Origin of the sequence: Marinifilum fragile (assembly GCF_963677365.1) — a bacterium.
GTDB lineage: Bacteria > Bacteroidota > Bacteroidia > Bacteroidales > Marinifilaceae > Marinifilum > Marinifilum fragile.
In genome coordinates this window covers 115,344-173,014 of sequence record NZ_OY781962.1, presented here as the reverse complement: position 1 = coordinate 173,014, position 57,671 = coordinate 115,344, and the positions used below count along the sequence as shown (strand labels likewise).

Below are 57,671 nucleotides of genomic sequence, written 5' to 3'. Positions count from 1 at the left end.
TCAACAGATAAGGTTAACAATCTATATATCCATAAAAAATAATCTCACCAGATACAGATTCAAGTGGTAATAATATAATTACACACAATTATCACCATTTCAAGATCTTAATATTTAAACCAATATGTTCTTCAACTTGTAATAATAAATGTTAATTATTAATGGTAAAATCTTTTTTTGAACGGGTTTTTCATGGGGCTATTTATATCCATTCTAAACACTAGCAAGTTTTAAAGCGTTTTGTTAAGACCTAAATATTCAATGAATAAAAAATTGCCATAAACAAAAAAGTGGCCTCATCAGCCTATTTTAACAGATGCTTTTGAGCAAACTCCTCTGCTGCCATTTCCAGATATTTCCCCGCATTTAGCATTGAATCATACAGATTTTTTGCATAAACCGAAGTTTCGGAGATATAATCTACCTTCAGCTTCTCTCGTTCTTTTTCCGACAAATTTACCAAAGCACAGAACAGGGCCAGTTTCTGATTTTCCATAGAATCCAACACTCCTTTAATTACTTTGCCTGAGAAGGTTTGAGAATCCAGTTTTCCCTCTCCTGTAATGATCCAATCTGCACCTTTAATTTTTTGATCAAAGTCTGCCTCTTTTTTGATCAGTTCAATTCCGGAATTCAATTTTGCCCCCAGAAAAAGTATACAACCGGCACCAAGTCCTCCTGCTGCACCTGCTCCCTTTATATTTTGCAGATCCAATTGGAACTGAGATTTTACAAGCTCATTAAAAATGATAAGTCCATTATCAAGTTGCCTTACCATTTCAGGAGTAGCTCCTTTTTGAGGTGAATATACATATGCAGCACCCTTTGGTCCATACAGTGGATTATCTACATCACAAGCTACCTCGAATTTCACTTCCTTAATTTTGGGGTGGACTTCTGAAACATCAATATTTTCAAGTTCCTGCAAATCTTTACCAACTCCTAACAGCACCTGTTTGTCCTTATTAAAAAATCGATATCCAAGTGCCCTGGCCATGCCCATACCCGCATCATTGGTAGCACTGCCACCTATTCCTAATATAATGTGCTCTGCTCCTTTGTCGAGAGCATCTTTTATGAGCTCACCCGTTCCATAAGTACTGGTTTCTAAAGGATTTGCTTCTTCATTACTAAGCAGGCGAATTCCAGAAGCTTCTGCCATTTCAATAAAAGCAGTCTTCTTGACCTTGGAATACAAGTATGAGGCATTTACATTTCTGCCCAATGGATTACCTACATTCAATGATATCATTTCTCCATCCAAGTAGTACTGCAGTACCTCAACGGTTCCATCACCACCATCAGCCAAAGGCAGCTTCTCAATTTCAACATCAGGCACTTGCTTTCTGATTCCTCTTTCGATGGCATCACAAAACTGAAGTCCAGTAAGAGATCCTTTAAATTTATCGGGAGCTATGATTATTTTGGTCATTTTTAATAAATCTGTATCAACAAAAGCAATATATGAATTACCTTTAATTGAATTGTAAAAACAGGTATAAAATATCAATTTTGCATAAACAGTAAATTTAAAAACATAAAAATGAAACATCCATGATAAATAATTATGCTCCTGATAGCTATGGGGACACACTCGATAATAATTATTTGCGAATGGCAATCCCGATAGTTATCGGGACCATCTGATAACTGGAAAAATTACAAATACATGAAAGGAATACAAGATTACTACCCAGACCATTTTGCACAATGCTATGGATGCGGAAGATTAAATGAACACGGTCATCAATTAAAGACTTATTGGGATGGTGAACATACCGTTACCAAATTTGTACCGAAAGAATATCACACGGCAATACCAGGCTTTGTTTATGGTGGCATGCTGGCTTCTGTTATTGATTGTCATGGAACTGGTTCGGCTGCATTGGCATTTGCCAAACAACAAAATATCGACTTGTGTGAACACAATGCTCCAAGATGTGTTACTGCTTTGTTACAAGTAAAATATTTAAAACCAACACCTATTGATGGGGAAATTGAAATAAAAGGTACAATTGCCGAAATTACCGAGCGTAAGGCGACTATTGTTGCTGAACTTTATGCTGGCGGTAAACTTTGTGTAACGGGTGAAATAGTTGCAGTATTGGTTCCAGATAATTTCGGAGAATAAGAGCAAAACAAAAGGCTATTCATATCAGTTGAATAGCCTTTTTATAATTTGTGAGATTACTTATTCGTTTAAAATTCCACCAGTCAATCGAACCAATGAGGTTCTGGATTGAATTAAATTGAATATTGCATTTAATCGGGCCAAAGCCACATTCTGATAGCCAATCTGCACATCACGATAGTTAAAGGAGTTAATGCTACCCGATTCATATTTGTCCTTCGAAATAGACAAATTCAACTCGGCAGCTTCCAAATTCTCTTCTGCCAATAAATACAATTCCCTTCTAACCTGGTACAACTCATAATCTTGAGCTAAAGCATTCGTTAGCGTATGTTTTAAATCCTCTGTTTCGATTTTTCCAATCTCTTCCTGAATTTTTGCAATTTGTAATGCCCTGCGATTCGAATTCCCATTAAATATCATATAACTCAAACTAAGGTTGGCATACAAATTATGAGAATCTGTTGTACTGGACGACATGCCATCCGGCTTTGTTCTAATTCTATTCCCCTGAACTCCTGCTCCAAAATTCAATTTAGGATAAAAATTACTTCTAGCCAGCTCAACATCTCTCCTTAAAATCATTTCCTGGATGTAACGATTCTTTAAGTTGTTGTTATTACTAAGCATTTTATCCAATAAATTGGCCAATTGATATTCGTCGCTTATTGGCAAAAACTCATCTGAAAACTTATAGGTTTTACTCTCTTTAACGCCCAATAAAAAGTTCAAATCGCGCACCGCATTGTTAAAATTAACCTCTTGCAACAAGTATGATGATCGATCTTCGAGCCAGGCATTTTTCGATTGTAAAACATCGTAGGTAACAGCACTTCCCAGTTCTTTCCCAATCTTACTCTTTTCATATCTGTCGGAAGACAAGTTCATAATTTTCTCACTTACTTTCAATCTTTCCTTTTCGAGTAAGATTTTATAGTAGGCCAGTATTATCAACTCAATTCTGTTTTCGATTGCTACCAGAGTATTTCCTTTTGAAAGCTGCTCCAAATCATCGAATTTATCCTTTCTTATTTGAACAGCAAAGCCCTCAAATAATGTCCAGTTCATATCAAGTGATGGAATTACACTCAGCCTGGTAAAATCATTGGTGTCATTGTAATCTTTTACTCCTCGTCCCTGAAGGTTAAACTGTATTCGAGGATATCTTCCAACATTGCCCCACGAATTATTTAATTCGGAAATCTGTTCTGATTTACGGATGATTTTTAATTCATAGTTGTTTTCCAAGCCAACCTGAATGGCTTTTGACAAGCTTAATTCTTCCTGAGCGATCAAGCTCAAAAAAAGACAATTAAACAATAGGACTAATGATATCTTTTTTATCATTTTTGTTATTTATAATGGTTCAGAGAATTTTTTCTCCTATGATTAATCTAAACTTACTTTTGATTCTTTTACTTTCGGTTCCACCTCTCTGGCACTTACCTCACGTCCTTCCCAAACACTTTTAACGAATCTTCTTAAATCGTTTAATACCAATATGAGTACTGGGAAGAATGTTAGAATAAACAAGGTTCCAATAAAAACCCCATATGCCAAAGCTACAGCCATTGGAATTAAGAATTGTGCCTGGAATGAATTCTCTAAAATCAAAGGATACAATCCAACCGAGGTTGTTATTGTGGTAAGAATGATTGCCCTAAAACGAGCCCTACCAGCCTCTTTCACAGCATCAACAGGTTCCATTCCCTCTTCTATAAACAAGTTGTATTTCGAGAGGAAGACGACCGCATCGTTAATAATAACACCTGAGAGAGCTACAATTCCCCAAAAACTCAACATAGAAACCATTACCCCTTCGATACCATGCCCCCAGGTTGCCCCCAAAGCACCAAGTGGAATCATCATCAATACAATGATTCCCTGCGTAAAGCTTCGGAAGTGAATCATTACAATAAAAACAATCACGATGAAGGCAATGGAAAAGTATAGCTTCATTTCTGCGATATCTTCTGCAGCACGTTTTTGTTGGCCTTGATACTCATAACGAACACCAGGAAAACGTGCATCTAATTCTGGCAAAATATTATTGTCGATATATTCCAATATCGGAGGAACTGGCTCGTTAGGATCCAACAGGTCAGCCTCTACTCTAATTTCACGTGATCCGTTGTAACGCTGAATACTTACAGGTCCACGTTTAATATCGTACTCTATCAATTCAGAAAGTGGAAATTCCCCTTGCGGAGTTCGGATTCTCATCTCTTCCATCTGACCAATAAAGACTCTATCACTTTTTGGATATCTTACCCAAACTTTGATCTCATCTTTTCCTTCCTGCAAGCGCTGCGCTTGTCCTCCAAAAAATCCCTGACGAATTTGAGAAGTAATGGAACTCAGATTCAGCCCTAAAAAGTAAGCTTTAGGTTTCAATTTAATACGTACCTCTCTACTTCCTAATGGATTATTATCATTCACATTATACAAGGAAGTCATCTTTCTTAATTCATCCTGGAAGAATTCATTGGCTTGATTTAATTCCTGCAAATCGTTACCCAGCAAACTGATTGAAACGGCTGCTCCCCATCGGTTAAAAGCTCCAATGGTGAACTTTTCAATATTCTTCACATCACCTATCTTCTTTTTTACCCTGTTGGTGATATCAAAACTTGAAACAGGAGATCCTTCCAAATCACGTAAAGTAACAGTTATATTACCTGCATGAGGGCCAGATTCCTGTCCACTAAAAGCTGCACCTGTCGATACATTTGTGTATTTGATATAGGTAGACGTATCCTTAAACTCCTTCATCAAATCAGCGTTTACATCCCAAACAGCTTGTTCAAATTCTTTTAATTGACGAATGGTAACCTCCTTGTTGGTACCTGGTTTAAATGCCATATTGATATTGAAAGTATCAAATGACACGTTTGGAAAGAAGGTACTTTTCAGAAATCCTCCCTGGAACAAACCAACAGTAATCACAATTAATGCAATTGGAATAAAGAGAACAAACCATCTCCATTCAACAATTTTATCAAGTGCACGCATGTAAAATTTATCACGCACGTACTTAATGCCTTTTTCTAATTTAGCTCGGATTCGATTTAATAAGTGATCTTTTCGATTTCTGTTTAAAACAATTTCATTCCCAACGTGACTTGGAAGAACAAACAAACTCTCAAATAGAGACAATCCCAAACAGGCGATTACCACAAATGCCATTTCATAAAGAAATTGCATATTACCCGTAACTAGCAATAAGGGCGAAAAAGCAACCATTGTAGTTGTAACAGAGGTAAGAACTGCCGGAACTACTTCCAGTGTACCATCAATGGCAGCACGCCTTGGACTTTTTCCCTTTTCGAAATGAGAGTAGATGTTTTCTCCAATTACAATTCCGTCATCCACCAGAATTCCAATAATCAAAATCATTCCAAACAACGAAATCATATTAATGGTAACACCAGTTAAATTAGCCAGAATAAACATTCCAAGGAAAGATGCCGGGATTCCCCATGCTACCCAAAGAGATAATCGGAAGCTTAAAAATAAAGCCAAGGCAAGCACAACCAATAATAAGCCATACCCTCCATTTTTAAAGAGTAAATTCAATCTGGATTGCAACATGGTTACAAAATCGAAGGTAATCTCCAGGCTGGCATCAGTATGTTTGCTGTTAAACTCTTCGGCATATTGATTACAAAAATCAGATATATCTTGAAGATCTTCATTGTTTAACTTATTGATTACGATGGAAACAGCCGGATTCTGATTTACGAAAGTTGAATTCGGAACATCCTGAAACTGGAAGTGAATATCTGCAACATCTCTAATTCGCAAGTAGCTCCCATCAGGATTGGCTTTCAACACAATCTCACCAATCTTATCCGGATCCACTGAACGATTTCTTGTCCTAATCAATATCTCTTCTACCTCATTTTTAATGGTCCCTCCGGAAATGTCAATATTATTATTTGCTATAGCTGCAGATATCTCACTAAAAGTAAGTTCATACCTGCGCATATTATCCTCGTTCACCTCTACAGAAAGCTCTAAGCGAGGAAATCCTGACAATGAGATTTGAGACATTTTTTTGGAGCGCATCAAATCATCATATATTTCGTCAGCATACTTTTTAAGAGTAATTAAATCAACACTTCCCGTTACAACCATTCGCATTGCAGGCGTGGTAGCTCTCTGCTTTGCAATAACTGCTTTTTCGGCTCCACTTGGAAAACTTGGAATACCATCCACTGCATTTTTCACATCAGCCAATGTTTCATCCAAGTCATAATCTCCTGTAGTTGTAATGGTTACCCTGGCAAACCCCTCAGAAGAAACTGAATTCATCTCTTTAATTCCAACGATTCCTCTTATGGCATCTTCAATTCTGGATGTAATTCCCTCCTCTACCTCTTTCGGACTCGCACCGGGGAATACCATAGAAACTGTTATTGTTTTCGATTCAGTTTGTGGGAAAAACGATTTCTCCATAAACATCATCGACGTAATCCCCGCAATGGCAAGCAGGGCAATTATCATTTTTCCGTAAAACGGATACTTTACAAATTGTGATACAATTCTTTCCATCTCTGGTTATTTTTAGGAGAAAATCTAATTTACAACTTTAACTTTCATGCTATCCGATGCCTTTACAGGAATATCAATCACAAGAGATTCACCTTCATTCAGCCCATTAAAAACCAAAGTATTTTCGTTTAATTTAATCACATTAATCCGTTTTTCTTTTAGCAAGTCTCCTTCAACAACATATACCCGATTATTTCTAAAAACAGCATTCCTAGATACTTCCATAGCATTTTCTATGATTTTCCCACGAAAACGTGCACTTAAAAACTGCCCCTGATACAATTCAACACCTCTTTCATTGTTAATCTTCACAAAAACAGAAACTGATTGTGTTCCATGGTCAACAAATTCAGATTTTCTAATCAACCTTCCTGTAGAAATAATTTCACCATTCGAGTCCAAAATATCAACTACATCATTTAAATGCAGCCATTTAATATCTTTCGATTCAACAGGAACTTGTAATTCCAGATTATCTGATTCAATGATACCTGCTAATTTTGTCCCCATTCCTGCAACTGAACCAATTTGTGTATTCACCTCTACAAACGAACCATCAAATGGGGCGTAAATCATTCGCTTTTCTAGTTTTACTTCAGCACTTTTAATTGCATAATAATCTCCCAGAATATTACGACTAGCCATAAATACTTTCTCCTGATCGGATTTTACTTCAGGCAAATCAGGGATATTTTTATCCAGATCTATGGAATTGAAAAAGTTCATCCATTTCTGAAAATTATCAGAATAATCAACTTTAATATCAGGTAAATTCTCTGCCAATTTATTTAAAAATCTACTTTTCTGAGCTCTCAAATCCATTCGAGCATCCTTATCGTAAATCTTGATAAGAAGATCACCTTTCTTAAACTTTTGCCCCACTTTTAAAGGAACTCCCGTTTCAACAATACGTCCAGCTACTTCAGAGCTTAAATTCACTTGCAAATTGGAAACCAATCTACCCTTTTCTATTACTGGTGCTTCCAATGATTTATATTCAACCAACTGAACTTTTACGATTGGTAGTTTTGCACGATTTAAATTCTTCTCAGGATCTTTTTTCATTCCCTTAAGAAAAGTTGAGACAAGTCCTGCCAATAACAAGGTTGCAATAACCAACAAGACAATTACAATCTTTCTATTCATAGATAAAGTGTGTTATTAATGGGTGTAATTTTATTTAGATTTTTTAAAAGTATAAAGATAAGATTTACAGAAGAATATTTTTTTGCTATTAAAAGATAAAAACTTAATGAATCGTTAATTTTTCCAATTTTACTCAATCAATTCCCTTCTCTTTTTACTCCCTTTTAAAATACAAGTAAGATAACATGAACTGTCCATGAGTAAATAATTATTAACTCAAACACGAGAATGATTATTTACTCATGGTAAGTTCCATCTGGCAAAAACATGATAAAATAAACAGATGAAATACCAAAAATATTTCCATTTTTGTGCCTCCTAAACTTATCTTTGCAAAATGGATCAGGAAAAATATAATCGAATCAAACAACAGCTGCTGAATTCAACAAAATGGCCTTCGCTATACATGTTTAAATTCATAGTACCAAACAACGAAGAGAAATTGAATGCCGTAAGAAACTTGTTTCCAAAAGAAACAGAATTTGCCTATAAAACATCAAGAGACATTCGATTTATTGGAGTAACGGTAAAGATCGTGATGAATTCGGCTGAAGATGTAGTAGAAATCTATTCAAGAGCCCAAGGCATTAGAGGAATAATGGCATTATAAAATGGAATTTAAAATAAAAAAATGATTAAGCTGATTCTAGATCAGCTTTTTTTATGCCCTTTTGCGAATGCAATAACAGCTTAGCAGTGTTCGTTTTTAATACAAATTATAGAATGACCTATTTTTTTACTTTTTTTTCAATCATCTAGCAATCTTCGGAATACCAATAAAAATAAGACTTTCAGAAACAAGAATAAATAAACTCCTATAAAAAACTTGTTATTTTTTCACATACTAGTATGTACTGGTAGTGTTTTTTTATATATTTGCCGCAAAGGTTTTCATTAAAACCCGGAGATTGAATAAATGAAGTAGAATTTTAATTGTTTATACGTTAATGTTCATTCCCATGCAAGCAACCACCGTTAGACTAGTATACAGACATTCTCATCGCGGATTATTTGAATGTCTTATCTGTTGATATCTCATCGTATCATTGGAATAGCTACCAACTATTTCAATATCACCTCAAATTAAGCCAATTGATTATCGCATAGAACTATTGGAGTAATACTACAGTCGTAGTAACTAGTGTAATATATTAGAATTAAAATTGCACCCCAATAAGTTTTAATAAACGAAGAATTAAAGAAAACAGGGAAAGCTACCAACAATCCCTGTTATCAAATATTAATCGTTTGTTGTTCTGAACGCTTAAATAAAGAACAACAAAACTAACTTTTAACGCATCTAAATTTATGAAAAAAAACGCAAAAACTGTTGTGCGGAATGCATCCGTGCAAAAGGGATTGGTTTCATGGATAATGAAACTTTGCATCCTAGCTGTTTTAGTTGGTCCTCAACCGCTTCAAGCAGCAGGGTCTATGAAAACCAAAGCTATTCAACAAATCCAAAAAACCATTACCGGTAAGGTTGTTGATGAGCAAAACCTACCTCTAATTGGTGTTAACATTCTTGTAAAGGGAACTACCCTTGGTACGGTAACAGACTTCGATGGTAACTTTCAACTTGACGTTCCTGCAAATGGAGTTGTTAAATTTTCATTCATCGGTTATGTAGATCAAGAAATTACCATTACAAATGAAACTAGCTTAAATATAGTTCTTAAAGAAGATGTTCAGGGCTTGAACGAAGTAGTTGTAGTAGGTTACGGAACTCAGAAAAAATCGGATTTGACTGGTGCTGTTGCATCTGTAAAAGCAGAAGATTTGGCAAAAACTCCATCTTCGAATCCTGTAAATTCATTACAAGGAAAAGTTGCTGGGGTAACCATTACCAAATATGGTGGAGCTCCTGGAGCTGGTTCAAATATTACTATCCGCGGAATTGGTACTATTGGTAACAACAATCCATTGTACATTATTGATGGATTACCAGGTTCAATGTCATTACTTAATCCTGATGACATTGCCTCTATTGAAGTTTTGAAAGATGGTGCTGCTGCAGCTATTTATGGTTCACGTGCTGCCAATGGTGTGGTTTTAATCACTACCAAAAAAGGTAAAAAAGGAAAAGTTAATGTTGATTTCAACATGCATGTGGGATCAGCTAAAGCAATTGATCAATTAGATTTGTTGGATTCTGAAGGATATGTAAAAGTTCACCGAATGATGTACGAAAACTACAATAAGTATGCATCAAGTGATGATCAAAAAGCATTACCGTCTTACGTTACAGATCCTATTTTAGCAAACACAGACTGGCAAGATGAAGTTTCAAGAACAGCAATGCAACAATTTTATAATGTCAGCATTAATGGTGGTAACGATTTGGGTTACTATGGTATTTCAGGAAGTTGGAATGATGAAGAAGGTACTCTTATTGGAAGTGGATACCTAAAAAAGACACTTCGTGCAAAGCTTGGAATGGAAAAAGGCCGTTTAAAGGTAGATGCAAATATTTCCTATGCAGAAACCAATTCTGAAAGCGCAAAATTCTCGATAAGAGACACCTATAATCTTACTCCACTAATTACTCCTTTTGACGAAGATGGTAATGTACAGTTGACATATGGCGATATGCCTGCTAATGCCAATCCGTATGCAAATCATATCAACAATAAAGGTGAAACCGATTTACAATATTTTACTGCAAATATTACCGGACGCCTTAAACTTACTGATTGGTTATCATATCAAGTAAACTTAGGATTAATCAACAGCAACAATATTGAGTGGAGCTATCATCCTAAATTTCAACGTAGTCCTAAAGATGGCGAAGACTGGATTTATTATGGCGAAGAGCGTAACAATTACCGTTCGCAAATTATGGAGCACCTAATCAACTTCAATAAAGATTTTGGTAAACATTCTATAAGCTCTGTAATTGGTTACACAGCATCTAAAGTTACCAATAATTGGATTAGTGCAAATGTAACCGGTAAAAAGACTGAATATTCAGCAGAAGGTGATGAAGTAATAACAAACGATATCCCTGCAGGCTTCCTTGATCCAAACTTTATGACCTTAAATGGTGGTAAAGGTGGTACTTATAATGCATCAGGTAGTAATGATGAATATACTCGTACTTCTATTCTTGGTCGTGTTAATTACTCATACGACAGCAAGTATTTAATTCAAATAACTGCTCGCCGTGATGGTTCATCTAAATTTGGTAAGAATAACAGGTATGGAACTTTTCCTTCTGTTGCATTGGGATGGAGAATTACCGAAGAAGATTTCATGTCATCATATGACTTTATTGACAACTTAAAATTACGTGCTTCTTGGGGTAAATTAGGTAACGAAATTACACTAGGCTTGTATCAATATGAAGCTTTAATTTTTTCAGGAACCGACTCTAGCACCGGATCAGTTAAAGGAACCGGAGCTAACCCTTGGACAGGAAGTATCGCATGGGATTTAGAAAATGCTAATTTCAAATGGGAAACTACCATTTCTAAAAACTTAGGATTAGATTTTGCCTTATTTAACTCAAAAATCACTGGTACAGCAAACTATTACAATACAACAACTGAGGATATGTTGGTTGTCAATAAACTTGCACCATCAGCAGGTACAAACAACCCTGTAGTTAATGTTGGAGAAATTGAAAACAAAGGTTTTGAATTGGAACTGGGATATCATAAAAATCAAGGTGATTTCGCATTTAATATAAATGGAACATTAACCACCATGAAAAATGAAGTTTTAAGCCTTGCAGATGCAGATCAATCACTATTTGGTGAAGGTTTAAAGTATGGTGATTCACATTTCCCAACACAAACCAAAGTTGGTACTGAAATTGGAGCTTTCTACTTGTATCAGGCAGATGGAATCTTCCAATCAATGGATGAAGTAAATGCTCACGTTAACTCAGAAGGTAATTTATTACAAATGTATGCAAGACCTGGAGATATTCGTTTTAAAGATGTGAACGGAGATGGTGTAATCGATCCAAAGGATAAGGTTTATTCAGGAAGCGGAATCCCTGATTTCACCTATTCTTTAAGCTTTGATGCAAAATACAAAGGATTTGACTTCTCAATGATGTTCTATGGTTCGCATGGAAATGATTTGTACAATGGTAATCGCTACTATTTAGAAAACATGTCAGCGGGTCAAAACTTCCTTGCTTCAACTTTGAATGCCTGGACTGAATCTAATCCAAACACAAGCATGCCAAGAGCAATCCTTGGTGATCCAAATGGCAATACTCGTGAATCAACAAGATACTTGGAAGATGGTTCATTCTTAAGACTTAAGAATATTGAATTAGGATATACATTGCCTAAAAATATTATTAACAAAATCGGAATTACAAAATGTAGAGTATATGTAAATGCTCAAAACATTTGGACTAGTACTGATTATTCAGGTATTGATCCTGAAGTAGGACGTGAAGGAGTGTTGAATCAAGGTATTGACCGTAGCTTCTACCCAATCAACAAATCATTCTTTGCTGGAGTTCAATTATCATTCTAACCAACAACCGAAAAAATATGAAAAAATTATTATATATACTTAGTGCCTGTGTCTTAATTGGCTTCTCGTCATGTGAAGATGATTACCTGGAGACAAAGTCACCAGACAAATTGACAAGCTATAGCTTTTGGAGAAATGCAGATGATGCTGAAGCAGGCATGGCTGCTGCATATTCGCAATTGGAATGTGCTACAGATTATTGGGGTTTTGCTGAAATTAAGTTTCCAGTAGAAATGTACCCTTCTGATTTGGTAAAAATTGGTGGAGATGCTTACAATTACGAAGATTGGTTAGCCATCTATAATTATAATGTGAATTCTGCCAATACGCAGGTAGCATCATACTGGAATATTCATTACAGAGGTATCAATTTCACCAATCAAGTTATTGAAAAGGTAGGTGAAATGACCGAAGAGCAAATTGAGCCTACTAAAAAGAATGAACTACTTGCTGAAGCACATTTTTTAAGAGGCTATTATCACTTAAAATTGATTCTGGCTTGGGAAAAAATTATTCTTCGTGATCAATATCCAAAAGGAGTTTCGGACACTCATAAAGCTTTAAGCGAAAGATCTGAGTGCTGGGACTTTATTATAGCTGATTTTGAAAAAGCTACAAAAGATCTTCCAAGTTCATACAATGCACAAAATGTAGGTAGAGCTACCAAATGGGCAGCTTTCGCATACCTTGGAAAAGCAAATCTTTTCCGTGCTGGAGAAGATAGTGCAAATGCAAGCCAATATTACAAAGCTGCTAAATCAGCTTTAGCTGAAGTTGTAGGTTCGAATAATTTCTCTTTGGTAGATAACTTCATTAGCATGTTTGATGGTACCAATCAAAACTCAAACGAAGCAGTTTTCGAGTTGCAGTTGTCTAATAATACTGATAATGGAGCTTGGTTCAAGTTTCCTCATCACCGTTGGATCAAACCTAAAGGATTGTTTGGTTGGGACGAAATTGCTGGTAGCAACTTTTTATTAGAAGAATTTAAGAAAGAAGGAAAAGTGGCAACTGGTGGACGATACGATCATCGTTCATATGGCACATTGTTCTTTGATGATGAATACTTTAACGACCCAAGTAATCCAAGGGTTTATGGATATACCTTCAAAGAATGGTGGGACGCAAGTAGCACTGCATATGACTATACTGGCTTCAGAAAATACTTGCCATCAACTAAAAGTGATCTGGATGCTTACAGTCACGGTAACAATATGCCATTAATGAGATATGCTGATGTTTTGTTAATGTATGCCGAAACTTTAAACGAACTAGATGAAACATCAACAGCGATACCTCATATTAATAATGTGAGAGCAATGCACGGTGGACTTCCTGCAATGACTGGAAGTGACAAGGCTTCTGTTAAGGCACAAATTGAACACGAAAGAATTTGTGAGTTTGCTATGGAAGGGTCTAGATTCCACGACTTGCGTCGATGGGGAAAACTAAATGAAACAATGGCGGCACATGGAAGAACTGGAGTAACTGATGCTTCACATTTCTTCCCAATTCCTGAATCAGAAGTAAACTCGAACAACAATATAGAGTAAATTAGGTTAGTTATTGATTAGTTATTTAATCAGAAATGCCCTCAATAATTGGAGGGCATTTCATTTGATTAGCCAATCTAACATTACGATAAAATTTAAGTAAATTCACACCGAAGAACAAAAAGATTATTTATCATGATTACAGTTTTAGTATTAATGACCTTAGGTATCGGCTTGGGTTTTTTCGTAGGGAAGTTTCCAAAAGTGATTAAAGGAGTCGACAAAATGACTACATGGTCAATATATTTACTTCTGTTCCTTTTAGGTATAGGGGTAGGTTTAAATGAGAAAATCATTAACAACTTGCACACGATTGGATTACAAGCACTAATTCTAACTATTGGTGCCATTGTGGGTAGCTTGATTTTCGCATACATCACCTACAAGTTATTTTTTAAAAGTAAATAAGCCAACAACAGAATAATTTTTGCCATGAAAAACAGCCTTATCATACTTGGATTTTTTGCCTTGGGATTAATCTTGGGATTAACAAGATTTCTTCCAGAAGTAATTATGGAATCAGATTTTTCACTATATGCTCTTTACTTACTGATGTTTTTAGTTGGTATTGGAATTGGTGCTGACCGATCATCCTGGAAAGTAATTAAAGAAACCAATATTAAAATCATACTTGTCCCATTATGTGTAATCATAGGATCACTAGTTGGGGTTGGAGCAATTTCAATATTTACTCCAGAAATTCAATTAAAAGAAGCCTTAGCAGTTGGTGCAGGTTTTGGATATTATAGTTTATCTTCTATTTTTATTACTCAAATCAGCGGTGAAACTCTAGGTGTAATTGCACTAATATCAAATATCTTAAGAGAAATCATCACACTGCTGGCTGTACCAATTTTTGTAAAATATTTTGGCAAACTAGCTGGTATTGCTTCGGGTGGTGCAACAGCAATGGATACAACCCTTCCAGTTATTTCAAAATATACAGGTAAAGAATGGGCCATTATTGCAATTTTTAGTGGAATAGTATTGACCATTCTTGTTCCATTTCTTGTTCCATTTATACTTGAAGTCCTTTAATAATAAAATCGAGTTCAATCCATATTCAATAAATATCAATTTTGTTCCTTCTCAATTCATGCTTCTACATATAAAATAATATCTGAAAAACTACAATCCAAAAATCTTGAATTATAACTGATTAATAATTGTTTAAATCAGCTATAGTTTTTACAATTTTAAAATAATTATTTGCTTTTTTTTTCTAAATTTACCCAAGACAAATTCAATTGTATGTTTTTATTTAATGATTATATAACGCACTACAATGATTCGTACAAAGGATTGTACGAATGCTGGATTTGTTAATCTCTCCATCTACAAAGACATTTCAGATATTTTTATTTATCAACAACTTATGCTTTCTATTGGAATCATTGTATCCTTTAGAATTTAATACAGCACCATAAACCCAAGCTTATGTTTACGAAAGAAACTTATCAAAAACGTAGAGAATTATTAAAATCGACGGTAAAATCAGGAATTCTATTATTCTTAGGGAATGACGAATGTGGTATGAATTATGCCGATAATACTTATCATTATCGCCAGGACAGTGCATTCTTGTATTTCTTTGGATCTGATTATGCTGGCTTAAACGCAATAATCGATATCGATGAAAACAGAGAAATCATTTTCGGAGATGAACTAAGCATTGATCACATTGTTTGGATGGGAACCCAACCAACCATCAAAGAAAAAAGTGAAGCTGTAGGTATTTATGAAACAGCTCCTTCTAGTCAGCTACAGGACTATCTAACCAAAGCTAGCTCTCAAGACAGAAAAGTACATTACTTGCCTCCTTATCGCCCTGAACATCAGGTTAAGTTGCTTAATTGGTTGAATATTCATCCAAATCAAGCAGTAGAGAACGCATCCGCAGAATTTATTCAAGCAGTTGTAAATCAAAGAAATTATAAATCTGATGAAGAAATCATTCAGATTGAAGAAGCTGTAAACATTACAGCTGACATGCACCTAACTGCCATGAGAATGGCTAAACCAGGAATGAAAGAATCGGAAATTGCTGCTGCCGTGCAAGAGGTTGCCATTAGAGCCGGAGGACAGCTTTCATTTCCTACCATTGCTACGATAAATGGACAAACACTTCACAATCACTATCATGGAAATACAATTAAAAGTGGTGATATGGTTTTAATTGATTGTGGTGCTGAAAATGGCATGCATTACGCAGGTGATATGTCTAGCACTTTCCCTGTAAATAAAACATTTACAGAACGTCAAAGAGAAATTTATCAGATTGCTTTAAATGCACATGAAGCTGCCATTGCTGAACTAAGACCAGGTGTTCGATTTAAAGATGTACACATGAAAGCTTGTAAAACCATTGCTGAAGGAATGAAACAAATGGGTTTCATGAAGGGTGATATGGATGAAGCTGTTCAGCAAGGTGCACATGCTCTATTTTTCCAATGTGGACTTGGACATATGATGGGTTTGGATGTTCATGATATGGAAAATCTTGGAGAAGTGTATGTAGGTTACAATGGTGAAGCTAAAAGCACACAGTTTGGCTTAAAATCATTGAGACTGGGAAGAGTACTGGAACCTGGATTCGTATTGACAATCGAACCGGGAATCTATTTTATTCCTGAATTAATTGATAGATGGAAAGCTGAAAAGAAATTCACTGACTTTATCAATTACGATAAAGTAGAACAATATAAAGATTTTGGAGGCCTAAGAAATGAGGAAGATTTCTTAATTACCAATGATGGAGCTCGTCTTTTAGGTAAGCCTATTCCAAAAACCATTGAAGATGTAGAATCTCAAAGATCATAGTTAGTTTTTGTTTCCATCAGGAGGGTGAGAACTTTAAAAACTCCCCTCCTCCATTTTTGAATCCATGCTAATTCTCAACCAAAAACAAATAGAAAACCTACTCTCAAGAAGTGAGGTTCTGGAAGCAGTAGAAAAGGCTTTTAATGTATTTCATGAAGGCAACTTTGATATGCCAGATAGAATGCACGCCCACTATAATGACATCACCCTACTGTTGATGCCATGCTTCACAAGTCAATATTTCGGCACAAAATTGGTTAGTGTAAATCCCAAAAATCAAGCAATTGGAAAACCTTCGATTTATGGAAACATGATTTTGAATGATTCCGAAACAGGTGAACCTTTGGCTCTATTAAACGGGGCAGCTTTAACAGCAATAAGAACTGGTGCTGTTGGTGCAACTGGCATGAAGTATATCAGCAAAGAGACCTCTGAAAGTATTGGAATTATTGGAACAGGGATTCAAGGATTTACCCAAGCTTTATTTGCTTGTGTTGTGCGCCCGGTAAGAAGAATCAATGTATTTGATTTGGATGAACAAAAGCTAACAGAGTTCATTAATAAACTTCAAGATAAATTACCTAAGGTTGAAATTCATGCTATGAATTCTTCAGAAGAGTTAGTCAAAGAATCTGATATCATTGTTTGTGCAACAAGCTCGGAGAATCCTGTAATTCCAAATGATCCGAATCTACTAAAAGACAAATGCTTTATTGGGATTGGATCATACAAACCAAACATGAGAGAATTCCCTGATGCTTTGTTTTCACAAATCACAAAGGTATGGGTGGATACACCTTTTGCAGCAAAAGAAAGTGGCGATATCGCAACGCCTCTTGAAAATAATCTCTTGCAAGAAAACCAGGTAAGCACCATTAGTAATTTGGTTGCTAACAAGCAATACGATCAAACCGGAACTACCTTTTTTAAATCAGTGGGAATGGCACTTTTTGATGTCGTTGTAGCTGAATATTTGTACAAAAAAGCAATTAAAGAAAACATCGGAACCCAAGCAGACTTATAAAATGACACGAACTCCTTACATACTTATATTCTTTCTAATTCTTAGCTCCTTCAAATTATTTGCCCAAGGGGAGCTAAAAGATTATCAGGAAGCTGAAAAATGGCTTTGGAACAACATCGAAAGGAAAATCTACAATAGTAATATAAATCCCAATTGGATTGGAAAGGGTGATTCCCTATGGTACAGTACGAAAACCCGAAAAGGAACCGAGTACTTTCTTGTTGATATTAAAAATAAAAAACAACAAGAACTTTTCGATCACAAAAGAATGAGCGAAGTCCTAAGCTCATATACTAGTAAAGAATTAGAAACCTACGATTTAAAATTAAAAAACATCAAATTCAAAAATCAAAAAGAGCTTGATTTTGAATTGGATACCATCTTATTATCAGTTGATTTGGTATCCTACAATGTTTCGAAACGAGATAAACCAAAGAAATACACCAGTCAGGAATTGGTATCGCCGAACAAAGAAAAAGTAGCTTTTATTAAAGATTACAATCTATTTCTTAAATCAGGCGATGAGAAAAAGCAGTTGACCACAGATGGCAATGAAGAATTGAGTTATGGAACCTCAATTTCCTGGTACTTTGTTCGAAATGAGAGCAAGAATCAACCAATGGAATACGAGATTGATGCCTATTGGTCTCCAGATTCAAGATACCTGATATGCACAAAGTACAATCGCAAGCATACGCAAAAGCTTTTCATGTACAAGTCTAAACCAAAAGATGGTTTTAGAGCTGAAGTTTATTCTTATGAAAGACCAATTGCCGGAGACAAAGATCTTACCAGAGTATCATATGTAATTTTTGATACAGAAACAGGTAAAACAATTGATTGCGACCTGCCTGAAAATGCAAATTTTCTGGAGTATGGCTTTCAATGGAAATCGAACACAAAAGCCTATACTTTAAGATACTATCGTGGATATCAAAAAAGAGAATTGATAGAGGTAGATGTGGAAACTGGTAAAAGCAGAACAATTGTTTCAGAAACAGCTGATACCTATGTCGATCCAAACATGCACATCTATAAAGTAAATAAAGATACGGATGATGTAATTTGGTCATCCGAGAAAGATGGTTGGCACCATATTTACCGATATAATTATGCAAGTGGTGAGTTAAAAAACCAAATCACGAAGGGTGAATTTGTTGTAAGGGAAATCTGCAAAGTAGACTATAAAAAGAAGAAAATCTACTTCAGAGCAAATGGAAATGAAAAAGGAGATCCTTATTACACCTACCTCTACTCTATCAATTTTGATGGAAATGGCATGAAATTGTTATCACCTGAAAATGCCTACCATACTTGTAACATAAGCCCTAATGGCAAATACGTATTCGACAATTACTCTCGTGTTGATCTTCCTGATCACTTTGTGATTAGAAGCGCTAAAAATGGCAAAACTATAATGGATGTTGCTAAAACGGACATTGAGGACATTGTTAAAATGGGTTGGAAAGCTCCGGAAATGTACACGGTAAAAGGTAGAGATAATGAAACAGATATTTATGGTGTAATTTTTAGACCATTCAATTTAGATGCTTCAAAATCTTATCCGGTTATTGATGGCACCTATTCTGGACCACAAACCATTCGAACACCCAAAACTTTCCGTCGTGGATTGATCAACATGGATGTTCCAATGGCACAAATTGGTTTTGTTGTAGTTACAGTTGATGGATTGGGTTCTGCCTTTAGATCGAAAAAATTTCACGATGTTTCCTATAAAAACCTGGGTGATATCGGTGCTCCGGATCATATCAAAGCAATCAAAGATCTTGCTAAAAAATATCCATACATGGATGTAAATAATGTTGGAATTTACGGACACTCAGCAGGAGGTTACGATGCTACACATGCACTATTAACTCATCCTGATTTTTACAAAGTTGGAGTATCCTCAGCAGGCAATCACGACCACAGAAGTGCTAAAGCCTGGTGGCCTGAATTGTACATGGGATTCCCGGCTAAAAAGCACTATGACGAACAATCAAACTTCTTTTTGGCGGATAAGTTAGAAGGAAAACTGCTGTTGGTGCATGGGAATATGGACAATAATGTGAACCCTGCAGCTTCAATCCGTATGGCTGATGAATTTATTAAAGCGGATAAGGATTTTGAATTAATTCTGCTTCCTGGTAAGGATCATGGTACTTGCTACTATGACAAATATTTTATTCGAAAGCGTTGGGACTTCTTTGTAAATTACCTGATGCACAAACAAGCTCCAAAAGAATTCAAAATCAACTAACCCAAACTCATAAGTATGAATATTACAGATAACTGGAACTGGCATCCTCCAAAAGACTGGTTAAAGATCAAAACCATTGATCTTCATACTGGAGGAGAACCCTTAAGAGTATACACCAGTGGGCTTCCTGAAATTAAAGGAAATACCATACTGGAAAAGAGAAGATATTTTAGAGATCATTTTGATTACATCAGAACTGGTACCATGTGGGAACCTCGCGGACATGCAGATATGTATGGAGCGATTATTACTGAACCAACTACTGAAGATGGTGATTTTGGAACTTTCTTTTTGCACAACGAAGGTTACAGCACCATGTGTGGTCACGCTATGATTGCCTTGGTAACATTAGTTTTGGATACAGGCATGATTGTTCGTGAAGAACAAAATCCAACGATTAAAATCGATGCTCCTCCAGGAAGAATTACCTGTAAAGCATTCCGGAGAAATGGAAAAGTTGAAAAAGTAAGTTTTCAGAATGTTCCTTCTTTTATGCCTTTAAAAGATCAAATTGTTAATGTTCCGGAAATTGGGAAAGTGAAATTCGATTTGGGATATGGAGGTGCATTTTATGCCTATGTACAAGCCGAAGACTTAGGACTAAAATTAGACGAAACCGATTATAACCGACTAATTGATTATGGCAGAAAAATCAAATATGCCGTAATGGATCAGTTCGAAATCAAACATCCAATCGAAGAAGATCTAAGTTTCTTGTATGGAACAATTTTCATTGGAGAAGCTCATAATCCTAATCATCATACACGCAATGTATGCATTTTTGCTGAAGGTGAAGTTGATCGATCATCCACTGGATCGGGTGTTAGCGGACGCGCTGCCATACATTATGCAAAAGGTGAACTAAAACAAGATGAAGAGATCATCATCGAAAGTATTTTAGGCACTTGCATGAGTGTAAAAGTGGTTGAAAGCTGCGATTATGAAGGAATTGATGCAATCATTCCTGAAGTAAGTGGTACTGCTTCCATTACCGGACAAAATGAATTCTATTTCGATCCAAATGATCCTTTAAAGGATGGATTTATTTTCAGATAAAAAACAAAACCTAATCATGAATAAACTAAGCACTAAAATTTTCTCTCTTCTTTTTGTACTAAGCATTGGTCTTGCTGCTTGTACTCAACCTTTAACACTGGAAGAGAAACTAAATCAAATTCCTGATGTAACTGTTCATAAAATTATCGGCGATACAACATATGCCGAATACTATGAATTGTATTTCACTCAACCTTTAGATCATGAGAATCCGGAAGTTGGAACTTTTAAGCAAAGAGTGCTATTGGGGCATCACGCAACTGAGAAACCAATGGTTGTTGAGATTCAGGGTTATAATATCTGGACAGAAAAAGCTGGTGAATTGAGTAAACTTTTAAACGCCAATCAATTGACAATTGAGCATAGATATTTTAAGAATTCAATGCCTGATAGCCTGGATTGGAAATATTTAAATATCAGACAAGCCGCGGCAGATCAGCACAAAGTAATACAAGCATTAAAGAAAATTTACAAGAACAAATGGATTACTACAGGTATTAGTAAAGGTGGACAAACAACTATTTATCACCGTTTCTTTTATCCAAATGATGTTGATGTAAGTGTTCCTTACGTAGCTCCTCAAAATTTAGCACGAGAAGACAAGAGAATACACAAGCACCTGGCAACAGTTGGAAGTAAGGATTGCCGCGATAAGATCTATCAGTTCCAATTGGCTTGTTTCAAAAACAAAAAAGAGCTTCTTCCTTTGGCAAAAACTCATGCTGAAGAGAAAGGATATTCCTTTTCTATGGGATTAGAAAAGGCTCTTGATCTTTCCATTTTGGAATACTCTTTTGCTTTCTGGCAATGGGGAGGAACCAAATGTGAAGATATTCCTTCTTCAGACTCCGAATCTTCAGTTTTATTCAATCATTTGGTTCGTGTTTCTGGTATGGATTTCTTCGACGAGATTAGTTTGAAACCAAGCTTGGCTTTCTACCACCAGGCACTTACTGAAATTGGAATGTACAGCTATGAGGTAGAACCATTCAAACCATACATTAGCTATGAAAAGGACTTAACTTTCGATCATGTGTTTCCCAATGAACCGATCAGAAAATTCAATCCTGAATCGATGATTAAAGTGAACAAATGGTTGCAAACAGATGCTGAGAAAATGCTTTTCATTTATGGTGAATGGGATACATGGTCGGCTACGGCAGTTGATCTCAAAAACAACACAAAGTGTAAAAAGTTTGTAAACCCCGAAGGATCTCACGGAACGCGAATCCGTAATTTCCCTGCTGAGATGAAAACTGAAATTATCAGAACCTTGGAAGAGTGGTTGGAAATGCCAATTGACAATTAATAATGAACTATTAGTAATGAGTAATTAAAACACTCCCTTTTATCCCCTCTGAAGAGGGGACTTGGAACTGCAAATCCTGGCAGTCACAAGTCCACCTTTGAAAAGGAAAACAGGGAGATGTAAAAAACAAAAACTCAATTCATATGAAAAAATTAATCTTACTAGCAATCCTGGCTTGCCTGACTTTACCAAAGAGTCATGCTTGCACCGATATTGTAGCAGGTAAAAAAGCTACAGTTGATGGTTCTGTAATAACATCTCACACCTATGGTGGAAATGATACCAGAATTAGAGTGGTTCATGGTCGTAAGTTTCCTGCAGGATCAAAAACTCCTGTTTATTATGGATTACAGGAAATAAATGGCGGATTGGAAGAATATGGTGAAATACTGGGCTATATCCCACAAGTTCGACAAACCTATACTTACTTTCATTCTGCTTACTCTCATATGAATGAGTTTCAGTTGGCTATTGCGGAAAGTACTTTAAGTCAGAAAAAAGAATTACAAGTTGATAGAGAATCCGGCAAACAAATCATGACTGTTGAGCAAGCTCAAATTTTTGCTCTGCAAAGATGTAAAACTGCACGCGAGGCAATCAGGCTAATAACTTCACTAATGGAAGAATATGGATTCTTACCATCATGTGGACCTGAATCTGAAGCATTGTGTATCGCTGATCCAAATGAAGTTTGGGTACTTGAAATTGTGGCTGTAGGCAAAAACTGGGAACCAAACTCAGGCAAATCAGGAGCAATTTGGGCTGCACAAAGAGTTCCAGATGATCATATTGCCATTGTTCCTAACTGGAGTATCATTAAAGAGGTCGATTTGAGCAAACCTGAATGGTTCATGGCTTCAAAAAATTACAAGCAAGTTGCTATCGATCATGGTTGGTACAATCCTAAATCGGGAAAACCATTTATTTGGCAAGAGGCATACAGCCCTACCTTACGTGAATGGTCAAGCGGAAGATTTTGGTTGTTCTACTCTAAATATGCTCCAAATTATAAAGAATGGCCTGACAGAAAATTAAGCGATCCTTTTAAAGGACAAGATGCTTACCACCAATATGTAGAAGACATTTCTATGTATCCTTTCTCGGTTAAACCAGAGAAAAAGATTTCTGTTCAGGATATCATGGAATTTCAACGTTCAACATTTGAGGGAACCATTTACGATAAAACATCAGATCCTGATTGGTATGTTCCAAGCAAGGATGGTAAGTTGGTTAAAAGTCCATTAACTACTCCTTTCCCAACTAAAGCCATGCGTGAATTGTTGGATATTACCAATCGAAGAAATGTATCGAAAGGAAATTATGGTATGATTTGTCAGTTGAGATCCTGGTTGCCAGATCCAATTGGTGGAATTTACTGGGTATTTCAGGACAATCAGTACACTTCTCCTTACATTCCAATTTACTGTGGTACACAAGAGATTCATGAATCTTACAAAATTTATGATCCGAATCAGTATGATCCAAGATCAGCACGTTGGGCAATTGATTTTGTAGACAACCTGCTTTATTTAAGATGGCAGGATGCGGTTGAAGATCTGTTTAAAATGAGAGAGCCTTTGCAATCTGATTTTTTCAATCAGATTGAAGAAAACGACAAACAAGCACAGAAACTATACGATAAAAGCCCTAAAAAGGCAAAAGAATTCCTGACTAAAAAGTGTCATGAAAACATGCAGAAAGTGTTGGATGTATACAATCAAATCAGGAATACATTAATTACCAAATACACAAACAACAAACAAGGATCGTAAATGATCCAAACAGGAAGAAAAGAGAAATCCGGCAGGGTTGTGGAGATTGTTTGCCGGACTCACTTTTTTACAAAAAACGCTTAAACTAAATAATTAGCAATTCTAAATTTGACTTGATTTTTGATATTAATCATGAGAACACTTTTAACGATTATGCTTCTTCTCTTCTACCAGGGCATTTATGCTCAAGAGAACGGCAAACAGAACGACTGGGAAAATCCAGAGGTTGTTGGGATCAACAAAGAAAAAGCAAGAGCATCTTTCTTTGCTTACAGAACCGAAAACAAAGCCATACAAAATAGTAAAGCCAATTCGAACTATTTTATCAATTTAAATGGCACTTGGAAATTTAACTGGGTGAGAAAACCTGCCGATCGTCCGGTAGATTTTTACAAAACCAACTACGACGTATCAAAATGGGATGATATTAAAGTTCCTGCACATTGGGAACTGGAAGGATATGGTGTACCAATCTACACTGATGTTTCCTATCCTTTTCCAAACAACGAACCATACATTCCTCACGATTACAATCCGGTAGGATCGTACAAGAGAAACTTTAGTATTCCGAAAAGCTGGAAAGGTCAGGAAATCTATATTCACTTTGGTGGAGTTCGTTCTGCTGCATACGTATGGGTAAATGGAAAAAAAGTTGGATATACACAAGGAAGTAAAACACCAGCAGAATTTAATCTGACCAAATACGTAAAACCAGGCAAAAACCAATTGGCTGTTGAAATTTACCGCTTTAGCGATGGAAGTTACCTTGAAGATCAGGATTACTGGAAAGTAAGTGGTTTTGAACGTGATGTATACCTATATGCAAGACCTAAAACTCACATCAGAGATTTCTTTGTTCATGCAAATTTGGATGAAACCTATACTGATGGAGAATTTTCTTTGAATATTAAAGTAAACCAGATTGCAAATAAAGGAGCTGACAGAACTGTATTGGTAAAAGTTTTGGATGGAAAAAAAGAAGTTGTCAATTTGAAATCAAGCAGTATGCTAGTTCAAGGTGATAATGATTTTATTTTCTCAAAAACGATTCCAAATGTTCGCAAGTGGACTGCTGAGACACCTAATCTTTATACTCTTCAGATCGAATTAAAATCAGGCAATAAAACCATTGAGGTAATTCGTAGAAAAATTGGTTTCCGTACCAGCGAAATCAAGAATGGACTACTACAAATTAATGGTGTGCCGATTACAGTTCGCGGTGTAAATCGCCATGAGCATGATATGGATAATGGTAGAGTGATTACTGAAGAATCGATGATTCAGGACATTCTATTGATGAAACAATTCAATATCAATGCCGTTCGTAACTCTCACTATCCTAATCGGGAACGCTGGTACGAGCTATGTGATGAATATGGATTGTACATGATTGACGAGGCCAATATTGAGGCTCACGGTTGCGAACCATACAACAAAGAAAAAACATTGGCCGATAAGCCACATTGGAAAAAAGCATTCATGGACAGAACCGTTTCAATGGTGGAACGTGATAAGAACCATGCATCCATTATCATTTGGTCCTTAGGAAATGAAACCGGAAGAGGTCGTAACTTCCATGCCACATACAAGTGGATTAAAGATAGAGACAAGAGTCGACCTGTTCAATCGGAAGATTCTGGTAAAGAATTTAATACTGACATCTTTTGCCCAATGTACGATCGCATGTGGGAGATGATTAAATATGTGGAGTATGTACAGAAACGACCTTTAATCCAATGCGAGTATGCCCATGCCATGGGAAATAGTGTTGGGAACCTGAAAGATTACTGGGATTTAATTTACAAACACCGCCAGTTACAAGGTGGATTCATTTGGGATTGGGTTGATCAAACCTTTAGAAAAACGAATAAAAAAGGTGATACCATTTTTGGCTATGGTGGCGATATGGGAGTTTACAAAGTTCAAAACGACTCTAACTTCTGTGCCAATGGATTGGTAAGTGCCGACAGAAAACTTCATCCTCACATTTGGGAAGTCAAGAAAATATATCAACCAATTGCAATAAAAAAAGTAGATCATTCTGCAAGCCAGTTTGAACTGATCAACCGATATGATTTTATCAATTTGGATGATGTAGAAATCAGCTGGACTCTGAAAGAAGATGCCACGGAAATTGCAAATGGAAAGGTTGATTCTAAAGGCTTGTCTGCTCATCAAAGCAGAAAGTTCAGTATCGAAATGCCTGATATCAAAGCCAAGCCAGGTAAGGAATATTTCTTGCAGTTCGAAGCGCATAACACGCTTGAACAACCAATGGTTCCTAAAGGACACCGAATTGCATGGGAACAATTCCAGTTGCCAATTCATAAGAAGGTGAAAGCCATTGCAGCAAAACAATTGCCTGCACTTACTCTAAACGAAGATCAGAATGAGATTGCGATCGATGCAAAAGGATTTAAACTTTGCATTTCTAAATCAAACGGAAGTTTAAACTCTTATAAAATAGATGGAACAGAATTGATTGAAAATGATTTGGAACCTTTCTTCTGGCGTGCGGTTACCGATAATGACTTAGGGAATGGTACCCCAGCCAGATGCAAGGTCTGGAAGACAGCTGGTGAAAAACGTGAGTTGCTTTCCATTGAAACCAATCAAATGTCGCCACAACAAATCGAAATAATTGTAGCGTTTAATTTACCAACAGCTCCTAGCAAATACAAAACGAAGTATCTGGTATCAGGTAATGGCGATGTTGAAATCGAAAACACTTTCGTTCCTCAATCAAATGATCTACCTATGATGCCACGTTTGGGAATGCAAATGCAATTGCCAAAAGAGTTTTCGAACATCGAATGGTTTGGACGCGGACCACAGGAAAGTATGTGGGACAGAAAATCAGGTGCGATGCTTGATCACTACAAAGGAACGGTTTGGGAGCAATATCACCCATATGTTCGTCCGCAGGAAACAGGTAACAAAACCGATCTTCGCTGGATAGCACTTACCAATAAAGATGGTAAAGGTTTGATGGCTATTGGAGCACCATTACTATCAGGTTCGGCTCTAGGATTCGATTACAAAGAGTTGTATCATGGTGGAAAGGATAAACCAAACAAACATGGTAATGCAATTAAACAAGGAGATGTAATCAGTTTCCAGATTGACTACAAGCAAATGGGTGTTGGTGGCGATAACTCTTGGGGCGCTCCTGTTCATGCAGAGTATTGTATTCCATCTCAACCATATCAGTACAGTTTTATCCTTCGTCCGATTAATGGGGAAAAGGATTTAAATGAATTGAGTAAGACGAGAGTAAAATAATTAACAGCTTACGCCCTTTCAGGGCTTAAAATAAAATACATCAATACAACGGGCTCTGCCCGTTGCTATTGCTATAGGCCTTTCAGGCCGAGCTTAGCAAAAATGATAAGCAAATATATTTCCCTGAAGGGGAAAGAGCATTAACATAGGTCGAAGGCCTATGAAAAAGAATAAATAAGTAACAAAGCCCTGAAAGGGCGCAAGCTATTTAAGTAATATGAAATTCATACACATTAGTTTAATTGCAGCAATACTTTCGTTCTCTTCCTGTACTCAAAAAAAGCAAGAGAAGAAAGGTGATGCAGCAATAGATCTACAAGAAAAATATACCAATGTACTCAACATACAAGGAGTCCCTGCAAAACAATACGATTTAAAACCATTCGGATTCTCTGATATGGGAGCCTGGCATGGCTACGCTTTGCCTCATCAGGATAGTACTGCCTACTATGGTGGTTTTGTCGGACCATTGAGCATGAGAATGTGGGGACAATGGTTGGGTAAAAATCTATGTCAGTTGGTATTAACCGATGCCAATACAAATCAGGAAATTGATTTGAGCCAAGCCAAGGCCGAAATGATTTACAAACCCGGTAAATTGCAGCAAAAATTGCAATTACAGGGCATTACAATCGATATCCAGCTTGTATTTGCCAGCAACAGAACTTCTCTTATCCAAACATCCATAAGCAATAATTCCAATGAGGATATGCAGCTTAAAGTGGGGTGGAAAGGAGAATTGTTCGAGAAGGAATTGCAATTGGAAAAAAGCACCAATGGTGTTCAGGTAAATTACAATAAGAGTGATGAAATCTTCCTAATGCAAACTCATCTTCCAAATGAAGTCAGCATTGTCAAAAACAAGCTTTCCTACCAAATGAATCTTACAGAAAATCAATTGGTAAAAGCTGGTCAGCAAAGTGAAATTAGCATGCTTCACTCCCATTACTTCAATGAGAAGGAAGCCATGACAGAAGGAAAATTGCTTAGCCAATGGCTTAAAAATCCACACGATGTTTTCTCACAAAACAAATCGCGTTGGAACGGATATTTAAGCAAAGCTTTGGATAGTAAGAATCCATTGTTAGAGAAAGAAGAAAACAAGCGACTTGCAGTTAAATGTGTTCAGACCTTACTGACCAACTGGCGTTCTCCTGCTGGCGATTTGAAACACGATGGTGTATTTCCATCAGCTGCATACCAGGGATTTTATGGTTTTTGGTCGTGGGATAGCTGGAAACAGGCGGTAGCATTGGTTCGTTTCAATCCTGAATTGGCCAAGAGCAATATCCTGTCGATGTTCCAGTATCAAGATGAGATGGGAATGGTTGCCGATTGTGTTTATTTCGATCCTAAGGATAACAATTGGCGCGATACCAAAGCTCCATTGGCAGCCTGGGCTGTATTGGAAATCTACAAGCGTACCAATGATCTGGACTTTGTGCGTGAAATGTATCCTAAATTGGTCAAGTATCATGAGTGGTGGTACCAATATCGCGATCACGATCAGAATGGATTGTGTGAATATGGTTCGACCGATGGAACATTGATTGCTGCAAAATGGGAAAGTGGAATGGACAATGCCGTACGTTTCGATGATGCCAAAATGCTTAAAAATAACGATCACGGATGGTCGATGGATCAGGAATCAGTGGATTTGAATGCCTACTTGTTTGCAGAAAAAGAACAGTTGGCTGAACTGGCTGGTCTTATCGGAAAATCGGAAGATGCTCAAACATTTACCAAGGCAGCTAAAGAACTACAAGAGAGAATATCAAAAGACTTCTACGATACCAAAGAAGGATTCTTTTACGACAGAGCAATTAAATCAGGAAAATTGCTAACAGTACAACAAGGGCCTGAGGGATGGATTCCTTTGTATACGAATATCGCAAACCAGGAGCAGGCAAAGGGCGTTAAAAACTTACTAACAGATAGTACAAAATTCGCATGTAAAGTGCCCTTTCCTACCCTGGTTGCAGATCATCACAAATTCAATCCTTTGAAGGGATACTGGCGAGGTCCGGTGTGGTTAGATCAGGCCTATTTTGGAGTACAAGCTTTGAAAAACTATGGCTACCAACAAGAAGCAGATGCATTGACTCAAAAATTGATTAAGAATGCAGAGGGCTTATTGCAGGATGCTCCAATCCGTGAAAACTACCATCCAATTACCGGTAAAGGATTAAATGCCAATCACTTTTCATGGTCGGCAGCACATTATTTACTATTGCTAACAGACGAAATTTAAAATTCAACAACAACAAACACTGCTCATTTTTTGAGCACATCTAGTTTTTCATTAGTTAATAGTTGAACACCTTGACTTCCTATGGGAGGTTGAGGTGTTTTTGTATTCAACATTTATATTTTTTATTAATTGTTTTGATTTATGATTATTGCTACTTTCACTATATAAAACCTAATAAAAATTTCTATGAAACAAATTGAAACCTGTAAATCATGTAGCAATCGTAAATTTGATTCACAGCAAGGTATTCTATGCTCATTAACTGAAGCAAAACCTTCTTTTGAAGACAACTGCTCGGATTTCATTCAAGATGAAAAAATTATAAAAAAGGAAGTTGAAATAAGTAAGTACATCCTTCCTAACAAAAAATTGGCAAATGCTGTCATGTGGATCATGTGGCTGGTTCTTTCAACTCAATTACTGGGCATGTTATCGCATTACATGCAGTATAACTTATTAACATCAGCTCTAAATGGTGAAACAGTAACAACTCAAATGGCAGAAGATAATGATTTAAGACATACCTTAATCATGGTAATTCATTATTTAGCCTTTATCACATCTGCGATACTATTTGCCATTTGGTTTTATAGAGGATACAAGAATTATCATACCAGATTTAAACATCCTTCTTATCAAAAAAGTTGGGCCTTTTGGGGATGGATTGTTCCTATTGCCAGTCTTTTTATTCCATATAAAATCATGAAGGAGATGTATGAAGATTCTAAAAAGAAACTAGTTGAGTTCTCGGAAGATTATTCATTTATTAATATGACAAGCTTAATCACGGTTTGGTGGACACTTTGGATTATTGCCAACTTTGTAACCAATATCGTATCTAAATTCTTTGATGACGAAGAAACATTAGAAGGTTTAATTGATTACTCGATGTCCGAAATGATATTAGGATTCCTCTTTGTTCCTGCAGCAATTGTAACCTTTAAATTAATAAAAGATTACTCCTTTATTGAGGAAAAACTAACAACACTTGAAGCCGAAATTAAATCACATAATTCTTAAAATTCCAAATGAAAAAAATAGAACTGATTGCCATTATTGCTACTATTGTTGCATTACTTTTCAAACAATTTGAACTACCATATTCTGGTATAATTCTAACTATAAGTCTCAATTTATTGGCTATTTATTATTTCTTGTATTATCTAAGTAGCAATGATCCAATTGCCTATCGAATTAGAAAAGTATTTATAAAAGAAGAGGTTAGTAATTCAATTACAGTTAAAATCTGTGGAATGGGTTTGCCAATTATATTAATTTCCATACTTTTCAAATTGATGTTTTATCCTTATGCAACAACCTTGTTTTACATTGGATTGTTAGCTTGCTTTCTTTGCTGTTTACTATCTTTTATTGAGTATCACAAGACAAAGGATTTATTCCTTCGACAGATGATGACAAGAATCTTAATTATTGGAGGTATAGGTTTATTTCTATTTTTTATTCCAACTGAAAGACCAAATGATCAAAGTGATCTAAAATCAAACCATGTGGAGATAAACAAATAATTCCCTTTGTTCCAATTCAATAGAGAGAATTAAAAACAAAAAGGAGCACCAAACGATGCTCCTTTTCTCCTCTATCCGATCAACTGCTTATTCCTCTTCTTTGTTTTCTTGTTCAGAAACATCTTCGAAGTCTACAGTCTCATTATTTTCTTCTACTTTTTTGCCAAGATAAGTTGGTAGCTCCATTCCAGCCATTTTAAACAGTTCTTCCATTGGAGGAATCGATCCCATCATGCCTTGCATAAAGTTAGCAGTAGATGTTTTGCCATCTTTACCATTACCATTTTCCCAAACAGTAACCTTATCAATCTTGATGTTCTTGATGGCTTCAACCTGTGTAGCAACCAATTCTGGCAACTTATCTGCAATCATCAACATTACAGCATCTTTAGCGTCGCTACCAGCAGCATTTACAATCTTATCGAAACCTTCAGCTTGCTTACTCAAGATCTCATAGATACCTTTCGCTTCCGCTTCCATCTTCATATAAATTGCATCAGCTTCCCCTTTCGCATGACGACGGGTTTGCTCAGCAATTGCTTCTGCTGCAATCTCAATCTTTTCCTTATCAATTTGTGCAGGTACAACAATATCCGCAGTTTGTGATGCTTTATCACGAATCGCACGAGCAGCCTCTGCTTTCTGCTCTGCAGAATATGCTTCCTCTAATGCACGTGCCGTAGCAACTTTCTCTGCTGCTGTAGCCAAACGTTCTGCTTCCGCTTCTTTCTCACGTCTTCCGGCATCAGAATTGGCAATGGTAATCTTCGCTGTATTCTCCCCTTCAACTGCTGTAGCATCCGCCGCAGCTACCTGAACACGTTGTTCCTGTAATGCGTTTGCCTCACCAATAGAACCATCACGATTCTTTTCAGCTACACTCTTCTTCGCATCATTTATCGCTTTTGCAGCTGCTTCCTTACCAAGAGCTTCGATATAACCCGATTCGTCGTTGATATCTGTAACGTTCACGTTGATCAGTTTCAAACCAATCTTTTTCAATTCCGCCTCAACGTTTGATGATACAGCAGCAAGGAACTTATCACGGTTGCTGTTAATCTCCTCGATATCCATGGTAGCAACTACCAAACGCAACTGACCAAATATGATATCCTTTGCCAAATTGCTGATATCTACTTGCGACAATCCCAGAAGACGCTCTGCAGCATTGGTCATTACGCCAGATTCGGTCGAAATCCCAACAGTAAATCGCGAAGGAACATCAACACGAATGTTCTGCTTACTTAAGGCGTTGGTCAGGTTAATTTCAATTGAAATTGGTGTAAGATCAAGAAAAGCATAATCTTGAATAATTGGCCATACAAATGCGGCACCACCATGAATACACTTGGCTGAACGTGACTCGGCACCACCACCTTTTCCTACCTTACCATACACAACCAAAACTCGGTCGGATGGACAACGCTTGTATCTTTTAAAGAAGGATACAATTAGGACGAAAACGAATATTACTGCAGCAGTAATCAAAAGAACAATATATTCTCCCATAATGTTTTTGTTAATTAATTGGATTTAATGATTATTAATAGATTAACCTATTGGATATACAACAAGAATTTGATCGTTTAGGATCTCGACAACTTCCACGACAGCACCGGTTTTAATATCTTTTTCTGCATCGGTAATGGCATCTAAAGTTTGTAAGCCTTGCACCTGAATCTGCACTTTTCCCATACCTTTTCGGTTGGCAGGAATAGTAAGGTATACATTACCTGCTTTACCAATTGCATTATTCAAATTTAAGGTTCCCTCTTCTGTCAGTTTCCCCATAAAATACATGATAGAAGCCATAATAACCATCATGATTAAACCTGCAATGGTTGCAATAAATGTTGCCAATCCAGCACCAAATCCCATGTGCAAACAAATAATTCCAGTCCAACCAAAAATGGTAAAAAAGGCGATCAGGTTCTTTAAAGTAAGAAATTGGAAATCGATCCCCGTATCTCCAGAAACATCTGCATCACCATCAGCAGCAACATCGTCCACATCTCCTCCAAGAAAAGTTATTACCATTTGAATGAGAAACAGAACTGAAAATGGTATAGAAATTCCCCAGAATATCTTTTCAACGATATCCATGGCACTCCACCAGTCAGAAATTTGTAGTATCATAATAATTGATTTTGATTTGATCTAAAGTAGTAAGAATTCTTGACCTAACAGTGATTATGCTTAGCTGTTTTTTTCTTTTTAGTTGTATTCTATTTTTCACATGTTTTTGACTGATTTTTGTCAGATAAAAAGGAGCACCAAACTTGATGCTCCTTCTACTATTTTTTAATGAATCTTATTTATTTTTCTTTTGGAGACATTACAACTTCTACTTTTCCTGTTTTAGCAAAGTATTTCTTTGCAAATTTCTCCACCTTTTCTTTGGTAATTGCGTTAATCATTTTTTCATAATCTTCAATTGAATCAACGCTTTCACCATAAGTATAATAACGATTGATTGCATTAATCCAATAACCATTCTTACGAAGATTTTCTTGGTATTCTTTAATGAAGTTTTTCTTCGTCTCAATCAAATCATCCTCTTTTACCCCATTTGTAAATAATCCTTGAATTTCGTCATAAACAATCCCTTTTAACTTATCAGATTTAGCTGGGTCAGTATCAAAACGAATAATTAAATTATATTCTTCACGAGGGAACTTATCTACATAGGCTCTAACTCCAACTCCATATGATCCACCCTCTTTTTCACGAATCACATCAAGATATCTCTTATTCAATAAACTAGATACAAAATTCATCATGAGTTTATTCTCTCTTGAATATTTGATATTACCATGCAAGTCGATATGAATAGTTGTTTTTGGAGTTTCCATTTCTCTTTTGAAATGGTTGTAAGTATCTTTTTTAGGATAGTCTACTCCATTGTCTTTCCAAGTTTCCTCTCGATCGATGTCCTTGATACTTCCCAAATATGTTTCGATCAATGGCTTCGCTTTTTCAATATCGATATTACCAACAAATACAAAAGTAAAATCACTTGCATCCACAAATCTCTCTTGATACACTTGTTTCATTGTTTCAAGATTCAAACTGGCAATCATATCTGTATTGAATAAGATTGTTCTAGGATTGTGATCAGTTGTAGTAAGCGAAACAGAATCTCTGAAAGCCTTGTTAACATCAGCACCCATATTGGATACATAAGCCATATATCTACCCTTTAATGCGGTAAAAGCTTCTTCGTCGAAACGTGGAGCAACAAAATACATGTGTACCAATTGCAACATGGTTTCAAAATCCTTAACTGACGAGTTTCCGCTAAATCCTTCAGATAATTCACTGATATATGGAGAAACTTGAACTGATTTTCCTGTCAATAATTTTTGCAAACTAGTCTGATCAAACTTACCTAAACCGAAATTAGCAATAAATCCACCTGCCATTTCAGCTGAAGCTAGATCTTCCACTCCATATAATGAATTTCCTCCTTTGCTGAATGCTTGTAAACGAATTTCATTTTCTTTGAAATCAGTCTTCTTTACTACTACTTTTGCTCCATTAGCTAAAGTCCACTCTGTAGCATCAAAACCATTAAGTTCTGCTTCTTTTTTAACCTTTCCTGCTTTTGGCATTTCTGCAATTAAAGGCTCGGTTATTACCTTATCTACATAAGGTTTTAAATCTGATTTTCTAACCTTCTCTAATAAAGCTAATAATTGCTGTTCTGTTGGTAATTCAACATTTTCTTTTTCAGGAGCTGTAAATGTGATGATTACATTTTCTTTTGTCATCCATTTCTTCGAAAATGCATTAACCTCTTCAGCTGAAATGCCTGGTAGTAGTTTCTTAATTGCCTCGTATTCAAATTCTATTCCTGGAACAGGCTCGTTTACCAAGAAGTGTCTCTGGTAACCTCTTACCAATCTATCGTTATGTTGCTTATTACGATCTTTAAATTGCTTTTCAATACTGCTCAACATTTCTGTTTTTGCTCTTTCTAATTCCGTAGCAACAACACCATATCTGTTTGCTCTTTCAATTTCCTTTAAGAACGTTTCTGCACCTCCAAGTAAATTATCTTCCTTCAAAGTAACACTGTTGTGGTAAACATCCATTTTACGAGCTTTATTATAATATGCAGCCCATGCATTAATAAAAGGAGCATTACCTTTCTGAAGCAATTCATTTAAACGATTTCCCAAAATACTTGAATGTAAATTCTCTATAAGAGAATTACGATAGTATTTCATGTTCTTTTCTTCAAAAGGGGTTGCTTTATGCTTGTAAAACACCTCAAAAGAATAATTGCTTACCTCTGGATCGGTAATAATACCAACAATAGGCTCTTTATTATCTGGAACATCATAATAAATTCGTTCTTTAGGATTTTTTACAGCCGGAATATGAGCGAACATTTCTTTGATCTTATTTTCAAACTTTTCAGCATCAATATCACCCACAACTACAATAGCCTGTAGGTCTGTACGGTACCAATCATGATAAAAATCGCGTATAACCTGATGATCAAAGTTGTCAATTACATCCAAGTTCCCAATAACATCACGTTCAGCATATTTCGATCCTTTGTAGATTACTTTATTCTTTTCCAAGTAAGCTCTCATACCACCTGATCTTCTGGTTCTCCACTCTTCGTGAATAACACCACGCTCGCTATCTATTTCTTTACCTTCAAGACTTAGGTAATTCGACCAATCATGTAAAACCAATAATGCTGAATCCAAAAGATTTTCATTTGAGGTAGGAATATTACTCAAATTGTAAACCGTTTCATCCACATTAGTATAAGCATTAATATTACGTCCAAATGCAACTCCATATTTCTCCAGATAATTTAGCACTCCTTTTCCAGGGAAATGTTCAGTTCCATTAAAAGCCATATGCTCTAAGAAGTGGGCCAATCCATTCTGATTGTCATTTTCAAGAACAGCTCCAACATTCTGAACAATATAGAAGCTAGCACGATCTTTAGGCTCCTCATTGTGTCGCACATAATAAGTTAATCCATTTTTTAACTTTCCAGTTCTTACATTAGGATCCATCGGAAGTTTGGAATCCATTTGATTTTGAGCCGTTAGCATTCCTGCTCCAGCAAATAATAAAGTCCCACAAAGGCTAACTTTACCAATAAAATTTTTAATCATTTGATATCTGTTTTGGTGATTTGATTTTAAAACCTACACAACATAAATGCAAGTTCTATATAAATTAACGAAAGAAATAGTTATTTAACAATCCCATTTACATTTTTTAACGATTGGACAATTTAATATTTACCATATAAATTTGACTGTAAATTATTCACCAAACCCTCTAAAACGTTCACTTTTCTTCAAATAAAGTCGCATATTTTTTCATAAACTTCTAACTTCTTTCAGATATCAATATATATTTAATCTAAATTACACATAGAGTCAAAAAAAAAGGAGCATCCAATCTGATGCTCCTTCTGTTTATATTGATATATATTATTTAATATCTTCTTCAATCCACTCTGATCGGTTAGGGTTAGCAGGTGGAATAACTTTTTTCTTTGCTGGCTTATTTTCCAGTTCCTTTAACAACTCTTCCACAGCTCTTTTAACACAAGGATCAATTCCTTTTGCCACCAAGTGTGGTTCATCATAAACTTCGATGTCCGGATATACACCCACTCCTTCAATAATCCAGTTTTGGTTTTCATCAAAGATACCAAAACGAGGAACTGCAATATAACCACCATCAACTAATCCAGCGTTACCCGACATGCCAACTAATCCGCCCCAGGTACGAGTACCAATCAATTTACCCAATCCTTTTTTACGGAAGAAATATGGGAATGCATCTCCACCTGAAGAAGAATAATGGTTGATCAACATTGCTTTAGGTCCATCATGAGCCACACCAGGTGTTTTCCATGGTTCCAATCCACGTAAGTGCCAATATGAAAGCACATCTCGATCTAATAAATCTGCCATATGATCAGGAATAAACCCACCACCATTGTAGCGGTCATCAATAATCAATGCTTCTTTATCGTGATATGCATACATTCCTCTGTGCAATTCACGATTACCTTCTACTGCCGTGTTTGGAACATGAATGTACCCAATTTTTCCACCTGATAATTTTTCAACCATTGCTCTTCGTTCATTCACCCAATCCAGGTAAATTATCTCCAGTTCACTAGCAATTGGTTTAATGGTATAAGTCTTAGCTCCCTCAATACTTGGAGTAGAGTTTACTGCAATTTCAACTCTCTTACCAACCATATTCTCAAGATACAAGTAAGGATTTACCTTGGTGGTTACATCATGTCCATTAATGCTAATCAAGTACTGACCTTCTTTTACATTTACTCCTTGTTCGGTTAAAGGGGAACGACGTGCTGGATTCCAGTTTTCTCCATCGTAGATTTTTGAAATGATGTATCTGTTGTTTTTCAAATCAGCTTTTAGTTTTGCACCCAGTAAACCTGTTTGCACTGATTTTACTTTCTCAAAATCACCATAGTTCACGTAAGCATGACCTGTATTCGTCTCCGAAATGATTTCACCTAAAATGTAATCCAAATCCGCACGATGTCCAAGGTCTTTCACCATCGGTTCATAATCGGCTTTAATTTTAGCCCAATCAACACCATGAATGTTTTCCACATAGAAATAATCTCTAAAGATTCTCCAGCCATCTGTATAGATCTGATTCCATTCCTTAACAGGATCAATCTTCATTTCCATATCATCAAGATCCAATGCTCCAGACTTTGCTGCCTGACCTTTTGATAAATCTGTAATGCCATAAGTTGAACCAGAACGGTACATGATCTTGTTTCCATTGTCAGCCAATTCGTAATCTGAAACAGATTCAAGTACCACCTCATTCTTTTCTTTTTTAAGAATGTAGTGATGCAAACTACCATTGGTTCTGTATAAAATACCATCTTCAACTGCCTGTAATCCGCTATAATTTCCTGATGATACCGGGAATGCAATGATACGATTGTTTATGCCATCCAAATCAATTTTCACCTTTAGTTTCTGCACTTTTGTAGCATCACCTTTGGCTTTTTTCTTTGACTTTGATGATTCTTTCACCTCTTCCTTATATTCTTCAACATCAGTTTTTAGTGGAAATAATTTTGGTCCATCGGCATTTAAAGCCATTGCATAAATGCGAGTTGCATTATTATACAAGTAATTGAACTCAAAACTTGAAAAATCAAGGTTAAAATCTCTATTCGATAGGAAATACATAAAGTTTCCATCTTTAGAGAATACAGGAGAAGAATCGCCAAATGTATCATTGGTTAAAGCATGTTTCTTGCCTGTTGAAACTTGATAAACCCAAATTGCACCCTGCCCGTTCGAACTATCTTTTACGTATGCAATCCAATCTGAATCTGGCGAAAGCGAGAAATCTCTAATTTCATTTCTCTCTGCTTGATCAATCACTTTTAACGCTCCCGTTTCAACATTGATCAACTTCAATTTTAAACTGCGATCGAAGAAAATCATATGTTTGCTATCCGGAGTCCACTTTGGTTGATACATCCAAGAAGAAGATCCTTTGGTAATTTGTTTTGCCTTGGCTCCCTTCTTGTTTTCCAGTAAATAGATTTCATACTCACCTGTAGCATCAGAGTAATATGAAATGTATTTCCCATTTGGGGACCAGCTTGGTGACATTTCTCTAACGCCTTGTGTTTGCGTTAAATTAATTGTAGATCCATTTTCAGCCGGAACCGAAAAAATATCACCACGAGCATCAAACAACGCACGTTTTCCTGAAGGAGAAACAGCCCAATTCTCAATGAATCCTTTCACATTTTTATAGAATGGCAATGTGTTTGGATTATCAAAATTGATATTAACAATTACACGTTCCTCTTTTCCTGTTTCCAGATTTAACTTGTATAGTTGTCCTCCGTTTTCATACGCAATTTGTCCATTCTCTCCCGATGGCCACATCACATCAAAATTCTTGTGATGTGTCATTTGAGTCAAATTCCTGCTATTTACATCATACTTGTAAATATTCAGTTTCAAATCACGATCAGAAGCAAAATAAATGGCATTCTTGTACCACGAAGGAATTTGATCGGAACCAACAAACTTCGTAATTCTTTCCGATTGATCCTTCTCTAAATCGTAAATCCAAAGATCTGCTGCACGCCCGCCCTTGTATCTCTTCCAAGTACGAAATTCACGGCTAATTGGGGCAAAACACATTTTACTGGCATCAGGCGAGAAAACACCAAATCCTCCTTCAGGAATTTGAAGTTCTTCTTCCATTCCTCCATCAATACCAACTTTAAAGTATTTACCATTTCTTTCACCAAATGCAGTACGATTCATACGTACCAAAATAGATTTACTATCTGGTGTCCAGTCCAAAACAACATTATCAAAACCTCCACGTGGTGGCATTAAACCCACCGAATTGTAATAAGTTAACTGTTTTGGAGTACCTCCTGTTGCAGGCATTACATACACCTGACGGCTTCCTGAGTATTCTCCTGAAAAGGCAATCCATTTTCCATCAGGAGAAATTTTAGGGAACAATTCCATTCCCATATGAGAAGTTAAACGTGTTGCATCGCCACCATTTGAATCTACAGTCCAAATATCGCCAGCATACACAAATGCGATTAAATTGTTATTAATATCAGGATATCGCAATAAACGAACATCCTCTTTTGCATGAGCACTTCCTATAATGCTCATAAGAACGGTGAACAAGACACCAATTCTCAATCTGATTTTTAGCATGTTACTAGTATTTGTGAATTAAGCTTATCAATTTTTAAAATTGATGAAGTGAAGCTACAAAAAAAGTGGCATCCTCCGAGAAGAATACCACTTAAAATATTGTTAAAGTATGAACTACTTCATTTCAATCAAACTAATTGCAGCTCCACCACCTGCAGCTAATTTTAATTGTAATTCAGAAGTGTTATCTACTTCCATTTTTTCAATCTTGTATTCAGTAGGGTTTTTATCCCAATGTGCATTATCTCCATCCATATATAGTGTTGCCATGTATTTCTTACCTACTGGCAAGAAGTCTAGTGCAACTTTCAGGTCACGAGCATTTTCATCGGTAATTGCACCTACAAACCAATTATTCGATTCACGATCCTGACGAGCAATCGTAACAAAATCACCAATCTCACCATTCAATACTTTTGTTTGTTCCCAGTTTACAGCAACATCACGGATAAATTGGAATGCATCATTTCCTTTATAACTTTCAATCAAGTCTGGCACCATTTGAATAGGGCTATTAATTACAACATACAAAGCCAATTGGTGAGCCAATGTAGTATTAACCTGGTTATCTTTTTTATATGGTTCTAATTTGATATTGAAAATACCAGGAGTATAATCGATTGGTCCAGCTAACATACGTGTAAACGCAACGATTGGCAAGTGTTCTGCCGGATTTCCTCCATCAGAAGACCATGCATTAAATTCTTGTCCGCGAAGACCTTCTCTTGCAATCGCATTTGGATAAGTACGACGTAAACCTGTAGCTTTAATTGGTTCGTGAGCATTAATTGCAATCTTGTTCTCTGCTCCTTTTACCAAAGCTCTTCTGTAGTGATTCACCATCCATTGTCCGTGATGGAACTCTCCTTTAGGAATAATTTTTCCAACATAACCGGTTTTCACAGAATGAATTCCCAATGAGTTCATTAAATGGTATGCAGTATCCATTTGCTGATCGTAGGTACGTGGAGCTGCAGATGTTTCGTGGTGCATGATTAACTCAACACCTTTTGATTTTCCATAGCGAACCACCTCGGCCAAATCGTAATCAGGATAAGGAGTTACAAAATCAAAAACACCTTCACGATCTTCAAAACCAATCCAATGTTCCCATCCGGTATTCCAACCTTCAACCAAAATACCTCCAATATTATTTTCTGAGGCAAAATCGATTAATTCTTTTGCATATTCGGTAGTTGCACCATGGCGTCCACTTGCTTTATCCCAGGTCTTGGTTCCCAAGTGCATATCCCACCAGATGCCTACATATTTCATTGGCTTAAAGTAATCAACCTTACCAATTTTATTTGGTTCATTCAAATTTACAATCAGATCCGATTCAATTAAATCACCTGCTTTCTCAGCAATCTGAATGGTTCTCCAAGGTGTATTAAATGGAACACTACGCTTTACTTTGTAATCATTATTTAATGATCCAACCAAACAAGATTCCCACATTAAGTCTTCCTTGTTTACTTTCAAGGTCATTCCGGAGTAATCTGTCAAGTTTGCTTCATGGAAACTTAGGTAAACGCCATCATCCGTTTTCATCGAAACAGGAGTATTTACTGCGTTATTTGGAATAGATGTTTGTGCTAAACTTGCATGATTTCTGAGTTTTGTAGCATCAATTTCGGAGAACATTGTTGTATTGTACAAATGCTCATAAATATCCCAATCTCCAGGAATCCACCATGTTTTATGGTCTCCTGTCAAATTAAATTGAGTATTTTCCTCAGTAATCAATACCTCTTTCATCGCATCTTGTTCAGGGAACTCATAACGAAATCCCAAGCCATCATTATAAACTTTAAATATGATGTTCATTTTTCTGTTTGGAGCTTGCTGTTCTTCCAAACTCAGTTTTAATTGATTAAAATTATCAACTACAACTCGTTTCTCTCCCCATTGCATTTCCCAGCTAGAATCGTTCGATGAACTTTCAGAATCCACAATTTTCCAACCTTTTTCAATGGCTGGCATGTCCTTGAAGTCAAATCCCATTGAGGAAGGTTCAATTACAGGCTTACCTTTAAAAGAAACCTGGTAAGTAGCCTGGCCTTCTACCATACTCACTTCAACACCAATTTTGCCATCTGGCGATGAAACTTTGGTTGTTATTTTCTCATTGGTACATGATGCAAAAATCATCAAGCAACCAATTAACAAACTTTGAATTGATTTAATTTTCATTGCTGAGTTTATTGATTTAGTTAATCTGTTTTCTTCAACTTCAAAATAACATTAGAAGTTAGTCAATATCTAAAAACAAACCCAAAATATAGAAATCAAAGATGCCTTAAAAAATATTAAACCTTAATTTAATGATACTTACAAACAAAAACAGCACAACAAAATATAGATGACATATAGATCAAATATCTATTTAAACCGACTTAATTTCCATTATTTTTGCTTCAAATTCATCATTTGATATGAGAGATCGATTCTTTATTTTCGTCTTATAAGTATAAATTGTATTTACGGAGAAATTCAAAATACTTGCAATTTTTTCATTATCGTTTACACCCAATCTAATTAAAGCGAATATTCTTAAATCTGTATTTAGGCTTTGAGAATCTTTTAAGTTTATCCTTTCGGATTCCTCAAACAACAAATTAAATCGCTTCACAAAATCAGGGAAAAGTTTTAAGAAGATTCTGTCAAAATCTTCGAATAGTAATTGTCGTTCTTTTTTAGGATTGTAATTTTTTAATTCCGATTGAATTGCTTCGTATTGTTTTGTCATTAACTGTCGGGATATGGCCTTTTTCATGCCTTCCATTTTCTCAATAAACTGTGAACTGAAATTAAAGTAATACCCAACATATTCCTCCTTTATTCTACTTACCTCTCTTAAACTTTCGTTTACTATTCTAAGATTTTCGTTACGCTCACCAATTTCCTTTCTAACCTTTTTTAATTCTTGCAATTTTTTAAAGAATACAATCGCCAAAACGATAATTACAATCAGTAATACAGAAATTACAATACCAATGAGTACAACTAGTCTTTTCTCTTTTTCCAGCTCTCCAACAACAGCTGCATCAATATCCGGTTGGATGAAAGATATTTCCAACCTGCGTGCATCACTACCATAAAATTCAGCATCTTCTCTTGCCTGTTCTATAAGTTTATTTGCTTTCTCGAGATCTCCTTCATGAAACAGTATCTCGGCTAAAATTTTGGAAGCTAATGTTTCTTTCGTAGCCGATAGCACATCTCCAATTACTGCTTTTTCAATCGCTTTTTTTGCCTCATCTTTTTTTCCTAACCGCGCTAAAGCAACCCCCATACCACTCTGACATATTGCCATTTGATGAGGATCGAGATTTAAACCTTCTATTATCTTAGTGTAATATTTTACTGCACTCTTATCCTTTTGATGATTCAGACTTTTAAGAGCCAAAGCCAAGTTATAATGAAAAAAGTTTGCTTTTCCCTCCTGTTCAATTTTATCAACATACTGATCTCCTATCTTTCGGTACTTTGGTGAATAAAATCCCCAACGAGAGTTTGCCAAATCATAATATGCACGATATGCAACGGCATAAAATTCAATTCTTTTTTCATTAGGCAAATCCTGTCCTCTTATGGTTTGTATGGTATCAATGGTTTCTTTGTATAAACCTTTTAATAGTAAAACCAGTGCCAGATTTGATTTCGACTCTGCAATTTTCTCTACATCTTTTAACTGATACGCAAGTTTCAAAGTCTTATTGCCATAATAAAAAGCTGAATCATAAACGAAATACTTATACTCTTTGCTTAAACCTGAAAGCAACTGATATTGATGTTCTAAATTGACATTTTTATCCAAACGATTTATGGAATCAGTAAGTGAGTTTATTTTCCTCCATTTTGCATCATCAATACTATCCTTTAGCTTCAGATAATAATTTACATTCTTTTCTTTATCACTTTGAAATATCGAATTGGAATAGGATGTAAATGATAATAGAATCAGAAATAGTGAGATGAATTGCTTTGAGTACATATTTTAAAATTAAATCAGTTTAATTCTGTTTGATCATTTCGCATTACAAAAATAGGTCTGTTCGGAACAAAATCCCAACAGACCCAACTTTTTAAAATTTTAGATCATTATTTTACAATCCGCTAAAATCAATTCCTTCAAATAGCATACTTGGAGTTTGCCATGAACGATCGGTTAATGGATCATTTCCAACAGCTGCCAGTTGATTCCAAATCTCTTTGTGATTCCCTGTAATATTCATTCCAGCAATAGGATGAAGAATTTCCCCATTTTTCACATAGAAACCCTCAACTCCTACCGAGAAATCACCAGTAGCAGGATTAGAATTACCTCCATTAAAACCAGTAACCAAAATACCTTCTTTCATTTCCCTGGTTAAGTCGTTTAAATCCTTATTACCTTTTTCGAAAATTAAATTTGATGGAGAACCAGTGGTTGGTTGCATCTCTAATTTTTTTCCGTAATAATTGCCAATATAATAGGTCTTAAGGATTCCTTTTTCAATCACTGTCATTTCTTTGGCAGCTAATCCATCACCGTCGAAAAGACGAGAATTACGACCCGACTCAATAAATGGATTATCAATGATGGTTAAAACATCTGAAGCTATCTTCTGTCCAATCTTACCTTCCATGAAGGAACGCTTTTGCTGCAAATTGTAGCCGTACAATGGTTGAAGTAAAGAGCTGAATACTCTGCCAACAGAACGATTTTCAATCAGCATGTCCATTTTACCAGATTTGATCTTTTTTGCTCCAATTTTCTGTAAAGCTCTCTCAACAGCAAATTTTCCAACTCCTTCAGGATTTAATTTGTCCCAAAAACGAGTTGCCATATAATGACCTGCCGAAGGTCTGCTATCGCCTCCATTGATGGAAGCACTTGCGCTCACATAGAAAGAAGTAGATTCGTTGAATCCCTCAACTCCATTGCTCATAACCATGTAGCCGCGTGATGATCCATCGCCATAGGAGCCAGAAACTGTAATGATTCTATCATCCATTCCCATGGTTTCGGCTTCAACCTTCATGGCTGCTTCAATCTTTTCTCGAGGATCAACTGCATCGTAAGTTGAGTCGGACAGTTTCAAATCACGCTCTTCGCCATTGTAACAAAGTTCACGATCTGGTAAAGATCTGAATTTATCTTCAGCAAGATAATTGGTTGCTAAAATTGCTTCTTTAATGAATCTCTCCAATTCAGGTTTATTCAATCGGTTAGTAGAATGCGTTGAATATCTGCCATTCACGTAAAGTTTAATACTTAAGCCACTTTCGATTGACTCCTGAATTTTATCGATTTTTTGTTCTCTAATCTCAACTTCGGATTGCTTAGAGTCATAAACAGAAACTGAAACTTCATTCGCTCCATTTTCCTTTGCATATTTGGAAGCCCAATGGGCCAATTCCATTTTTTTATTGTCTTTCATTGATTCTTCTTTTTAATTGATAAATGATACTGGAATGCAATTATGCATTCACTCCACCAACAGTAAGTTTCGATACTTTTATTGTTGGTAATCCTAGTGATACAGGAACTCCTTGTCCACCTTTACCACATGTCCAGGTACTGCAGTCCATTTTAAAATCGTTGGCTACCATTTCAATTTCAGCCAATGATTCAGGACCATTACCAATCAGGTTGATATCCTTAATTGGTTGAGTCAGTTTTCCATTTTCAATTAAATAGCCTGATTTCACATAGAATGTAAAATCTCCAGCTCCAATTTTCACCTCTCCATTGGTGAATGAATCAACAAATACACCTTCTTTAACGCTGGCAATGATTTCCTCTTGGGTATGAGGACCATTTTCCATATAAGTATTTCTCATACGAGGAAGTGGAGCATATCGGAAGGATTCTCTTCTACCATTTCCAGTAGGGTCAACACCATAATGTTTGGCACTAATTCTATCGTGAATGTAGCTCGTTAACACACCATCTGTAACCAGGTTGGTTTTTTGTGTATCAATCCCTTCATCATCGATATTCACCGAACCTCGAATATTTGGGTTGGTTCCATCATCAACGATGGTAACGAAATCTTTACCAATCTTCTTACCCATCTTGTCTGAGAAAATTGAAGTTTCCTTGCGATTGAAATCTGCTTCGAATGCATGCCCAATAGCTTCGTGCAATAAAATACCTGAACTACCAGCAGCCAAAACAACAGGCATTTCACCAGCTTTAGGCTTCCCTGCCAAGAATTGTCTTTTTGCTCCATCCACAGCTTCTTTGGCTACTTCATCCAGTAAGTCTTCAGTAAGATATTCGAAGCCTACTCGCATTGATCTCGATGAACCAAAATCTTCTTTCTTATCACCATCAATCATTACTACGCTGGCATACAAGCTAAACATTGGTCTGTAATCACAACTCAAAATACCTTCTGAGTTGGCAAACAAAACATAGCTGGATTCGTCATTCAGGTATACTTGAACTTTATCCACTTTTTCATCTAAAGCAAAAATCTTGTCGTTTAGTTTTTGTAGATAAGGGATTTTTTGCTTGATGGATACATCTTCCCAAGCAGTCTTAAACTTGTAATAATCCGGATTGACTTTTTCACTTAAGTTAATAGATGGGAAATCTTTGCTTTCATTAGCAATACTTGCTGCAGTTTTTGCAACTTTAAGCATCGCTTCCAGACTTACTTCTTCAGAAAAAGCATATCCTGTTTGATCACCTTTTAATACCCTTACACCAACTCCATAAGCAATATTAGAACCTGCACGATTTACTTCGTTATCCATCAGACCAACATTGTTCGAAAGGGTATGTTCAAAATACAAGTCACAATAGTCTCCACCTCTCGATAAGGCTTCTGCCATTACTTTTTGTAACATTTCTTTGCTTACTCCAAAATGTTCCAGATACTCATTTAGTCCTGATTGTTCTGTTAATCGATTGCATCCAAAGCTTAGAAAGGAAGGAAGAATCGCCATTCCTGCAAGAGAGACAGATCCTGTTCGGATGAACTCTCTTCTTGAAACTTCATTATTCATACAAATGTGTTTAAGGTTAGGGTTTTCTTTGATTTTATTGGCAGTCAAAAGTTAACAATTTTTATTGTCATAATAAAATCAAAATACAACTATCTACACAAGAGCAATAAAAAAGCGATATCTGATTTACAGGTATCGCTTTTTAGATCGTTATAAACATTGAATATTAAACTATGAACTGAAATAAATCAGTCTTATCATTCAGGTACTCAAAAACAAAATTTCTTTCTGTCATTCGTTCCTGTAATCTCTTTAAATCTTCTGGTTGACGGACTTCAATGCCAATTACAGCTGGCCCCTTTTCTCTACTGTGCTTTTTGTAATACTCAAAGTGCGTAATATCATCACCCTGATCTAAAACATCATTTACGAACTCCTTTAAGGCTCCTGATCTTTGAGGAAAACGAACAATGAAGTAGTGCTTCAAACCTTCATACAGTAGACTTCGTTCCTTGATTTCCTCCATTCTTGTGATATCATTATTGCTACCACTTAAAATACAAACCACATTCTTGCCCTTTATTTGATCCGATATCAATTCCAAAGCAGCAATGGATAATGCTCCTGCCGGTTCAGCAACAATAGCATCTTCGTTGTACAATCTTAAAATTGTTGAACAAATCAATCCTTCAGGAATCACGACCACATCATCCAATACCTTTTCGCAAATGCGCCAGGTTAAGTCTCCCACTTTTTGCACTGCAGCACCATCCACAAATCGATCGATACTTACCAGGGAAACATTCTCCTTTTTTTCGAATGCAGTTTTCATCGATGGAGCACCCTCCGGTTCTACGCCAATAATTTTGGTCTGTGGACTGAATTCCTTTATCCATGCACCAAGTCCCGAAGCCAAACCGCCGCCACCTATTGGTACAATAATGTAATCAATAGGATCGGGACAATCTTGTAGAATCTCAAGACCAATGGTTCCCTGTCCTTCAATAATTTTAGGATCATCGAAAGGATGAATAAAGGTTTTGCCATGCTCTTCTGCATCAGCCAAAGCCTGATTTGATGCGTCATCAAAAGTATCACCAATTAGGATTACCTCGACATTTTCGCCACCAAACATTTTTACCTGTTTAATTTTTTGTCGTGGCGTTGTTTCAGGCATATAAATTACACCTGAACAGCCTAATTTCTTGCATGAGTATGCTACACCTTGTGCATGATTCCCAGCACTAGCACATACAATCCCTTTCTCGAGTTGCACTTTGCTTAAACCAGCAATCTTATTGTAAGCTCCTCTTATTTTATAAGATCTTACCATCTGAAGATCTTCACGCTTTAAAAGGATATTGGCATCATATTTTACAGACAGGTTCATATTTTTCAATACAGGAGTACTTTCCACTACTTCCTGTACCGTTCGACCGGCCTTCACAATATCTGCCATTTTTGGATAATAATATTCTGTTTTTGTTGTCACTTTTCCCCCTTTGGTTAAAGAGCATACAGCAACCAGCTTCCATTACATTCTGATAGCTAACTGCTGTTTGCTGATCGCTTTTTTTTATGCTTTTTCTATATATTCTGCCAACCAATCACCTACTTCGGATGTTGAGTAAGCTTTCTTTCCATCGGCAATATCTTCGGTAACTACACCCGCCTCTAGCGACTGATCAACTGCTTCGCGAATCAAAGCTCCTTCTTTCATCATGCCAAATGCATACTCGAACATCATGGCTGCAGAAAGTACCGTTGCACATGGATTGGCAATATTCTTGCCTGCTGCCTGTGGATACGATCCGTGAATTGGCTCAAAAACAGAAGTGTGAACACCGATAGATGCTGATGGCAACATTCCCATTGAACCTGAAATCACACTTGCTTCATCGGTAAGAATATCTCCAAACATGTTTTCGGTAACCATTACATCAAAACGCTTTGGCCAGGTAATAATCTGCATGGCTGCATTATCAACAAACATATACTCTACTTCGATATCCGGATAATCAGGAGCAACTTTCTGTCCTATTTCTCTCCATAATCTTGAAGTAGCCAATACATTTGCCTTATCAACAATGGTCAGCTTTTTTCTTCTTTTTCCGGCATATTCAAAACCCAATCGAATGATTCTCTCGATTTCTTCGGCCGTATAGACACAAGAATCGTAAGCAGTTTGTCCATCTTCACTTCTTCCCTGCGGACGACCAAAGTAAATCCCACCTGTCAACTCACGAATACACATAAAATCAGCACCATCAACCAGCTCGGTTTTCAATGGTGATTTGTGAATTAATGATTTAAAAGTATTCACTGGACGAAGATTCGCATACAATCCCAAGGTCTTTCTCATTTTCAAAAGTCCCTGCTCTGGACGAACCTTAGCCGAAGGATCGTTATCAAACTTTGGATGACCAATTGCACCAAAAAGTACCGCATCCGATTTCATACACAATTCATGAGTCTCAGCAGGATAAGGATCTCCTACCTGATCAATCGCGGTAGCTCCTACCAAAGCCTCTGTATATTCAAATTCGTGTCCAAATTTCTTTGTGATTGCGTCGCACACTTTTTTTGCCTGCTCTACAATTTCAGGACCAATTCCATCTCCTGGTAATACTGCTATTTTGTAAGCCATTGTTTTTAAGTTATTCTGTTTTTATTTTCTACTTATTTATTATTGCTGGATGATATCCTGCTTAATTGTTTGTTTCTTCCGTGATCTTCAAAAAGCATATCGCTTGCTTGTTTTCTACCTGCGTGAAGTTCAGATTACATCTAGCATACATGTTTGTGTCTTCACTACTCTTGACTAAGCATCTCGCAAAATTGATTACCCTATCCTACATGTCAAGACACTCTCTTGCAATAATGTTTACCTCCTTCGTAATATCAATTAGCCCATATTTACCCCCCGCTTACCCTCGACAAAATGACAAGTAGGGTTCTGATATCATTGTTTGCCCTATCCAGGTTATTGTTTATAGGCTTACATGCTAGTGAGATATCAACTTGATTACACAAAACACACTCTCATACTTGTAGCCCCTCAACCTAATTACAAGCAAAGGGTAAACAAACTTGTTAGCCTCTTCCCTAATCACTTGAAAGGGATCCCAGCGAACTTTACCCCCTTACTTGCATACACGGAAGGGGTCCCAAGGCTTGCAGGCCTCCTTCTGAACATCACGAAAATGATATTAACCATTGACTGACTTCTTCTCAACAATTTATTGAAGATCGTGCAAGCTGTAACTTAGTAAATATCTTTCTCGCTTAGTTTATTACATTGTTGCTCTAACAAATTTAACATTCGGGCAGTAGCTTTAATCGCTGCTTCAACCTGATCGGGATCCAATCCGCGAGTTTTAAACTCTTTTCCTTTAAAATCCCAGGTAATTAAGGTTTCTACCAGTGCATCGGTTTTACCCCCGGGAGGAATCCTCACGAAATAATCCTTCAATACTGGTCGATCTTTTCCCAGCTGCTCGTACACTGACCATATTGCATTCATAAAAGCATCATACTGTCCATCTCCAGAGGCTGTTCCCTCGTGCATTTGTCCGTTAATTTCCAAATTGACTGATGCAAAAGGCCTCATTCCTTTCGATAAAGACAGGGAATAATGCTTTATTGAAATTGGCATTTCTTCCATGCTCTGATTCAAAACATCAGAAACAATATAAGGAAGATCCTCAGTGGTAACGGTTTCTTTCTTGTCGCCAAGCTCTATCACCCTTTGAGTTACCTTTCTCATGGTTTCCTCTTCCAGTGTCATTCCCAGCTCTTCCAGGTTTTTCTTGATATTTGCCTTACCGGATGTTTTCCCCAAAGCATACTTTCGTTCGCGACCAAAGCGCTCTGGCATTAATCGGTTAAAGTACAAGTCGTCTTTCGAATCACCATCGGCATGAACACCACAGGTTTGGGTAAACACATTCTCACCTACCAAAGGTTTATTGGCTGGAATTCTTACTCCTGAAAAAGTTTCAACAATACGACTCACCGTATTTATTTTCTCTTCATTTACATTGATTTGTCGTGACAAGTGATCTTTGATTACTCCTACCACCGAAGCCAGAGGAGCATTTCCTGCTCTCTCACCCAATCCGTTTACCGTGGTATGAATTCCGTTTACTCCAGCCAACACCGATGAATACACATTGGCCAAAGCCAAATCGTAATCGTTATGGGCATGAAAATCGAAATGCAGCTTTGGGTATCTTTCGCGACAAGCATAGCAAAAGTCGAAAGCCTGAACCTGGTTCATTACTCCCAAGGTATCAGGCAACATGAATCTTTGAATGTTTTCATTTTGCAATTCATCCAAAAGGTACCAAACGTAATCTCTCGAAGTCAGCATTCCATTCGACCAATCTTCCAAATAAAGGTTCACTTTTATGCCTAATTCTTCTGCGTAAGCAACGGCATCCTTTACATCCTGAACATGCTGTCCGGGAGTTTTTCGCAACTGTCCCTGCAAATGCTTTAATGAGCCTTTCGACAACAAGTTGACTACACGTGCACCACTCTTGTAAATCCAATCCAGCGAAGCTTTCCCATCAATAAATCCAAGTACCTCGATTTTATCAATCATACCATTTTCTTCGGCCCATTTGGTAATTCGTTTTACCGCCTGAAATTCTCCTTCTGATACTCTCGCGGAAGCAACTTCCAATCGATCTACTTTTACGGATTGCAGCAAGAGTTTAGCCACACCCAACTTTTCGTCGGCATTGAAACTAACTCCCGAAGTCTGCTCACCATCCCTAAGGGTGGTATCCATTATTTCTAAGCTACGCAGTTCGTTCATTTTATCTGTGATTGTGTATTTTATTTGATGAGCAATCAGCCTTTGGCCAATTACTCTTGTTCAAATTCTTCTATGTTTTCTTTTTTATCCAAGAGGTAATCGATATCATCGAATCCATTCAACAAGCAGTTTTTCTTGTAAGGATTGATTTCAAACTCCTCTTTCTCACCATTAAGTGATATGCTTTGTTCTTCAAGATCTACAAGCAATTTCTGACTGTTATCTGCTTCAACTGCAGCAAACACTTTGTTTAAGAACTCAGGAGATACCACTACCGGCAACACTCCATTGTTTAGTGCATTATTTCTGAAAATGTCAGCAAAGAAACTGCTGACGACCACCTTGAATCCATAATCGTGAACCGCCCAGGCTGCGTGTTCTCTTGAAGAACCACTTCCGAAGTTTTTACCCGCAACTAGAATTTGTCCGGAATATTTTGGGTTATTTAATACAAAGTCTTTGTTTTCTGATCCATCAGCAGTAAATCTCCAGTCTCTAAACAAGTTTTCTCCAAAACCTTCACGACTGGTTGCTTTTAAGAATCGCGCAGGAATTATCTGATCCGTATCTACATTCTCAATTGGAAGTGGTACATAACTCGACTCTAATACGGTAAATTTATCTATTGGCATTTTTCTATCTTTTAAGCGATTAGCTTCCAGCTGTACGCCTTCAGCTAAAAAATATTTGTAAATATTTTATTAAAACAATTCTCTAGGATCGGTGATTACACCTGTAACTGCTGCTGCTGCCGCTGTTAGCGGACTAGCCAAAAGAGTTCTTGATCCAGGACCTTGTCTTCCCTCAAAATTTCTGTTCGATGTAGAAACACTGTATTTTCCTGCAGGAACCTTATCATCATTCATGGCCAAACATGCCGAACATCCTGGCTGACGCAATTCAAATCCAGCTTCTTCCAATACTTCAACCAATCCTTCTTCCTGAGCTTGCCTTTCAACTTGCTTGGAACCTGGAACGATCCATGCGGTTACCGAATCAGCTTTTTTCTTGCCTTTAACAAGAGATGCCAACATTCTTAGGTCCTCGATTCTACCATTGGTACAGCTTCCTACAAATACATAGTCTACCTTTTTACCTAGGAGTTTATCACCCAATTCAAAGCCCATGTAATCCAATGATTTTTTGAACGTTGGCAATTCCGATGCTTCAACTTCTTCAGCCGTTGGAATGTTACCAGTGATTCCTGTTCCCATGCCCGGATTTGTACCATAAGTCAACATAGGCTCAATGTCCTCTGCTTTGTATGTGTATTCCTTATCGAACACAGCACCTTCATCGGTCTTCAATTCTTTCCATTTGGCAATGGCTTTGTCCCAAGCTTCGCCTTTAGGAGCAAATTCACGACCCTTTACATATTCGAAAGTGGTTTCGTCTGGTGCAATCATTCCACCACGAGCACCCATTTCAATACTCATGTTACAAACCGTCATTCTGCCTTCCATGGTCAAGTTGCGTACTGCAGATCCTGCATACTCCACAAAATATCCGGTTGCTCCACCTGTTCCCAATTTAGAAATCACGTAAAGGGTAAGATCTTTAGCGGTAACGCCCTTTTGCAGTTCTCCATCAATGGTAATACGCATTTTCTTTGGCTTAGGCTGAAGAATACACTGGGTAGCCAATACCATTTCAACTTCCGAGGTACCAATACCAAAAGCAACAGCTCCAAAAGCACCGTGGGTAGAAGTGTGACTATCACCACAAACCATAGTCATACCTGGTTGCGTGTGACCCAATTCAGGACCAACCACGTGAACAATACCATTCTTTGGATGATTCAATCCATAAAGAGTAATATTATTCTTCTTGCAATTTGTTGTTAAGGTTTCTATCTGATTTCTTGACAATTCATCCTCAATTTTCAGATGCTGATTTACCGTTGGAATATTGTGGTCAGGAGTAGCAACGGTCTTTTCTGGTCGGAAAACTTTTAAGCCACGAGCCTCAAGACCAGCAAATGCCTGCGGGCTTGTTACCTCATGTATCAGATGTTTATCGATATACAATACACTAGGACCTCCATCGATCTTCTCAACCACGTGAGCATCCCAAACTTTATCAAATAATGTTTTTGGTTCCATTTCTTTTTAGCTCTTAACCTCTAGCTTATTGCTATTGGTTTATTTATTATTTTTTCATTCTAGATTTTGCTTACCTCAATAAAGTGACACAAGCAATTATTCAATACTGATTTAGTAAACCACTTTCGAAAGCGCATCTGCCAAGGCCTCAACAGAAGCGGTAATGATATCTACATTGGCACCAAAGCCATATACGATCTTACCATTGTGTTCTAGCTGAACATGAACTTTTCCAAGATCATCGCTTCCTCGAGTTAATGCCTGCACCAAGAACTCTCCCAAGGTGAATTTTTGCTTGATCAGTTTTTTAACAGCATTGAAACAAGCATCGATTGGACCATTACCTTCGGCAGTTGCGGCACAACTTTCGCCTTTAATTTTAAGGTGAACTGTTGCCATTGGAATGGTTGATTTACCTGAAACAACTTGTAACAACTCCAACTCTACAGTTTTAGCCAAGTTTTCTTTCTCGCCCATTAACTCAGCAAGATCTTTCTCGCTCAAATTCTTACGCTGGTCAGCCATCACCAAGAAATTAGAATAGGCTTCATCCAATTCTTCCTTGGACAAATTATAACCCATTTGCTCCAAATGGTGATTCAAAGCTGCACGACCACTACGTGCTGTCAATACAATTGCTGACTCCTGAATACCAACTTCAACCGGGTCAATAATTTCGTAGTTCTCTCTGTTTTTCAAAACTCCATCCTGGTGGATTCCTGAAGAGTGAGCAAATGCATTTCTTCCTACAATTGCTTTGTTGGCCTGTACTGGCATGTTCATTAATGAAGATACCAAACGACTTGCTCCATAAATTTCCTTGGTATTGATATCAGTATGCAATGGCAAATCATGATGTGTTTTAATAGCCATCACAACTTCTTCCAATGAAGTATTTCCAGCACGTTCTCCAATCCCATTAATGGTAACTTCAACCTGACGAGCTCCATTAATCACCCCACTTAATGAGTTGGCTGTTGCCATTCCCAAGTCGTTGTGACAGTGAGTAGATAGAATCGCCTTGTGAACATTTGAAACATTCTCCATCAGGTATTTGATTTTAGCACCATACTCAGCTGGAAGACAATAACCCGTAGTATCCGGAATATTAATTACCGTAGCACCTGCAGCAATTACCGCTTCAACCACTCTTGCCAAATATTCATTGTCTGATCTACCAGCATCTTCTGCATAGAACTCAACATCCTCAACATATCGCTTTGCGTATTTTACCGCACGAACTGCACGTTCAAGGATTTCATCTGGATTCGAATTTAATTTTGATTTGATATGATATGGTGAAGTTCCAATTCCCGTGTGGATTCTTCCTCGTTTTGCAAACTTGAGCGCCTCAGCAGCAACGTCTATGTCTTTTTCAACCGCACGTGTTAATGCACAAATGGTTGGATTACTTACTGCTTTAGCGATCTCGACGACCGACTGAAAATCCCCTGGACTTGAAACCGGAAAGCCAGCTTCGATTACATCAACACCTAATGCCTCAAGTGTTTTTGCCACTTCAATCTTTTCAATAGTATTCAATTGGCAACCTGGCACTTGCTCACCATCGCGCAATGTTGTGTCGAAAATAAATAACTTATCACTCATTTCTTTCGTGTTTTTGATAACTTGGTTAATAGTGAAACTGTTAAAAAATTATTCTATCAATTAATGATGTGTCTTTTTCATTTATACTGCTCCAAAATCTCTTTAAATAGCTTGGGCTATTCGCATCAATTTTGTATTATCTAAATAAAAAATCTTTCATAATTCTCCTGATAAATAATCTTTCAACCGTTTCTTAGTTTTTGTTGTAAAAAAAAAGTTCCTCCATCTTGGAAGAACTTTGCATTATGATCATTTTATCTTTCTCAGATTATAACACAGTCTTCCTACTCGATCTTTTAATAATAATGAGATCAAGAATGAGAATTAAACCAATAATAAATGAACTTGCGTACATCATGTTTTTGTTTCTGTGTTAATGTTTTAGTTGATTTTTTTATTCTGCAACAAACCTAAGAACTATTAAGAATGAGAGAAAACAATTTATCTCAACAAGCTACGATATTCAAAGCAATTCAATTTTATTTATTTTGCTAGCTCGTCATTCATATCTAACTCATTTACGCTGCATTAAACCCTACAACAATAAGTGTAAATATGGGATCTTCAAGCTATTTCAAAGAGTGAGTTTTGAGTGATCATGTGAATGAAAAAAGTAGAAAATAATATATTCTACCCTTCCATTCACACAATAACTACTTTACCTAACTAACTGCACTAGTTATTTTCTGGGCGAAGCTTACGAACAGCTGTTCCTGCTTGCCACATTTCGCTTTCGCGTAATTCCTTCAATTCTTCTTCCAACTTCACACGATAGTTTTCTTCACTATTTGAATCAATAGAACGTTGAGCTTCATTACCAGCAGCAACTTCTTTGTATAGTTTTTCGAAAACGGGTTTGGTAGCATCACGGAAAGGCTTCCACCAATCCAAAGCTCCTCGTTGTGCAGTAGTTGAAGTATTTGCATACATCCAGTCCATACCGTTCTCAGCAACCAATGGCATCAAACTTTGAGTCAATTCCTCAACAGTTTCGTTGAAAGCTTCGGATGGAGAGTGACCATTCGCACGAAGAACTTCATACTGAGCTGCAAAAATACCTTGAATACATCCCATCAATGTACCACGCTCACCTGTTAAGTCAGAATATACTTCTCTTTTGAATGTAGTCTCGAACAGGTAACCTGAACCAACACCAATACCCAATGCAACAACTCTATCGAAAGCTTTACCAGTTGCATCCTGGAAAATTGCATAAGATGAATTCAAACCTCTGCCCTCCAAGAACATTCTTCTCAAACTGGTTCCCGATCCTTTAGGTGCAACCAGGATTACATCAACATCCTTTGGAGGAACAATACCTGTACGTTCTTTATACGTGATTCCAAATCCGTGCGAGAAATACAATGCTTTCCCTGGAGTCAAATATTTTTTAACGGTTGGCCAAACAGCAATCTGTCCAGCATCCGAAAGCAAGTATTGGATGATAGTTGCCTTTTCCAAAGCTTCTTCAATTTCGAAAAGTGTTTCTCCTGGAACCCAACCGTCGGCTACGGCCTTATCCCAAGTTTTTGATTCTTTACGCTGACCAATGATTACATTAAAGCCATTATCTTTTAGGTTTAGTGATTGACCTGGCCCCTGTACTCCATAACCAATAATTGCAATGGTTTCCTCTTTTAATACTTCGCGAGCTTTATCCAATGGAAATTCTTCACGAGTTACTACTTGTTCTTCTACACCGCCAAAATTAATTGTTGCCATTTTGATTTAAGATTATTAGATATTGGTCTTGAGTTTAAATTTTTCAAGTCCAAAATCATGGTTAATTTATTAGATTCTATTTTAGTACTTTTCTATTGATGCATTGCTTATTACTAAGCAACAAATTCTTTTAAATATTTGGTGAAATCTTTTTGCAAACAAGAAACTGCCACTCTTCCTGAACGTGCAAACTGCAACACTCCATACTGTTCCAATTCGTTAAAAAGCTGTTGATTTTCGGCTTTATAACCAACTTTTTCTATTACTAGAAATTCCGGATTTACAGTCAAAATTTTTGCATTCTGATTTCTTACCAAAGCTTCCAAATTACCGTTCAACTTGGAAGAATTTGCAATTTTAAACAATGCTACTTCCTGATGAACAATCTCTTCTGCTTCAAAATAAAGTGCCTTAAAAACACCGATGATCTTCTCCAATTGCAACACCACATTCTCTACTTTGCTCTCATCCATAAAAGCTACAATGGTGTATCGAGAAATTCCCTTCACTTCTGATTCAGAAACCGTTAAACTTTCAATATTGATTTTGCGAC

36 protein-coding genes (1 of these 36 only partly in view) are annotated in these 57,671 nt (G+C 36.7%); 16 read left to right on the top strand and 20 right to left on the bottom strand.

The window, feature by feature from the left end; all coding sequences use genetic code 11:
* Positions 1-304: 304 nt before the first annotated feature.
* Positions 305-1,432 (bottom strand): glycerate kinase, encoded by a 1,128-nt coding sequence (locus tag ACKPCA_RS00630; protein ID WP_321280746.1) that lies wholly within the window; start codon positions 1,430-1,432, stop codon positions 305-307.
* A gap of 237 nt (positions 1,433-1,669) precedes the next feature.
* Here ACKPCA_RS00630 and ACKPCA_RS00625 point away from each other — a divergent pair, with 237 nt between their 5' ends.
* Positions 1,670-2,131, top strand: a complete 462-nt coding sequence (locus ACKPCA_RS00625; protein ID WP_321280745.1) for a PaaI family thioesterase — start codon at positions 1,670-1,672, stop codon at positions 2,129-2,131.
* 60 nt (positions 2,132-2,191) lie between these two features.
* Here ACKPCA_RS00625 and ACKPCA_RS00620 read toward each other — a convergent pair whose 3' ends face one another.
* The 3 genes from ACKPCA_RS00620 to ACKPCA_RS00610 all read right to left on the bottom strand — a co-directional run bounded on the left by ACKPCA_RS00620 (position 2,192) and on the right by ACKPCA_RS00610 (position 7,831).
* On the bottom strand, positions 2,192-3,433 hold the full coding sequence (locus tag ACKPCA_RS00620; RefSeq protein WP_321280744.1) for a TolC family protein: 1,242 nt from the start codon (positions 3,431-3,433) through the stop codon (positions 2,192-2,194).
* A gap of 87 nt (positions 3,434-3,520) precedes the next feature.
* Positions 3,521-6,685, bottom strand: a complete 3,165-nt coding sequence (locus tag ACKPCA_RS00615; protein WP_321280743.1) for an efflux RND transporter permease subunit — start codon at positions 6,683-6,685, stop codon at positions 3,521-3,523.
* Positions 6,686-6,709: 24 nt separating this feature from the next.
* A complete protein-coding gene (locus ACKPCA_RS00610; RefSeq protein ID WP_321280742.1) occupies positions 6,710-7,831 on the bottom strand; it encodes an efflux RND transporter periplasmic adaptor subunit in 1,122 nt (373 codons plus the stop codon).
* A gap of 406 nt (positions 7,832-8,237) precedes the next feature.
* Here ACKPCA_RS00610 and ACKPCA_RS00605 point away from each other — a divergent pair, with 406 nt between their 5' ends.
* The 15 genes from ACKPCA_RS00605 (at position 8,238) to ACKPCA_RS00535 (ending at position 31,178) form a co-directional block, all read left to right on the top strand.
* On the top strand, positions 8,238-8,441 hold the full coding sequence (locus ACKPCA_RS00605; RefSeq protein ID WP_172677398.1) for a DUF493 family protein: 204 nt from the start codon (positions 8,238-8,240) through the stop codon (positions 8,439-8,441).
* A gap of 698 nt (positions 8,442-9,139) precedes the next feature.
* Positions 9,140-12,325, top strand: coding sequence for a SusC/RagA family TonB-linked outer membrane protein (locus tag ACKPCA_RS00600; protein ID WP_321280741.1), 3,186 nt, complete (start codon positions 9,140-9,142; stop codon positions 12,323-12,325).
* Between the two features lie 17 nt (positions 12,326-12,342).
* Positions 12,343-13,878: a RagB/SusD family nutrient uptake outer membrane protein gene (locus tag ACKPCA_RS00595; protein ID WP_321280740.1), complete on the top strand. Its 1,536-nt coding sequence runs from the start codon at positions 12,343-12,345 to the stop codon at positions 13,876-13,878.
* A gap of 135 nt (positions 13,879-14,013) precedes the next feature.
* Positions 14,014-14,286: a LysO family transporter gene (locus ACKPCA_RS00590; RefSeq protein WP_054718488.1), complete on the top strand. Its 273-nt coding sequence runs from the start codon at positions 14,014-14,016 to the stop codon at positions 14,284-14,286.
* A gap of 24 nt (positions 14,287-14,310) precedes the next feature.
* Positions 14,311-14,916 carry a LysO family transporter gene (locus ACKPCA_RS00585; protein WP_054718485.1) on the top strand — a complete coding sequence of 202 codons (606 nt, stop codon included), beginning with the start codon at positions 14,311-14,313 and terminating at the stop codon, positions 14,914-14,916.
* A gap of 399 nt (positions 14,917-15,315) precedes the next feature.
* Positions 15,316-16,698, top strand: coding sequence for an aminopeptidase P family protein (locus ACKPCA_RS00580; protein WP_321280738.1), 1,383 nt, complete (start codon positions 15,316-15,318; stop codon positions 16,696-16,698).
* Between the two features lie 64 nt (positions 16,699-16,762).
* Entirely contained in the window at positions 16,763-17,722 is a 960-nt protein-coding gene (locus ACKPCA_RS00575) for an ornithine cyclodeaminase family protein (RefSeq protein WP_321280736.1), read from the top strand.
* A gap of 1 nt (position 17,723) precedes the next feature.
* Positions 17,724-19,982: a S9 family peptidase gene (locus ACKPCA_RS00570; protein WP_321280734.1), complete on the top strand. Its 2,259-nt coding sequence runs from the start codon at positions 17,724-17,726 to the stop codon at positions 19,980-19,982.
* Positions 19,983-19,997: 15 nt separating this feature from the next.
* On the top strand, positions 19,998-21,038 hold the full coding sequence (locus ACKPCA_RS00565) for a proline racemase family protein (protein WP_321280733.1): 1,041 nt from the start codon (positions 19,998-20,000) through the stop codon (positions 21,036-21,038).
* Between the two features lie 16 nt (positions 21,039-21,054).
* Positions 21,055-22,347, top strand: coding sequence for a S28 family serine protease (locus ACKPCA_RS00560; protein WP_321280732.1), 1,293 nt, complete (start codon positions 21,055-21,057; stop codon positions 22,345-22,347).
* Between the two features lie 143 nt (positions 22,348-22,490).
* Positions 22,491-24,119, top strand: coding sequence for a dipeptidase (locus ACKPCA_RS00555; protein WP_321280730.1), 1,629 nt, complete (start codon positions 22,491-22,493; stop codon positions 24,117-24,119).
* A gap of 132 nt (positions 24,120-24,251) precedes the next feature.
* Complete coding sequence (lacZ, locus tag ACKPCA_RS00550; protein ID WP_321280728.1) at positions 24,252-27,401, top strand: beta-galactosidase, LacZ type; 3,150 nt, start codon at positions 24,252-24,254, stop codon at positions 27,399-27,401.
* A gap of 217 nt (positions 27,402-27,618) precedes the next feature.
* Entirely contained in the window at positions 27,619-29,652 is a 2,034-nt protein-coding gene (locus tag ACKPCA_RS00545; protein ID WP_321280726.1) for an MGH1-like glycoside hydrolase domain-containing protein, read from the top strand.
* 186 nt (positions 29,653-29,838) lie between these two features.
* On the top strand, positions 29,839-30,672 hold the full coding sequence (locus tag ACKPCA_RS00540) for a DUF4328 domain-containing protein (protein WP_321280724.1): 834 nt from the start codon (positions 29,839-29,841) through the stop codon (positions 30,670-30,672).
* Between the two features lie 8 nt (positions 30,673-30,680).
* Complete coding sequence (locus ACKPCA_RS00535) at positions 30,681-31,178, top strand: hypothetical protein (RefSeq protein WP_321280723.1); 498 nt, start codon at positions 30,681-30,683, stop codon at positions 31,176-31,178.
* An 87-nt stretch (positions 31,179-31,265) separates the two neighbouring features.
* Here the strand turns inward: ACKPCA_RS00535 and ACKPCA_RS00530 are convergent, their stop codons facing one another.
* The 16 genes from ACKPCA_RS00530 to ilvN form a co-directional block, all read right to left on the bottom strand.
* Positions 31,266-32,687 (bottom strand): flotillin family protein, encoded by a 1,422-nt coding sequence (locus tag ACKPCA_RS00530; protein WP_054718456.1) that lies wholly within the window; start codon positions 32,685-32,687, stop codon positions 31,266-31,268.
* 42 nt (positions 32,688-32,729) lie between these two features.
* Positions 32,730-33,314: a hypothetical protein gene (locus ACKPCA_RS00525; protein ID WP_321280720.1), complete on the bottom strand. Its 585-nt coding sequence runs from the start codon at positions 33,312-33,314 to the stop codon at positions 32,730-32,732.
* A 179-nt stretch (positions 33,315-33,493) separates the two neighbouring features.
* Positions 33,494-36,319: a M16 family metallopeptidase gene (locus ACKPCA_RS00520; RefSeq protein WP_321280718.1), complete on the bottom strand. Its 2,826-nt coding sequence runs from the start codon at positions 36,317-36,319 to the stop codon at positions 33,494-33,496.
* A 324-nt stretch (positions 36,320-36,643) separates the two neighbouring features.
* Positions 36,644-39,922 carry a S41 family peptidase gene (locus tag ACKPCA_RS00515; protein WP_321280716.1) on the bottom strand — a complete coding sequence of 1,093 codons (3,279 nt, stop codon included), beginning with the start codon at positions 39,920-39,922 and terminating at the stop codon, positions 36,644-36,646.
* A 114-nt stretch (positions 39,923-40,036) separates the two neighbouring features.
* Positions 40,037-42,115, bottom strand: coding sequence for a glycoside hydrolase family 97 protein (locus tag ACKPCA_RS00510; RefSeq protein WP_321280714.1), 2,079 nt, complete (start codon positions 42,113-42,115; stop codon positions 40,037-40,039).
* A 193-nt stretch (positions 42,116-42,308) separates the two neighbouring features.
* Positions 42,309-43,919 (bottom strand): DUF6377 domain-containing protein, encoded by a 1,611-nt coding sequence (locus ACKPCA_RS00505; RefSeq protein WP_321280713.1) that lies wholly within the window; start codon positions 43,917-43,919, stop codon positions 42,309-42,311.
* 112 nt (positions 43,920-44,031) lie between these two features.
* On the bottom strand, positions 44,032-45,348 hold the full coding sequence (locus ACKPCA_RS00500) for a TldD/PmbA family protein (RefSeq protein WP_321280712.1): 1,317 nt from the start codon (positions 45,346-45,348) through the stop codon (positions 44,032-44,034).
* A 40-nt stretch (positions 45,349-45,388) separates the two neighbouring features.
* Positions 45,389-46,924, bottom strand: coding sequence for a TldD/PmbA family protein (locus ACKPCA_RS00495; protein ID WP_054718437.1), 1,536 nt, complete (start codon positions 46,922-46,924; stop codon positions 45,389-45,391).
* 166 nt (positions 46,925-47,090) lie between these two features.
* A complete protein-coding gene (ilvA, locus tag ACKPCA_RS00490; RefSeq protein WP_321280709.1) occupies positions 47,091-48,356 on the bottom strand; it encodes a threonine ammonia-lyase IlvA in 1,266 nt (421 codons plus the stop codon).
* 84 nt (positions 48,357-48,440) lie between these two features.
* Entirely contained in the window at positions 48,441-49,511 is a 1,071-nt protein-coding gene (leuB, locus tag ACKPCA_RS00485; RefSeq protein ID WP_321280707.1) for a 3-isopropylmalate dehydrogenase, read from the bottom strand.
* 618 nt (positions 49,512-50,129) lie between these two features.
* Positions 50,130-51,686: an alpha-isopropylmalate synthase regulatory domain-containing protein gene (locus ACKPCA_RS00480; RefSeq protein WP_321280705.1), complete on the bottom strand. Its 1,557-nt coding sequence runs from the start codon at positions 51,684-51,686 to the stop codon at positions 50,130-50,132.
* A 50-nt stretch (positions 51,687-51,736) separates the two neighbouring features.
* Positions 51,737-52,318: a 3-isopropylmalate dehydratase small subunit gene (leuD, locus tag ACKPCA_RS00475; protein WP_321280703.1), complete on the bottom strand. Its 582-nt coding sequence runs from the start codon at positions 52,316-52,318 to the stop codon at positions 51,737-51,739.
* 69 nt (positions 52,319-52,387) lie between these two features.
* The gene (gene leuC / locus ACKPCA_RS00470) at positions 52,388-53,788 is read right to left on the bottom strand and encodes a 3-isopropylmalate dehydratase large subunit (protein WP_321280701.1); all 1,401 of its coding nucleotides are present in this window, start codon (positions 53,786-53,788) and stop codon (positions 52,388-52,390) included.
* 111 nt (positions 53,789-53,899) lie between these two features.
* Positions 53,900-55,396 (bottom strand): 2-isopropylmalate synthase, encoded by a 1,497-nt coding sequence (locus ACKPCA_RS00465; protein WP_321280700.1) that lies wholly within the window; start codon positions 55,394-55,396, stop codon positions 53,900-53,902.
* Positions 55,397-56,071: 675 nt separating this feature from the next.
* On the bottom strand, positions 56,072-57,118 hold the full coding sequence (gene ilvC / locus ACKPCA_RS00460) for a ketol-acid reductoisomerase (RefSeq protein ID WP_054718421.1): 1,047 nt from the start codon (positions 57,116-57,118) through the stop codon (positions 56,072-56,074).
* A gap of 113 nt (positions 57,119-57,231) precedes the next feature.
* A protein-coding gene (gene ilvN / locus ACKPCA_RS00455; protein ID WP_054718418.1) for an acetolactate synthase small subunit crosses the window boundary here: on the bottom strand, positions 57,232-57,671 show its 3' portion. The gene runs 76 nt beyond the window's last position; 440 of the gene's 516 nt are visible here — the last part of the coding sequence; its start codon lies off the right edge, out of view; its stop codon occupies positions 57,232-57,234.

Coding starts and splice junctions, on each gene's coding strand:
- ACKPCA_RS00520 (WP_321280718.1), bottom strand. CDS start 36,319: ATGATTAAAAATTTTATTGGTAAAGTTAGCCTTTGTGGGACTTTATTA.
- ACKPCA_RS00515 (WP_321280716.1), bottom strand. CDS start 39,922: ATGCTAAAAATCAGATTGAGAATTGGTGTCTTGTTCACCGTTCTTATG.
- ACKPCA_RS00615 (WP_321280743.1), bottom strand. CDS start 6,685: ATGGAAAGAATTGTATCACAATTTGTAAAGTATCCGTTTTACGGAAAA.
- leuB (WP_321280707.1), bottom strand. CDS start 49,511: ATGGCTTACAAAATAGCAGTATTACCAGGAGATGGAATTGGTCCTGAA.
- ACKPCA_RS00505 (WP_321280713.1), bottom strand. CDS start 43,919: ATGTACTCAAAGCAATTCATCTCACTATTTCTGATTCTATTATCATTT.
- ACKPCA_RS00555 (WP_321280730.1), top strand. CDS start 22,491: ATGAAAAAATTAATCTTACTAGCAATCCTGGCTTGCCTGACTTTACCA.
- ACKPCA_RS00525 (WP_321280720.1), bottom strand. CDS start 33,314: ATGATACTACAAATTTCTGACTGGTGGAGTGCCATGGATATCGTTGAA.
- leuC (WP_321280701.1), bottom strand. CDS start 53,788: ATGGAACCAAAAACATTATTTGATAAAGTTTGGGATGCTCACGTGGTT.
- ACKPCA_RS00565 (WP_321280733.1), top strand. CDS start 19,998: ATGAATATTACAGATAACTGGAACTGGCATCCTCCAAAAGACTGGTTA.
- ACKPCA_RS00570 (WP_321280734.1), top strand. CDS start 17,724: ATGACACGAACTCCTTACATACTTATATTCTTTCTAATTCTTAGCTCC.
- ACKPCA_RS00575 (WP_321280736.1), top strand. CDS start 16,763: ATGCTAATTCTCAACCAAAAACAAATAGAAAACCTACTCTCAAGAAGT.
- ACKPCA_RS00560 (WP_321280732.1), top strand. CDS start 21,055: ATGAATAAACTAAGCACTAAAATTTTCTCTCTTCTTTTTGTACTAAGC.
- ACKPCA_RS00595 (WP_321280740.1), top strand. CDS start 12,343: ATGAAAAAATTATTATATATACTTAGTGCCTGTGTCTTAATTGGCTTC.
- ACKPCA_RS00625 (WP_321280745.1), top strand. CDS start 1,670: ATGAAAGGAATACAAGATTACTACCCAGACCATTTTGCACAATGCTAT.
- ACKPCA_RS00630 (WP_321280746.1), bottom strand. CDS start 1,432: ATGACCAAAATAATCATAGCTCCCGATAAATTTAAAGGATCTCTTACT.
- ACKPCA_RS00535 (WP_321280723.1), top strand. CDS start 30,681: ATGAAAAAAATAGAACTGATTGCCATTATTGCTACTATTGTTGCATTA.
- ACKPCA_RS00545 (WP_321280726.1), top strand. CDS start 27,619: ATGAAATTCATACACATTAGTTTAATTGCAGCAATACTTTCGTTCTCT.
- ilvC (WP_054718421.1), bottom strand. CDS start 57,118: ATGGCAACAATTAATTTTGGCGGTGTAGAAGAACAAGTAGTAACTCGT.
- ACKPCA_RS00495 (WP_054718437.1), bottom strand. CDS start 46,924: ATGAATAATGAAGTTTCAAGAAGAGAGTTCATCCGAACAGGATCTGTC.
- ACKPCA_RS00510 (WP_321280714.1), bottom strand. CDS start 42,115: ATGAAAATTAAATCAATTCAAAGTTTGTTAATTGGTTGCTTGATGATT.
- ACKPCA_RS00500 (WP_321280712.1), bottom strand. CDS start 45,348: ATGAAAGACAATAAAAAAATGGAATTGGCCCATTGGGCTTCCAAATAT.
- ACKPCA_RS00605 (WP_172677398.1), top strand. CDS start 8,238: ATGTTTAAATTCATAGTACCAAACAACGAAGAGAAATTGAATGCCGTA.
- ACKPCA_RS00600 (WP_321280741.1), top strand. CDS start 9,140: ATGAAAAAAAACGCAAAAACTGTTGTGCGGAATGCATCCGTGCAAAAG.
- leuD (WP_321280703.1), bottom strand. CDS start 52,318: ATGCCAATAGATAAATTTACCGTATTAGAGTCGAGTTATGTACCACTT.
- ACKPCA_RS00465 (WP_321280700.1), bottom strand. CDS start 55,396: ATGAGTGATAAGTTATTTATTTTCGACACAACATTGCGCGATGGTGAG.
- ACKPCA_RS00610 (WP_321280742.1), bottom strand. CDS start 7,831: ATGAATAGAAAGATTGTAATTGTCTTGTTGGTTATTGCAACCTTGTTA.
- ACKPCA_RS00540 (WP_321280724.1), top strand. CDS start 29,839: ATGAAACAAATTGAAACCTGTAAATCATGTAGCAATCGTAAATTTGAT.
- ACKPCA_RS00585 (WP_054718485.1), top strand. CDS start 14,311: ATGAAAAACAGCCTTATCATACTTGGATTTTTTGCCTTGGGATTAATC.
- ACKPCA_RS00530 (WP_054718456.1), bottom strand. CDS start 32,687: ATGGGAGAATATATTGTTCTTTTGATTACTGCTGCAGTAATATTCGTT.
- lacZ (WP_321280728.1), top strand. CDS start 24,252: ATGAGAACACTTTTAACGATTATGCTTCTTCTCTTCTACCAGGGCATT.
- ACKPCA_RS00590 (WP_054718488.1), top strand. CDS start 14,014: ATGATTACAGTTTTAGTATTAATGACCTTAGGTATCGGCTTGGGTTTT.
- ACKPCA_RS00580 (WP_321280738.1), top strand. CDS start 15,316: ATGTTTACGAAAGAAACTTATCAAAAACGTAGAGAATTATTAAAATCG.
- ACKPCA_RS00480 (WP_321280705.1), bottom strand. CDS start 51,686: ATGAACGAACTGCGTAGCTTAGAAATAATGGATACCACCCTTAGGGAT.